The organism is Gottfriedia sp. NPDC057991 (assembly GCF_042886615.1).
In the GTDB taxonomy this organism is placed as follows: Bacteria; Bacillota; Bacilli; order Bacillales; family Bacillaceae_G; genus Gottfriedia.
The window spans coordinates 57,672-115,342 of the sequence record NZ_JBHVQN010000003.1 but is presented as its reverse complement, the minus strand read 5'-3'; the positions used below and the strand labels follow the sequence as shown (position 1 = coordinate 115,342).

Sequence of the window (57,671 nt, the reverse complement as noted above, 5' to 3'; positions counted from 1 at the left end):
ATTTAATGTAACGTTTGCAAATCCCGGGTCGAAACCAGTGGTTAATCTAGTTGCTCAAGAAGCAGAAAAGAGTCCTAGTGATCGAACTGCTGTAAACTATACTGGTCAAACTGAAAACCCAAAAGGTATTTCACCAGGTGACGTAGTATTTAGTCAAATCTATGTAAATGGTGGTAATGGGGGAGCCTTCTACAAAACTAAATTTTTCGAACTTTATAATAATACAGATAAAAATATTAATTTAACGGGCTGGTCAATTGCTTATACTTCGGCATCAACAATGAGCTTTGGAGCAGGGCAACCACTATCCGGTGTTATTAAAGCACATAGTTACTTCTTAATAGCAGGTAGTACAGGTTCGACAGGACAAGCACTTCCTGTGACTCCAGATATTACAACTACGTTAAATCCAAGTGGTTCAACTGGTGGCGCTTTAGTACTTGCAAAGAAAACGACAGCTGTAACAGGTGTTGATGATCAAGATGCAATTGATTTATTAGCATTTACGAATGGTACAGCAGTTTATAAAAATCCTTTATATTGGGGAAGTCCAATTTCAGACTCTACAATTGGTGGAGGAACGATTCAGCGTAAAACAAATATTGGGACTGACCCACGTTCAGCATATGGGATTGGAAACGGTTGGTTTACAAAAGAACCTTCAAAAGATTTCGTCCTGAATAAACCATCAAGTGCGAACTATTCTGATGAGATGGCTGTTCATAACTCAAAATTTATGTCTTCTCCAGATGGTTCTAAAATAACTTCTACAAAATCTAATGGTACAGCAACTGTTACAGGGCAAGTTGAATCAGTACCTGCTTCATCTGCTGTAAAGGCTTACATTGAAAATGGTGGTAAATTAACAAGTCAGCAACAAGTAACAGCAGCGGCCGATGGTTCTTTTACATTAAGTTTTGAAGACTCTAGTGATCAGACATCCATCTTCTTAACAGAAACGGATTCTGCACAACCTACTCTAAAGGAAAGCTACTACACGAGAGTAGATACGGCTGGTAAGTCAACAACAGTTACTTCAATTGGTGATTTAAGAAAAAATGATGAAAAAGGATTCCCAATCAATAATGGTTATTCAACTACAATTGAGGGAGTAGCGACTACAGATAATCTACCTAATGGCGATGTGAATACAAATTTCTTTATTCAAGATTCAACAGGTGCAATCAATGTTATTGATCATTTGAATCCTTCTACAACGATTCAAGCAGGAAACAAATATAGCATTGAAGGACGAGTAGTATTTACGGCGGGGATGACTCAATTTATTCCAACAGCCATTCGTTTCGTTGGAAATGATCAATTACCGGCAACTACAAATATTACTGTCGGTGGGTTAAATGAGGCAACTGAAGGCAAATTAGTATCATTTACTGGAAAAGTAACAAACATTCCTACTGAAGGTCCAAATTATGATATTACAGTAAGCGACGAATCAGGTGATAATTTAGCGATCGTTCGTATTCAAGGATCTTTAGGGAATATCGAACAAGGTCAAACTTACACTTTTACAGGTATTGTTAATCAATATAAAAAAGCTGCACCTTTTACTAGTGGATATTTACTTATACCTAGAAACGCAAGTGATGTAAAAGGTCAATTAGTGTTAAACCATACTCCGATTACAAAAGCTTATACAGGAATGGATGCTTCGTTTAATGCGATTGCAAAGAACGCAGATTCAGTAACGCTTTATTATAAAGGAGAAAACGAGGCTTCTTATCATTCAGTAATCATGGACACAGCTGACCATATTAATTACAATGGGAAAATTTTAGAAGCAGATGTTCCAAAAGTAAAATTCTACTATTATATCGAAGCGGAAAATGCAGAAGGTAAACAAGCTGTAGGTAGTTCTTCAAAACCATTTGAAGTGAATGTAGTAGATGATCAAGATGGTCCTAAATTTTTTAATGAGTTACCTGCAAATGGTGATAAAACTGATTCAAGACATCCTGAAATCGTCGTGAAAATGGATGATCCAAGTGGAATCAATCTTTCATCAGCAACTATTTCAATCGATGGTCAAGATAAAACTTCAAACGCAACAATTAATGATACAGAAATTAAATTAAATCTTACAACTGCTAATGAATTAACTGAAGGTGAGCATACAATAACGGTGTCTGCAAAGGATAAATTAAATAATCCTTCTACCTTTACATGGAAATTCACAGTTACAGAAAGATTTACTGGTGGAAATCATTACCGTGGAACGACACATAACCATACGAATATTTCACATGATGCTGCAGGTAGTCCTGAAGAAGCATTAAAAGCTGCTGAAAAGTATCATTATGACTTCTTTGCATTCTCGGATCACTCGCACGATATCGATTCAGACCTTGTTAATAAAGACACTGTCGATCGTAAAGGCTTTAAAGAGAGAACTGGCGGTGCAAATTGGCAGTTAACAAAGGATTTAGCAAAACAGTATACGAAAGATGGTCAATTCGTTGTTTTCCCTGCATTTGAAATGACATCAACTACATGGGGTCACTCAAATGTATTCGGAACTGAAAATTTCATTGATCGTGTTGTAGATGGTGGCGCTTATCAAAATTTACAAAAGTATTATGGATGGGTACTAACATATGACAATATCGTAGCACAATTCAACCATCCAAAAATGTCTGCAAATGCATTTGATAACTTCATCCCTTATAACAAAAATTTAGACAAGCTATTCACAATGCTTGAAGTAGGGAATGGATCAGGTAAGTACTCTTATGCGAATGCAGAAGATAGCTACTATGGTGCTCTTGATATCGGATGGCATGTTGCACCAACTTATGGTGAAGATAACCATGATGCAACTTGGGGTCAAACGAAAAAGCGTACTGTAATCGTAGCAAAAGATTTAAGTCAAGATGCTCTTCTTGATGCAATGAAAAAAAGACGTGTTTATATGTCAGAGGATCCAAACTTTTCATTAGATGTATCTGCAAGTGGTTTTTATATGGGGTCAACAGTTGATACTGATACATTAGATTTTAATATATCAGGTAAAGACCCAGTTTTAGAGCAAGCTAGTGATCCAGATTATAGCTATATTAAAACTGCTTCTAATGATGCAATCTCAAAAGTAGAATTAATTACAAATCATGGAACAGTGGTAGACAAATATGTTCCGACAAGTGATTCAACTACATTTAATTGGAAGCCAAGCTTTACTGTAGTTGGCGGACAACAATGGTTCGTTGTTAAAGTTACACAAAAGGATGGCGACCAAATTTACTCTTCACCAATTTGGTCACAACAAAAAGACTTAGCAGTAAAAGTTAGTGATGTTACGACAAAGGATGGCGCGATTATTGGTGGACTTTCAGCTAATTTAACAGCAGGAATAAGTAACCAAGGATCTTTAGATGTTAAACAAGTAACTGCTCATTTCTATTATGATAGTATAGATGCTAATCATTTTATTGCAGATGCTTCAATCGATTCGCTTCCATCTAACTCGTCAGCAAGTGCTAGTGTTACATGGACGGATCCAGTTCCAGGTACACATAAAATCATTGTTGTTTTATCAGCAGCTGATGGACACGATCTCGGTAATAATAAATACGAGCAATCATTTACAATTAAAGCTCCATTAAACAAAGTTGTAATGATTGATGGATCTCACAATAATGAGAATTCGAAACAAGACACTGGCACATATAAAGATAACTTTAAATTATTTACAACGTTAATGAAGCAACAAGGTTATACTGTAGCAGAAAATTCTTCACCACTTACAGAACAAGTATTAAAGAATGTTAGTGTATTAGTTATTACACACCCAGCTACAGCATATTCTGCTAGTGAAATTTCTGATATTAATAATTTCGTGAAAAATGGCGGTTCTTTATTGACGACAGAAAAGAGTAACTTTGGTGCTACAAATCAAAACATAAATAGTATTTTATCTGGTGTAGGCTCAAGTATTTTAGTAAACAATGATGGAATTTTTGATGAAACACATGACGGTAACTTCTGGGGAACACCACTGACAGCTAATTATGCTGTTAGATTACACCCAACACCGAATCAAAAAACAACATTAACGGATTTCGTTCCACCAATCGAGTATTATAGTGGATCAAGTCTTGCTAAAAATGATGGCTCAGGGAATAAAGTTCCATTAACCGATAGCGATACTGTTACAGTTCTAGCTCAAGGAAATGAATCTACATTCCAAGATACATCTACCATCAAATCAGATACTGTAAAATATAATGTTCAGACTTCAAATGGAAAAAATGGTCCAGCATTAGATCAAGTTACTGGTGGCTCTAGCATTCCGATTATTGCTTCTGAACAAGTTGGTAACGGTAGAGTATTCGTTTCAGGTATGAATATCTTTAATGATAAACAAATGGATCAAACGTATAACCCAAAAGGAAATGACCCGTTTGCAGTAAACATTGTAAACTGGTTATCTCATCTTGATACCGAAGTAAAATCAATTGGTGATGCGCGTAAGCTTACAGAAGGAACGAACGCAGTTGTTGAAGGAACTGTAACAGCAACTTCATTCTTTGACGCTGCTTACATTCAAGATGATACTGGTGGAATTATGGCCTTTAATGATGTGCCAGCAGGAAGTTTACAAGTCGGCGATAAGGTACGCATATATGGTCATATAAAAATATTTGAAAATAACTTCGAATTAGAGTTTGGTAGTTTTACAGAAAGCGTTGTAAAGCTAGGAAAAGGAACTCCAGTCGAAGCAAAAGTTGTCAGTACAAAGGATTCAAATAATGAAGAGAATCAAGGTCAATTAGTTAAAGTAACTGGTAAAGTCATTTCTAAGTATGACGATAATTCTTATGTGATTGATGATGGTTCAGGACCAACATTAGTATTCACAGATGGATACGTTGTAAACCAAAGCGGACCTGTACCAACCCTGAATATTGGGGATACGTTAGAAGCAACTGGTCTAGCAGGTAAATTCTCAGAAGGAAATCGTATTCGAGTAAGGGATACGAAAGAATTAGTTGGAACTCATACTGCTGCTCCAAAAGCTCCAGTAGTGAATGCTATTTCTGATCAAGATGAGAAAATTACCGGTACAACTGAAGCGGGAGCAAAAGTAATTGCAAAAGTAAATGGTAATGAAATTGCTAATGCAATAGCGGATAATACTGGAAACTTTGAAATGAAGATTACAAAACAAGTAGCTGGTACGAAAATTGTAGTTACAGCACTTGACTCAGCAAACAATGAAAGCGACGGAGTAGAAGTAATCGTAAGTGATAAAACTGCGCCAGACGCGCCTGTTGTAAATGAGGTACAAGATAATAGTACTTATGTAACAGGAAAAGCAGAGCCAGGATCAACAATTACAGTTTCAAAAGGGATTGTCATTCTAGGTCAAGCAGTAACAAATCTAGATGGTAGCTTCAGCGTTTTACTATCTTCAAAACAAAGTGCAGGAACAAAATTATCTGTTGTTTCAACAGACGACGCAGGTAATAAAAGTTCACTAACTGAAGTAATTGTAGTAGATAAAACTGCACCGAACGCGCCTGTTGTAAATGAAGTACAAGATAACAGTACTTATGTAACAGGAAAAGCGGAGCCAGGATCAACAATTACAGTTTTAAAAGGGATTGTCATTCTAGGTCAAGCAGTAACAAATCAAGATGGTAACTTCAGCGTTTTATTATCTTCAAAACAAAGTGCAGGAACAAAATTATCTGTTGTTTCAACAGACGAGGCAGGTAATAAAAGTTCACTGACTGAAGTAACTGTAGTAGATAAAACAGCTCCTATTAAACCAGTTGTTAATGAAGTAATGGATTCTGACACACATGTGACTGGAACGGCTGAAGCGGGATCTAAAATTATCGTTTCTACGGAGAATCAAACTCTCGGTTCAGGAAATACAAATAGTGATGGAAGTTTTGACGTTTTAATTCCAAAACAATTAGCTGGAACAGTATTAACAATTGTATCAATCGATAAAGCAGGGAATAGTAGTGCAACAGTTCAAGTAACAGTTGCAGATACACCTCCTATTAAACCTGTTGTCGATCCAATATATGATACTGATCCAAAAGTAACTGGAAAAGGTGAAACAGGAACAACAATTAAGGTCTATGTAGGAAAAACAATTGTTGGTCAAGATGTAGTGGACAAACATGGAAAATTCAAAATTCAATTAAGTTCAAAGCAAAAAGCAGGTACAGTATTGTCTGTTGTATCAATCGATAAAGCTGGAAATAGTAGTGCAACAGTTCAAGTAACAGTAATAGACAAAACACCTCATTAAAATTAAATCTCACTTAAATACTAGAACGACTTTAACAAAAACAGTTAAGGATAAGATTGGAGATGTAAGTCCTGCAACTACTATAAAAGTAAAAAAAGCTGGATCAAATTCAATAAAACAGCTTCTAAAGTGGGTTTTACAGTTCCACTTTTAATAGGAAATTTAAATTTTAGTAGGTAACATTCATTAGTAATAAGTATTGGGGCTGTCTCATAAGTCAGGATAACTGACATAGGGGCGGCCCCTTTTAATTTAAATTTATAAGAACGCCTTGGTAAGTGGGGGTATCTCAGTTACGATTTTCAATAGTAGTTGAAAAAGTTGGCCTTTTTTTTATAATTAGCAGGTTTTTATTCGATTTAGTAAGAATTAACACAAATTTACTAGTTTTCTATTCGAAGCTTACTACTCTTTTATAATGTTTAGGTCATAATACCTTAACTAGTATGGGTAATATTTAATTTTAATTGCTATTCCTTCGAATTTAATTGCAGTTTCGGTATTTTTAATTGCAGTTTTGCCAATTTTAATTGCGATTCTCAGAATTTATTTGCAGTCCACAGTTTATTAGCGCAAATAGACACTTTATAGCGATTCACTCACCCTCATTTGAACTTGCATTCTATTAAGTTAAATAGATGATCTACAAGGCTACTCAAGACTAGCTCACCAAATAGTTTTATCACAAGAAATTGAAACATATTCCACAAAAAACTAAGTTGTTATTAGAATTTCTAAAATTTATATGATAATATTAAACTATAATCACGCAAACGTGATTAATACATGAAAAGGAGTGTTAATAGCATATGGCAATTTCTTTACAAAAAGGTCAAAAAGTCGACCTTACAAAAGGAAGAGCGGGACTTTCCTCTTTAATTGTAGGTTTAGGTTGGGATCCGGTGAAAAAAAGTGGTGGTTTTTTCGGATTTGGTAAACAAGAAAACATTGACTGTGACGCTTCTGTTTTAATGTTAGATGAAAATGACAGGTTAAGAAGTGCAAGTGATGTAATCTATTTTGGAAATAAAAAAAGCTTATGTGGTAGCGTAGTACATTCTGGAGATAATCTAACTGGTGATGGAAACGGTGATGATGAGCAAGTATTTGTTAACTTAAATAAGGTTCCGTCTTATGTACATAAACTTGTATTTGTTGTGAATATCTATGCTTGTGTTCAACGTAAGCAAGATTTCGGTATGATTAAAAACGCATTTATTCGTGTAGTAGACAAGTCAGCAAACTCTGAGTTAGTACACTACAACATTACTGATAATTATTCAGGTTTAACTGCGTTGTTCCCTGGTGAGATTTATCGCCATAATGGAGAGTGGAAGTTCTCTGCAGTAGGAGAGGGAACAAAGGATGTAGCAATCGATAAAATTGTCCAACGTTTTCAATAAATAATAATCAAATAAAAAAGGAGTGTATTTAAAATGACAGTAAATTTATTAAAAGGACAAAAGGTTGATTTAACAAAAACAAATCCTGGTTTAACGAACATTGTTGTCGGTTTAGGTTGGGACACTAATAAGTACTCTGGTGGAAATGACTTTGACTTAGATTCAACAGTATTTTTATTAAATGGTGCAAGCAAATGTGCATCTGAAAAAGACTTTGTATTTTATAACAATACTGTAGGTGGAAATGGATCAGTTGAACACAATGGAGATAATAGAACTGGCGCTGGTGATGGTGACGATGAGCAAGTATCAGTTAATCTAGCAAACGTTCCTGCTTCAGTTGAAAAGATTGCATTTGCGATTACGATTCATGAAGCTGATGTACGTAACCAAAACTTCGGACAAGTAAACAACTCTTATGTTCGTATTTTAAATGAAACGAATGGGGAAGAGTTAATCCGTTATGATTTAGGTGAAGATTTTTCAATTGAAACTTCAGTAGTTGTAGGTGAATTATATCGCCACAATGGCGAATGGAAATTTAATGCGATTGGTAGTGGATACCAAGGCGGTTTAATTTCATTAGTTAGAGATTACGGATTAGACGCTTAATTTTACCTAACAAAAAAGTAGGTTAATAGTTAAAAGGGGAAAGTATTTGTTTCCCCTTTTTATTATCATTTAGTACATCTTTAGAAAGGTAGAGAGGAATAAGTTTCTAAAGATGTCCTAGATGGTAATTGTAATTAAGTTTAAAATGTTTTCCTAATGTAATGTTGCATTATTTGGAAGTTCGGGGTGGGATTTTGAATAAACAAAGTAATACGATAAATTTAAATGATCCAAGTTTACTTAGTTCGCGTCAAGCGTGTCAAGAATGGGGAATCAATGACTCGACATTACGGAAACGAATAAATGATTTTCCAAACGGTACGATACGTAAATTTGGTTCCTCTTGGGTAGTAACTCGTGAAGGTATGTTAGCAGTTTTCGGACAACCAAAAATGAAATAATGACATCGGAAAGGAGTATCTATATGTCTGCGATCAACCCAAAAGCAATGGATATTAATCAACATGAGTGGTTGAGTATCTTGAAACAACCTTCGAAATTAAGACAATCTTATCAAGTAGAAGGAGAAACCATACAGTTTAATCAAATTGCATGGCGAATTTTAGGAACAAACATTGATGAAGACGAGTATTTTGAAAACTTATATGAACTAGTACATGACGAGTCTTTAAATATCATGTTATTAAGCGAAGATTTAAACAAAACAATTTCGAATGATACGTTGCAAGCAGTTCAAAGAATAGTAACAATAAACAATGCTGAAAATGGATTATCAGTGAACAGACTAATTGCATTCCTTGAAGGTGAGCGATTAATTCCGAAGCACGAAAATCAGAACATACATAAACATATTCGAGAGCAAATTAAAACTGTATTATCTAACTTTAAAGATTCACATAAAAATGGATTCCTTGATCCTAATTTTAGAAGGATAATAGTTGATCTCGTGAAATGGTTACATAACCATGTAAATAAATGGATTGAGAGTTTTCCTAATCGTTCTCCACTGATCTTATGGTATGGTGACACAACGTTAAGTGAATGTTATTTTCTTTACTTACTCATCCTTTTAGGTTTTGATGTTGCTATATTTCATCCTGAAGGAAAAGATTCATTATCTCATTTATTAGGTACCAAGAGCGACGAAATTAAAATACTACCTTCAACGACATCTTTAGTACCTTTTCCAATAGAAAAGCCAGTTAGGAAGAGTACAGTTGCCCATAGAGCAACAAAGGAAATTGAGAAATTATTGCATACTGAGGATTCATTATTATATAAACCATGGCAATTTAGAAATTATGCACCTCAATCAATTACGTTAAAAACAACCTTTGATGAATTATTCATTTTACATAAAGAAAGAGCAATGTTACGTCCTAATTTTCTTGTAAAGGACAATAGTGTTGAAATACCGGTTTTCTTTATGAAGATTTTAGGTGTGACAAAAAATCACCGTGAATATTGGGAAAAGATTGGCCAACTAACTGATAGTAATTTAACACTTAAAATAGATAAATTTCCATTTACACAATTAGTTAAAGGGAATCAACAATATCATTATCAAAATGCTTTAGGGCGTGACGGGCTACTTGATCCCCAAAAGATGATGGCTAGTAACTGGTGGAGATATAAAGAACTTCCAAGCGGATTACAGTTTGGTCTAGCTTCTGCTATATCCAGATATGTTGACCGAGCTAATATTAAGTCGCTACCAAATGAAACAATGGCTCAGACACAACTATTTTTATTTAGCCAATCTATGAATATACCAAATGAAATATTAAGATTACTACAACAGTTTGATTATACACAGCAAGTTCCAAAATTAATTATTTATAATACAGAAAGAGATGGTGAACTAAATAGAAACGACGCAGCACTACTTCTATTATTAAATGAGTTTGGAGTGGATCTAGTTTTACTAAATCCGACGGGTCAGAATGATATCGAACTATTCGTGGATGACAAATTATTCGATTCTCATTGGCTAGATGAAGTTACTTTTGATACTGAATTTCAAGTGTTGCGAGCATCAGGACAGTCATTAATTAAAAATCTATTTAGAAAAATAGTTAAATAAAAGGGGAACTTAAAATGTCTACAAATACACTTACTAGTTTAGAAAAGCAAGATGAAATTTTACAAGCGAATGCAAATGATATGAAATTGCAATTAAGAAATGAACCTGAAGTACACCGTTTAGCAAGTTCAATAGACCATAAAAATCAAATAGCTTTATTGGAGTATGGGAAAGAACCAGCAACTGAAATTTCAACCTTCTCAGGTAAAATATTAAATACAATTAAGGCTTCAAGTATGGAAGAATCTAGCGTTCTATTGAAACAATTAGGGAAAATTATGGACCGCTTTGATACGAAAGATTTTGCAGAAGAAAAAGGGTTTCTTTCAAAAATTTTTAATCGTGGTCAAAAGTTAATTGATAAATTATTTGATAAATATCAATCTATGGGTACTGAAATTGATAAAGTCTATGTAGAAATAACAAAGTATGAACACGAAATGAAAACATCTACAAATACATTAGAACAACTTTACGAGCAAAACGTAGCATATTATATGGAGTTAGAAAAATATATTGTAGCTGCAGAAATGAAAGCAGAAGAGTTGAAAACTCAGCTTCCTGCTTTAACTGAAAGAGCTGGATCAGGTAATCAGCTTGCTATGATGGAGTTAGATTCGTTAAAGAATGCAATCGAGTTACTTGAACAACGTACTTACGATTTAGAAATGGCAAAACAAGTTGCTTATCAATCAGCTCCGCAAATTCGTTTATTACAACGTGGTAATACTAAACTAATTGGTAAAATTAACTCAGCATTTGTAACAACAATTCCAATTTTTAAAACTGCGTTAATTAATGCAATAGCAGCTAAGAGACAAAATTTAGTAGCTCAATCAATGAATGAATTAGATAAGAGAACAAACGAATTATTATTACGTAATGCCAATACAATTTCACAGCAAAGTGTGGATATTGCTAGATTATCAGGATCTCCTAGCATTAAGATCGAGACGATGGAAGAAACTTGGAATATCATCATGAAGGGTATGCAAGAAACAAAAGCGATTGAAGAAGAAAATAAAATTCAACGTGAACAAGGTAAATTGCGTTTAGAGCAGCTGCAAGAAAACTTCATTAAACTTAAGCAAGGAAAGTAATGATCTTAAGGGTTATTCGATCGTTTTTAAAAGTCAGTGGCCGACTAGCTACTGACTTTTGTTTGTATTGCGTTATTACTGAACGCTTCTTAACTATTTAGTGTAATACTGAAGTAAATAGTGTTTCTTCTTTAGATAATCGGGGAGCCTTTTTAGCAAAATTTAATTCTTTTATGTTAAAAAAATGTTATTATAATATAATGAGATGAAATGAAAAGTTAATGCAAAATACATAGGCGTTGTAAATAAATGGAAGATTAGAATAGTGGCACTTAATTAAATGATTAAAGTTGACAAGTGAATAATTCTGAAAGTTCTGTAACAATGACGAAAATATATTGACATTAAAAGTCGCTTTAGTATAATTAATGATTGAAAATGATTATCAACTTCAATGTTAATTAAGGAGAGAACGAAATGATTAGCAATATCAAAATGCCCAAATTACTTGGGATTGTCATGTCTTTATTTTTATTGATTGGTCTAGTTGGCTGTTCATCAGATTCAAGTAAAAAGTCAGATAAAAAGTCATCAAATGAATCCGCTGTCACTGTTGATACTAAATTCGGAAAAGTGGAAATCAAAGGGCATCCGAAACGTGTAGTTGCTCTAGGTTGGGGAGATGCAGAGACGGCACTAAGTCTTGGAGTTGAACCAATTGGTGCAAGTGACTGGCTTGCTTTTGGTGGTGATGGTGTAGGACCTTGGTTAAAAGGTGCATATAAAAAATCACCAACTATTCTTGGAACAATGGAACTTGATTATGAGAAAATAGCTTCTCTTAAACCAGATTTAATTCTTGATGTAAAATCTTCAGGTGATGAAGAACGATACAAACGCCTTTCAGAGATCGCTCCAACGGTTGGGGTTCCTAAGGGTGGAGATAATTATTTAACAACTACTACAGACCAGGTGCGAATGATTGCACAAGCCCTTGGTAAAGTTGATAAAGGTGAAGAACTTCTTAAAGATGTAGATGTGGCATTTGATAAAGCGGCTAAGGCAAATCCTGAATTTGCAGGTAAAACAGTTGCAGTTGGTGCTTACGATTCATCAGGTTTTGGTGCCTATGTAAAAGGCGATTCTCGTGTTGATTTTGTAACGCGACTTGGATTCAAAAACAAGGAAGAAATTGAAAAATTAGCTAAAGGTAATTTCTTTATTAAAGTTGCTGACGAAAAGTTAGACCTATTAAATGCTGATCTTACGATTGTTTTACCTATTTTTGTTGATCCAAAAGAGATAACAAATAATAAACTTTATCAGAAGATTCCTTCTGTAGCTGATGGAAGATCAATAATTCTTGATACAAATTCATCAAATGCATTCTCAACAGGAACGGTTCCTGCATTATTATGGGCAATTGATAATTTACCACCACAGTTTAAAAAAGCATTAGAAGGCGGGGAGTAATACAGTGACAGCGATGAAGCAACCAAAAAACAAAACGACTCAAGTAGTTGGGAATAATGCAAAGACAATTACTTCAATGAGGTTGCAACGATTTTTTGGCTTCATCGTAGCACTATTACTATTGTTAGCCGTAGTGTTCTTGAGTTTAATGATCGGTGCAAAATCAATTCCTTTTGGGGTAGTATGGGATGCGTTATTTTCACCAAACAATAGCTACGACCACACGATCATACATAATACTAGGATACCAAGAACAGTTATTGCACTGATCGTTGGTCCCGCATTTGGACTAGCTGGAGCATTAATCCAGGTACTGACTAGAAATCCACTAGCGGACCCTGGCATTCTTGGTGTTAATGCTGGGGCGGCTTTCGCAGTTGCGATAGGGGTTGGTGTATTTTCTGTTACATCGATGTCTGCCTATATGTGGTTTGCACTTGCCGGTGCATTAATAGCAACAATTGCTGTGTATGTTATAAGTGGAGGAGCTGGTAAAAAGGCTCCTACACCTGTACAAATTACACTTGCTGGGGTAGCACTTGGTGCCACTTTGAGTGGGATTACTACATCATTAACATTAATAAATAGTAAGGCATTTGCACGAATGTTGAACTGGAGTGTTGGAACATTAGCTAGGAGAAGTCTTGATGACCTTTGGCTTGTTCTACCCATTTTAATCGTTGGTGCATTATTAGCTTTTGTCATTACGCCTGCATTAAACGCGATTGCCTTCGGAGATGATCGTGCGTCCTCTTTAGGCGTAAATGTTAGTGTGACTCGTGCGATAGGTTTGATTGCAATCACACTTCTAGCTGGCGGGGCAACTGCGATAGCTGGACCAATTGGTTTTATAGGTTTAATGGTGCCGCATTGTGTACGTTGGTTTGTCGGTCCAGACCAATTCTGGATTTTTCTATACTCAATAGTGGTAGCACCTATCATACTCATCCTTTCAGATATTATTGGTAGAGTTGTATTGTTGCCTTCAGAAGTTCCAGTAGGAATTATCACGGGACTAGTTGGAGCACCAATTCTACTGATTCTTGTTCGTAGACGTAAAGCGAGTGGATTATAAAATGAAAATGATTTGTGGCATAGGTTTGAATGTAAGAAGGAGTGAATATTATGCGCCCCATTAATTATGGTAGGCACTATCTACAACTGAAATGGCCTGTAAAGGCGCGAATTGATGTGAGGAGCATGATTGTTACGGCAATCCTTCTTATAGCCACGATTGCAATTGCAATGTTTGCATTAATGGTAGGCACACTGAAATTGAGTGTTCACGAAGTTTTTTCTGCTTTAATTGGCCAAGCGACAGGGATGACGAGAACTGTTGTAGTCGAATGGCGTTTACCACGGGTGGTGGCTGCGATTGTTTTTGGAGCAGGTTTAGCAATAAGTGGCATGATTTTTCAATCAATAACTCGGAATCCATTAGGGTCTCCTGATATCATTGGTTTTACCTCAGGCTCTTATACTGGAGCACTTATTGTGCTTCTTGTCGCTAAGTCGACTTCCTACATTAGTATAGCTGGTGGAGCTTTGATTGGCGGATTCACAACAGCTCTCCTTATTTATTTGCTTGCTTTTCGAAAAGGAACGCAGAACTTTCGCCTCATTATAGTCGGAATAGCAGTTTCGGCGATCTTAGGAAGTATCAATTCGATGCTCCTAATTAAAAGTGATGCAGAGGTTGCGTTAACTGCAGCGGCTTGGGGAGTTGGATCATTAAATGGGATTGATTGGAAACAAGTAGTCCCTCCAGCAATTGCTGTCATTATTCTCATTATTTGTGCTGGGATGATGAACAGACCATTGCGTGAAATGGAATTCGGCATGGATGCTGCAAAATCTCATGGTGTTCGAATTGAACGATCCCAACTATTACTGATTCTTATTGCAGTTGCATTGACGGCTGCTCCAACAGCGGTAGTAGGGCCAGTTAGTTTTGTGGCGCTTGTTGCACCGCAATTAGCTAAACGTATCACCAAATCAGAAGAGAGTATTTTACCAGCAGCGATGATGGGAGCGTTTCTTTTACTAGGAGCGGATGTTCTTGCGCAAAGAGTAATTCCAGGAACAATTTTTCCGGTAGGTGTGGTAACTCTATCATTAGGTGGAATATACTTAGTTTGGCTATTATTTCGTCAAGCACGATTTGCTTAAACGAAATAAAAATGTTCAAGGTTTAGTAGGACCTTTCTCGCATGGGGTTTCATGTATTACGATATTCTGATTGAAAGAAGTTGAAAATGAATGATGAAGTTAACAGCGGCAGAAATTCAAAGCCAAAAGATCATACAAACAGAGTCTAGGCTTTGGACAGAAAACATTACAATCAAATACGATAATCGGGTAATATCTAGAAACCTTTCAGTACAAATTCCAGACGGATCATTTACAGTCATTGTTGGTCCAAATGGATGTGGGAAATCAACCTTACTCCGAACACTTTCAAATTTGTTAAAGCCATCTGAAGGACAAATTTTACTAGATGGAAAAGCGATTACATCTTATAAGTCAAAGGAAGTAGCTCGTAAACTAGGACTGTTACCACAATCTTCAACTGCTCCAGATGGTATAACGGTAGCGAATTTGGTCGCACATGGTCGATACCCATATCAGAGTCTTATAAGACAATGGACTGATGAAGATGAAGCAGCAGTGATGTCTGCGATGGAGCTAACAAATACGAGCGATTTGTCACATCGATACGTTGATGAGCTTTCCGGCGGACAAAGACAAAGAGTTTGGGTTGCAATGGTACTTGCCCAACAAACACCAATGCTCCTTCTTGATGAACCAACAACTTACCTTGATATTGCTCATCAAATTGAGTTGTTAGAGTTATTTAAAGATCTTAATCAACAAGGGAACACATTAGTTGCTGTTTTACACGATTTGAATCATGCTGCGAGATATGCAGATAATATTATCGCTATGAAGGATGGCCAAGTTATTGCACAAGGAGATCCTCGGGAGATTATCACTGCAAAACTAGTCGAAGAAGTCTTCGGTTTAAAGTGCATAATAATAGAAGATCCAATTGCTAATACACCACTAGTCGTTCCTTTAGGTAAGGATAGTTAACTTATGACTTTGGGGTAATATCACTAATAAAAAAATAAGTGAAAATAAATACATTACACTTATTTTTTTGTTAGTGATTTTTTGTATAGTTAATTTTTCTAGTTAATTTATTTACAGTTATTCGTTTATCTATTTTTATAACATGATTATTATTAAGAAATTTTAATTTGAACTAATTGTATTTGTTTGAAATAATCATAGTGGGATCAAAAAGTATTTAATACAATTATTCTAGTAAATGACAAAGCGGAGAATTCATATGAATAAAGAAATGGAAGTAGTCGATCATCTTGAGGAACTGCGTAAAAGAATAATCATTACAGCAGTTACTTTTATTGTTCTATTTATAATTGGACTCGTTTATGTTGAACCAATTTATAAATTCTTAACAAAGGATTTAACATATAAACTAGTCGTACTAAGTCCTGGGGATATATTATGGGTATATTTTTCGATATCTGCAGTTTTTGCAGCCGTTTTTACGATCCCGGTTGCAACTTGGCAAACTTGGTTATTTGTTAAACCGGGTTTACATCCTTCTGAACAAAAAGGGATAGGATTTTATATACCCGCGTTATTTTTTCTGTTTGTTTTTGGATTAGTTATTGGTTATTATTTTGTTTTTCCTAATATCCTTAGATTCCTAACTATAATGGGACAAGGTATGCTTGAACAAAACTACACAGTTGAAAAGTATTTCTCTTTTCTATTTAATCTAGTCGTTCCATTTGCTGCATTTTTTGATATGCCAGTCGTAATTATGTTCTTAACAAAGATCGGCATTGTGAAGCCTAGTTACTTACAGAAAGTGAGAAAATATGCATATTTTATCTTAGTAATCGTGGCGTGTTGTATTTCACCACCAGACTTTATTTCACACATTTCAGTCTCGATTCCATTAATTTTATTATATGAACTAAGTATATTAACATCTAAATCGGTATATAGAAAAAAAGAGGTAAATGAGTAAAAGCTCATTTACCTCTTTTTATTTCAAAGCTTTTGTATAAGGTTCATTAAAAAGTCTTTACTCTCATAATCCTTTTATTAGTAAATTTTTAAACTTTGAACAAGTTGACTAATCATAAATTCTACATAGGTTATAAAAAGCTAGGCAAATAACTTTTGTCGCAAAAAAGGATGAAGTAAGGAGCATAAACTATGCATTATTCAATTTGGATCACTGTTTTATTTCTTGCCTTTTCATCTAGTATTGATAATTTTGGAGTAGGAATAACTTATGGAATTCGAGGTATAAAGGTTGGTTTATTAGCAAATTTAATTATTTCAATCATAGCGTTTATTTTCAGTGAAGCAGGTATTGTTTCAGGGAAATATTTATCAAAAGTGTTCCCAGGAACACTGTCTAATGTAATCGGTGCATTTTTTTTACTGGTAATTGGACTTAGAATTGTTCTACTTACTTTTCCAAGAAAAGATAAACAGACTATAATAAATAATGATGACGAATCAGCTTCAAACATCGTTACAAATTATTTAAGTTCACCGGAAAAAGCCGATGTTGACCATTCAGGAGACATAAGTAGTTTTGAAGCAATCATACTCGGGACTGCTGTTTCAATGAATGCACTTACGAATGGATTAGGTGTTGGTTTAATCGGACTTTCACCATTTGCGATTTCAATAGCTGCCAGTATTTTTAGCTTTTTAGCCATTTGGTTAGGAGTCCTTTTAGGAAAAAAAGTTGCCAATGTGAAAATTGGTGGATGGTCACTTGGACAATTTAGTTCCATTATTAGTGGAATTATTTTAGTGCTAATTGCGATACACAATTTAATATAATAATAAAATAAAAAAAGAGCTGATGACAGTATTTCAACATCAGCTCTTTTCTTTAATATGTTATTAAGCGATTGTAGATTGGGCGACATCAACTTCATTTTGTACATCCTTCTTAGAAAAAGAAAGATAACCAACTAGCATAATGATGATAATCGATAATACTAGGCTTACTGGCCCACCACCGAATCCAAGTCCACCGTGCTTTTGAGATACAGAACTCCAGTCAGAAAACGACGCTCCAACAGGTCTAGTCATAATGTAAGCAAACCAGAATGAGAAAATTTCATTTAGCTTGAAGAATTTTCTACCAATAACTGGTATTGCTAATAAAGCTGCGAACAGTAAACCTGATGTAAAATAACCTAAATGCATTGTTGAGGCAGTCATGTCACCAGCAGCAGTTCCTAATGCGAAAGTTCCCATAACGACCGACCAATATAAAATCTCACGGCGTCTTGTATATATACTGTGGATCGAAAGAGTTTTCTCCATCTTATACCAAATCATAAAAATAATTGCCAACGAGACTGCAAAAAACAACGTTGATATTACGTATGGAACTCCAAGACCAACGTGTACCACGTCTGCGGCTACTGTACCAAATACGCTAATCATTACAACAACTAACCAATAAATACTAGGTACATATTTACGGACTTTAAATTGTAAGATTAAAGACAGAATTAGTACGATTAAAGCTACTGCAACACCTATTACTGGTGTTAAAGTTTTTACAATATAATCGGAAAAAACTTCGCCCATACCAGTCGTTACTAATTTAGTAAGCCAGAAAAAGATTGTTACCTCTGGAACCTTTTTTAATATATTTTGTATTGGTGCACTAGTTGTCTTATTTGTTTGCTTTTGTTCAATCATTTCCATTTCATAATCCTCCTTGCTGGATTTAAATACAATGTAAACAAGTTTTATGAAAATAGAATGAAAATCGGAAAGGAATTATGAATAATCCAGGATTTAGAAATTTTGGTTGTATATCCCTTCGTATTCTATTAGAATCAATTAAAAGAAAATGGGTGATAAGATGATCAAATATCCAGTTTTAAAAAGTGGTGGAACGATAGGGGTGACCGCACCATCATCAGGCTTAAAAGAGCAGTTCCACGAATTGTTGAAGCAGTCCATTAACCGCATGCAAAAAGACGGATTTAAAGTGGAATGTGGAGATGTAGTTTGGACACAGGACAAAGCAAAATCTACGAATGCTAACAAACGTGCAAGTGAATTAAATTTAATGATGAATGATGAGAAAATAGATTTAATTTTTCCGCCGTGGGGTGGAGAGCTTGCAATCGAAATTCTTGATAAATTAACATTTGAAAGCTATAAGGAAAAATGGATTTTAGGATATTCTGATACGAGTATTATTTTATTAGCATTTACTTTAACAACCGGGATTGCTAGTGCACACGGTACAAATTTAATCGATTTAAGAGGAGAATACTCCGACGAGACAACGGCTATGTGGCAGAAGGTGTTAGCAACTAAATCAGGTGGCTCCATCATTCAAACTTCATCCGAAATGTTTCAAGCGAAATGGCAGCATGGAAATCCAACACCATATGTATTTCATTTGTCCGAAAAAACAAATTGGAAAACTACTTCGAAAAAAGATGAAAAAGTTCAAGGAAGATTGCTTGGTGGGTGTATTGATGTGATTAGACATCTTGTCGGAACTCCTTATGGTGATGTGCGTTTATTTAGAGGTAAATACATTGGAGAAGAACCAATCATCTGGTATTTTGAGAATTGTGAAATGAATACAACAGATTTAAGAAGATCCTTAGTACAAATGAAACTTGCAGGATGGTTTGAAAATTGCTCTGGAATTTTATTTGGACGTAGTGCGGCAAATCAAACTGTAGATAACTATACAATAGAAGATGTATATAATGAGTTAAATGAAGAATTAGAAATCCCAATTATTTATGATATTGATTGTGGGCATGTGCCACCTCAAATTACATTAATTAATGGTGCATTTGCAGAAGTAGAAGTAAGTGGTGGAAAAGGTAAGATTGTACAGACTTTTATTTAATTCAGTACATGAAGCGTTTTTTTATAAAAAGAACGCTTTTTAATTTGTTTTATGATGTGCTTTAGTCTCTTAAAATCGTACTCGCCTCCTAAACCCCCGCATTTAATCATGCCTTTTTTGTCTTGTATAAGTGCTTAAAAGACTATAACATAGTAATATTATGGCATAATATAAGAAAGTCAAATTATTAAATAGAATCAGGAGCAATAAAATGATTATCAATAATGAACAAGAATTAGAAGCTTTAAGAAAGATCGGTCGTATCGTTGCATTAGCGAGAGAAGAAATGAAGGCAAGAGCTGTCGTTGGAATGACAACAAAAGAATTAGATGAAATCGGTAGACATGTTTTAGAGGAGCATGGTGCAACTTCAGCCCCTCAAAAAGAGTATGATTTTCCTGGCACAACATGTATTAGTGTAAACGAAGAAGTAGCTCATGGAATTCCAGGAGACAGAGTACTTCAAGATGGCGATTTAGTTAATGTCGATGTGTCAGCAGCATTAGATGGATACTATGCAGACACTGGAATCTCTTTTGTAGTTGGGAAAGGTGACTTACTAAAAGAGAAGCTTTGTAAAGTTGCAGAAGATGCATTTTGGGCTGCAATGAAAAAAACAAAAGCAGGTTCAAAACAAAACCAAATTGGAAGAGCGGTATATAATGAAGCTAGTAAAAATGGTTTAAATGTCATTGAGAATCTAACAGGCCATGGAATTGGAAAAAGCCTTCACGAAAGCCCACAACATATTTTAAGTTATTTCGATCCAATGGATAAAGCTTTATTAAAGGACGGTCTTGTATTAGCAGTTGAACCATTTATCTCTGCAAATGCAGACCACATTATCGAGTCAGGTGATGGCTGGACTTTTGTGACGCCAGATAAGAGTTTAGTTGCCCAATGCGAACATACAATTGTTGTAACAAAAGGTGAACCAATTATCTTAACTCAGATTTAAGAAATAGGAAAAGCGAAGAATTTAAGTTCTTCGCTTTTATTTTTCTAGTCACGCTTGTTTCGAGTAATTTAACTCCCAAGTAAATCCATTTTTATCTTTTACTACAGCAAATCTAGAATTCCAAAATGTGTCTTGAAGTTCCATATGTATTTCTCCGTCTTTTGATAACTTTTCATAAATTGAATTAATTTCCTCTTCAGAACTCATGTCTAGCGTTGTCCAAACATTGTCACCTTTTATTAATGGTCTAAACGCATCAGCAAAATAAATTACACAGTTTTCATTGATATGTAATTCTGCGTGTATGTATTTTCCTTCGTGCCCTTTAAACATTTCCATACCATCGCCTGTTTGTGTGTTTTTAATTTCTCCACCAAAGATTTGTTTGTAGTACTCCAGTTCTTCTTTACAGTTTTCAACGTAAATATGAGGTAAAATATTTTTCATTTTTTTCTCCTCTTTCTTTTGAATATTTGTATATAAATTGCGAACAATAACTCACAGTTTTAAGTATAGCCAAATAGAATAGGTATTGTGCTAAAAGTTAAAATATTTTATAATTTAAATAAATTTAAGTTCGAAAGGGAGGTGTAGAAAAGATGTTACGTTTTCAAATGGTTTGCGCACAAATGATAGAATTTTTATATTATTGTCGTGCAAAATTTGCGTTTTTAGCTGTTAACGGGATAGGTCTGTCCATTTTTAACAATTTAACAACTCAAATAAAACGAAAACGTACTCTTTCCTACGACTTCAATTGATAAAATAATCGTGTGATTACACACTTCTATTTAAATCATTATTTAAGCCATGGATGGGTTCATTAGTCTATGGCTTTTTTCTATGGATTGGTACGGAAAATAGAAGGAGATTTAATCATGATTGCATGTAGTATAGAAAAAATTTCAAAAATGTTTGGTGGAAATTCACTTTTTACGGAACTATCATTTCAAATACATCAAGGTAGCCGTGTAGGTTTAGTTGGAGCAAATGGAAGTGGTAAAACTAGTATTTTTAAACTTTTAACGGGCATAGAAGCACCTGATACGGGTTCAATTCATTTTAAAAAAGGATTAAAAACAGGATACTTAGCTCAAATCCCTGTTTTTCCAGATGAGATGACTAGTAGGGATGTTTTATTAACGGTTTTTGAAGAATTACGAAAAATAGAAAATGAAATGAAGCAATTGGAAATAAAAATGTCTAATACGGTAGATGAACGTACTTTAGAACAATTACTAGTAAGTTATGGATCATTACAAGAGAAGTTTAGTAATAACGGTGGTTATGAGATGGAAGCTTCACTTGCGAAAATTGCTAATGGATTAGGAATCACTGACTTACTTACTAAACAATTTGCTTCTTTAAGTGGTGGTGAAAAAACAAAAATTGGATTAGGGATCGTCCTTTTACAACAACCTGATTTACTATTACTTGATGAACCAACGAACCACTTAGATTTATCCGCTATTGAGTGGTTAGGTTCATACTTAAAGGAGTATGAAGGAACGATTATTGTCATCTCGCATGATCGCTATTTTTTAGATGAGGTAGTCAATCATATTTTAGAATTAGAAGATGGTGAAATTAACGCCTATCATACGAATTATTCACAATATGTTATTCAAAAAGAAGAAAGATTACTAAAAGAATTCCAGGCTTATGAAGAGCAGCAAAAGAAAATACAAAAAATGAAAGAAACGATTAAACGGTTAAGAGAATGGGCTAATCAAGCAAACCCACCAAATGCTGGTTTGCATAGAAGAGCTAGAAGTATGGAAAAAGCGCTCGAACGAATTGAGAGATTAAAGCGCCCGATATTACAAAAAAAGAAAATGGCATTTCAGTTAGAGGAATCTGGTCGCAGTGGAAAAGATGTAATTGTTGTTGATAATCTTTCAAAATCCTTTGCGAACAAAGTATTATTTAATCAGCTTAACTTTTCATTATACTATGGAGAAAGAGCAGTAATTGTAGGAGATAACGGGACGGGTAAATCAACTTTGTTGAAGATGATCCTAGGTCAGGCATCAATCGAGGAAGGAAAAATTAAACTGGGAAGTAACGTAAAAATCGGTTATTTATCACAACATTACGAACCAGTTCATTCGGATCACACCGTACTTCAGGAATTCAGAGAGGAAGTACATGTTACAGAAGGTGAAGCACGTAATATATTGGCTGGCTTTTTATTTTATGGCTATATGGTCTATCGTAAAGTAAGTCAACTTAGTGGTGGAGAGAGAATGAGATTAAGATTGGCTCAACTGATGTATCAAGATATTAATTTATTGATTGTAGATGAGCCTACTAACCATTTAGATATTGAATCTAGAGAAGTTTTAGAAGACGCTCTTGAAAAGTTCAAAGGAACGATTCTTTCTGTCTCGCATGACCGTTATTTCATTAACAAGCTATTTTCAAAAATTTATTGGCTAGACAATGGTGAGCTTTTCGAATTTATTGATGAATACCAAATTGCAAAAGAAAAAATGACGATCTATCGAAATAATCGAGAAAAAGAAAAAGTAATAAAAACGACTTCCCATTTCAAACCGATTAAAAAAATAAAAACAAAATCGCGAAATATAGAAGAGATTGAAAATGAAATTTATTCTTTAGAAGAAGCGATTAGTGAAATAAATAAGCAAATGATACTTGAAAATGATTTAAGCATTTTACAGAATTATCATCGAGAACTCGAAGAATTAAACTTAAAAAGTGTCGCTTTATATAACGAACTCGAAGAATGTATTGAATGAGAAATTACCGAAAGTATTTATTATAGATTCATTTAAACTTATAGGCAAAAACATCAATTAAATAAATTAGTAAAGTAAATGTCATAGTACTTGCTCATGCCTTTATTAGAATTAATAAGTTATAGAGATATGATTCTAATTAGGTGGTGAGTATATGATTTATGATGAGCTTTATAGTAGATATCCTGGACCGGGATATGCTCAACCAGTACATGGACCAGGTCAAGGACACGGTCAAGTGCCAGGACATGGGCCAGGTCAAGGACACGGTCAAGTGCCAGGACATGGGCCAGGTCAAGGGCACGGTCAAATGCCAGGATATGGGCCGGGTCAAGGACACGGTCAAGTGCCAGGACATGGACCGGGGTACGGTGCAGGATACGGGCCAGGACATGGGCCAGGATATGGCCCGGGACATGGGTTTCCTGGACCGGGAGGTTATTGGTCTGGAGGGTATTATATCCTTGGTGGTAGAAGATGGTACTTTGTGCCAGGAGTAGGATGGGTTGTTGTATAATAAAAAACAATAAAGCTGATTAATCTTTTTAATCAGCTCCTACATAAAATAGTAGTTCCGAAAACAGCTATACCTCAAATGGGTTATTTTGCCTATTTTATTGATAACCAAGGTTTACTTTTTGGACTTTCAGAAGAGAACACTAACGCTTAATTAAGCTATAAAGTAAAAATACCAGTATCCACCTAATCGGATAACTGGTATTTTTATTAATTTCACTAGAAATTATAAATTGGCAGCGCAGAAGAAAACTCGACGTTAGTTGCCAATTTTAGGAATTAAGTATAAGTGCAACTATGCCTCTGTCTTCACCTAAGGCTCGCCAATCGGCTAGTTTTCTTTATTTTCAACTCCAAATACAATTCCGCCTTGCTTTCTTGCAGTTTCGGTTACTGTTAAAACTAGCTTGCTAAGTTCTTTTAATTTTTTATATTCTGTTTGATTGGATTCTTTTATTATGCTAGTAATATTTTGGATTTCATATAGCATATCATTTGAGACTTGATTAACTTCCAAAGACTCACGTTGCTTTGATTTATGGTTAATCAAAGTAATTTTTGAAATTGGAGATGGTTTATCAATAACTAAAGTTCCGATTTCACCAGTAATTTCACTTTCAATATATGATTGAGAGACTTTAGAGCATTGGATGCTACATGTGAAGTTTTCATAATTTAACACTAATGTTCCACTACCATCAATACCAGTACGCAATTTAACGGGTGAATAATTTACTGAGGTTGGCTTTCCAAATAAACCAATCACGACATAAATTGGATAAACACCTAAATCTACTAATGCCCCACCAGAAAATTCTGGAGAGAAAACATTTGGATTTTCGCCTCTAAGGAATGCATCATATTTAGAAGAATATTGTAAATAATGCAGATTAGCACTTCTAATTTTGCCGATTTTTTCTAGACCTTCTTTTAAAGCTGTAAAATTTGGTGAGTGGAAGTTACGAATTGCTTCAAATAAATAAACTCCATTTTCTTCTGCAACTTTAAAGGCATGATCTAACTCATTAATTGTTGAGAAAATTGGTTTTTCACAAATGACATGTTTATTATTTTTTAATAATAAAATGGTTTGTTCATAGTGCAATGAGTTCGGTGATGCTATATATACTACGTCGATATCAGGGCTTGTTGCTAACTCTTCAATATTCGTAAAAAACTTAGGGGCGTTGTGCTTTGTAGCAAATGCTCTTGCAGTTTCTTCATTTCTAGAATAGATCGCAGTTAAATTAAGCAATTTACTATCCTTTGAAGCTTCGATAAAACTTTCTGTAATCCAGCTTGTTCCAATAGTACCTAAATTCATTTTTTCAACTCCTAAAAATAATTAGTTAACTTTATCTTTACAATCCTAATCGAAAGATATGTTAAAATAAAGTAAAATACATTGAAGGAAGTGACATTTTATGAAGAAAATTTGTGTTTATGCTGGTTCAAATCTTGGGAATAGAGAGTCATTTAGTCTTCAAGCAAAAAAACTAGGTGCCTTATTTGCTAGTAATAATTTTGATTTAATATATGGTGGATCAAGACTAGGGATTATGGCAGAAATCGCAAATGAAGTATTAAAACAAGGTGGAAATGTCATTGGCATTATGCCTGGTGGATTATTTCGTGGAGAGGTTGCCCATAAAGGGCTAACGCAATTCATTGAGACAGAATCAATGCATGAGCGTAAAGCTTTAATGAACGAGATGTCCGATGGGTTTATTGCACTGCCGGGCGGAATTGGTACTTTCGATGAATTATTTGAAATCATTTGTTGGGCGCAAATTGGAATCCACAATAAGCCAATCGGTTTATTAAATGTTGATAACTTCTTTAGCCCTGTGTTAGATTTGCTTAAACATGCTGTAAAAGAAGGATTTATGAACGAAAATACACTTTCATTATTTGTTGTTGCAGAAAATGCAGACGACCTATTAAAACTAATGCAAAACTATGAGCCACCTGTTATGGAAAATAAATGGAAGCAATTAGAAGGCAAATAAGTTTTTCGGACTGTTAACAAACGCTCGCTTTCTTCGTTGCTTCGCCTTTTGAGCGGTGCTCATTACCGTTTAAGGTAACTCCGCTCCTCACCAGGCTTCGCGCCTCGAAAGACAAACGCTTACAATCAGTCTGAAACAATGTTTGTCTACCCACAATTTTGTGGGTTTTTTGCGTTTTATTACGAGTTTTAATCAAATTCTTGCAGATTTAGAGAGATTCTAAATCTATTGCTTCACACAATAGATCAACAAAGTTCATAAGTTATCAACAATGTTTGATATAAGTTTGTACTTTTCAGTCTGAATTCACTAGTTATCAACATACAAAATCGATCTTAAGTTGACTCTAATGACTTTATGAATAAAAATCAATACTTTATAAACATTGTTCACAACTTTATCAACAAAGTTCACATTCTGTCCGCATTCTATCCACAACCAATGTTTTGCAAAAATAAAAAAAGGGCTCTTTATGAGAGCATCCCTTTATTCATCAATTTTCTTGTTTTCTTCTATTTTTAAACCATTTTGCCGGGCTCAATTTTTTACGATAGTTCGTCATAACATCTTTACCTACAAATACTCCACCAATCCAAAACATTCCTTCTCCAAGAATAACTAATAGAGCGATTAGACCAGCTTTTAAGCTCCCAGAAACAGGTAAAAAAGGTAAAGCAAAGATTAATAAATATGGGATAAATGAGCCAAATACTAAGTAATATGGTATTCTTTTCATAATCTTCTCCTTTCAATTCCTTCCATGAGAATAGCATTAATTATTGAGAAAAGGAAGGGGAAAACTTTATAGTTAGTAAGTTATTATTGCAGAAATAGGAGGCCTCAAGATGAATCGTGATATTGTTCTTGAGCTAAAAAAAATAAATAAGACGATTAGCAATCAAAAGATTATTAAAGATATTAGTTTTGAGTTATATAAAGGTGAAGTTTTAGGTTTACTTGGGCCAAATGGTTCAGGAAAAACGACGACTATGCGAATGATTGTTGGACTTATGAGTATCACGAGTGGTGAGATTTATATCCAAGGCAATTCGATTAAGGAAAACTTTAAAGAATCAATCAAACATATTGGAGCAATGATTGAAACTCCTGCATTTTATCCTTTCTATAGTGGGTATAAAAATCTAATGTATTTTGCTCGAATGTTAGAAGGCGTTTCAAAGGAGAGAGTTCTTGAGGTTATTGATTTACTTGGACTTTCGAATGCTATACATAAAAAGTTTTCAACCTATTCCTTAGGGATGAAGCAAAGATTAGGAATTGCTCAAGCGTTATTACATAATCCTTCAATTTTAATTTTAGATGAGCCAACTAATGGATTGGACCCAGCTGGAGTAAGAGAAATCCGTGATTATTTAAAACGTATTGCTGAGGTTGAACAAACAGCAATCCTACTATCTAGTCATCTATTATCTGAAATAGAATTGATTTGTGATCGCTCAATCATTATTCAAAATGGTCAATTTGTTGAATCAATTGAGTTGAATGATAAAAGTGGTGAGAAGTTTTTTATAGAAATAGTGGTAAAAAGCACGAAAGTTTTTGAAAATAGTTTTACAAACAGAGATAACAAGTACAAATTTGACATTATTAATGATCAATCAATTATTTTTGAAATTGATGAGGAAGATATTCCATCTTTATTGAAAGAGTTGGTACTGGCAGGAATAGAGATATATTATGTAACGCGCAAAAAAGAAAGGTTAGAAGATCTGTTCATTCAATTGACAGGAGGAAATGTCATTGAGTAATTTTATTCGATTAATCGAGAACGAATTACGTAAAATATTCGTTCAAAAATCATTTATCATAACGCTAATTTTACTATTTATCCCAATTATTGTTCTAGGAAGATGGGATTATGTAGAAAAGGAAAGTGGAGCAGCAAAAGCTGAAAACTGGAGAACAGAATTAAAAATAGAAAATAAAAAGATAGAGGAAGTATTAGCAGGGCAAAATTCTTCTAACTTACCGGCATTTGCAAAAGAGCAAAAAGAGACATATGAGATCAATAAGTATCGTCTTGCACATAATATTTCACCAATTCAACAACACACTGTATTGGACTTTATGAAAAAAGGTGCAGTCGTAACGAACTTTATTGGAATCCTTCTTATATATTTTGCAAGTAATATGATGTCAAAAGAACATCAGTGGAAAACGATTAATTTCTTGCTCGTTAAACCATCAACAAGACGAATGATCTATTATGCAAAATTTTTAAGTTTGGTGATATTATATTTCATTTTTTCTTTTGCAATCATTATTTACTCATTTATTATAGGTAGTGCATTAAACGGTTTAAATTTTAGTGCACAACCGGTATTACAATATGTAAATAATCATGTAGTAGAGCAAGGTATTTTACCAAGTTTACTAAACGATTATTTAATTAATCTACTACCATACTTGTTCTTTGTTGCTGTTGCTTACTTCTTATCAACAGTTTTAAGGACAAGCAGTATTTCTTTATTAATAAGCATAGTCTTACTTGCAACTTCAGATGTGATAGCAACATTATTAAGAACAAAAAGCTGGTCTAAGTTCTTACCATTTATGCACACTGATTTAACGGTTTACACAAAGGGGATCAATATAGAAAACGGCATGAGAATTGAATTTTCTATAGCAGTATTGGTCATTTATATTTTAATATTTCTTGTTACTGCTGGCGAATTTTTTAAGAAGAGGGACGTTGCTGGGCAATAGAAAAAGGATAAGGTACATGCCTTATCCTTTTTCTATTCTTATTTCTCCTTCAGCATTGATCCGTATGGAATGGTGTTAGTACTAGATGTTTTGTAAATCGAGCAAACATTTACTTGTGCAGATTTGTTATACTCCCATTTTAGACATGCGTTTTGGTTGTATTCTACTGATGAATCAGTTGTGAAAAAAATAACAGCTAGACTGAAAATGGTAAATCCACCAATTAGGCCTCGTTTAATTTCATCGCAATTTTCTTTAAGCCATAGAATAGTTTTGCGCATATACTCCTCCAAGAGTTTAAAATAAATATAAGTAATTCATTCTATGAATAAAAAGAGTAAGATAATACAAATCTATGGATAAGTTTACTTAGAAGAATATTCCAAATAGAAAGGCATCTTTGCTCCAAACAAAGATGCCTCAGACTGTTGACAAACGCTCGCTTTCTTCGTTGCTCATTATCGTCTAGGGTAACTCCACTCCTCACCAAGCTTCGCACCTCGAAAGACAAACGCTTGCAATCAGTCTGAAACTCAAGCTTTTTGTACTTTGTCTACACACTGAAAGGCATCTTTACCCAAGCAAAGATGCCTTTTTTTTTATAACTATTCTGCCGTTTATTCTATTTTAGTCCTCTTGTTTCAATAATCCATATAAGAATATATTCATAATTTCATCTACTACTTCTTTTTGTTGGATATATTGTGAGGTTTTTTGGTCCATATTTAAAAAAGCTTGGCTCAAGACTTGGATATAGATTAATAATGTTTGGTTTTGAACCTCATTTCGAACTAAACCTAGTGAACGTCCTTCATCGATCAGCGAGATCAGCATTTTGAATGATTTGTTCATTGTAAAATCTAAAACTAATTCTTGAAGTTCAGAGTCTTTTTTCATTAATGCTGTAAACATTTCAAGATTAATTATATCCAGAGCGTTTTTCTTACGAATAAATAATTCCTTAATTTTTTCATTAAAAGGAATATCACTTGAAATCATTTGTTTTGTTTCTTCGTATTGATGATCCATTAATCGAATAATTGTAGCTTTCAGTAGGGCTTCTTTACTACCATAATAATTGTAAATTGATACTTGTGATACATTCGCTAACTTTGCAATATCTGCTATTTTTATATCATTTAATGGTAATGACAATAATTTAGTTGTACTTTTTTCAATGCTCTCCATCTTCTGCAGAGTTCGTTTTTTATATCCGTCCAATATCCGTACCTCCGTCATTATCTATGTAATAGTATATCATGTTTTGAAATATTTTATTAAAATTATTTCAAAACATATTCTCTTTTTTGGGATTGAGGTATATACTAGTTTTGTAATAATCGCAAATAAATATTTCAAAACAAAGCGGGAGGTTCATTTATGTACGCGATTGAAATTAATAATTTAACGAAGACCTATGGCAATTCTAGAGGAATCACAGATATAAGTTTCAATATAGAAGAGGGAGAAATATTCGGATTCATTGGTCCAAATGGTGCAGGTAAATCAACTACAATTCGAACCTTACTTTCGCTAATTTATCCTACGAGTGGTAGTGCTAAAATTTTTGGAAAGGACTGTGTACAGTTTGCTCCAGAAATAAAAAAAGAAATCGGTTATTTGCCATCTGAAGTTTTTTATTATGACAATATGAAAGTAATGGATTTGTTAAAATACTCAGCTAGTTTTTATAAAAAAGATTGCACGAAAAGAATAAAAGAATTAGCTGAAGTTATGGACCTCGATTTAACGAAGAAGATTGATGATTTATCTTTAGGTAATAAAAAGAAGGTAGGGATTGTCCAAGGATTACTTCATGAACCGAAGTTAATCATATTGGATGAACCGACAAGTGGTCTTGATCCTTTAATGCAACAAAGATTTTTTGACTTATTAGAGGTGGAAAACAAAAAAGGAGCAACGATTTTATTTTCATCACATATTTTAAGTGAAGTTCAACGTTTATGTGATCGAGTTGCAATTATTAAAGAAGGTAAGATTGTTACAGTAGAAAAAATAAGCACGTTACAAGAAAACAATTACAAACGATTTAAAATAGATAGTCAAAACGGAGTAGATCTAAATTTCTTCGATATGCCAGGTGTAAACAATATTGAAGTAAAAGGTAAAACGATCAGCTTTATTTTTAAAGGAAATATAAATAAAGTTTTGAAAAAAATAGCGGAAATCGAAATTGAAAATTTATGGATTGAAGAGCCTGACCTGGAGGAAATTTTCTTACATTATTATGAAAAGGAGGCCTAATAAGCAATGAATATTTTTTTACACGAATTAAAAGCTTATCGGAAATCCACCTTCATTTGGACGGTTTCTTTAATGGCAATCGTCGTTTTTTTCTTATCTTTATTCCCGGCTATTGCAAAGGACTATGCAGAGTTTTCAAAAGTGTTAGAGGGTTATCCGGCAGGGGTAAGAAAAGCACTAGGACTTGAGATTGAGAGCTTTGGTAACATATTAGGATTTTACTCGTATGTATTTATCTATATTTCACTTTGTGGAGCGATTCAAGCGATGATTTTAGGTACTTCGATTGTTTCAAAAGAAGTACGTGAAAAAACAGCCGACTTTCTTTTAACAAAACCAGTAACTAGAACAAAAGTTATGACTTCAAAAATTTTTGCAGGCATTGTTTCTTTAGCGATTACAAATGTATTCTATTTAGCAGCAACGATAATGATGGCTCAACATGTAAAAACAGCGGATTATAGTATTAAGTCAATAATTTTACTTTCTGTTTCGTTGTTTATTACGCAGTTACTATTTTTGGGAATTGGTATTTTAATATCAGTTTTATTTCCAAAAATCAAAGCAGTACTTTCAGTTTCACTTGCGATTGTTTTCGGATTTTTTGTAGTTGGGATGGTCGTGGCTACAGATGAAAGCAATGCCAAACGTTTTCTATCACCTTTTAAATATTTTGAACCGAAATATATAATTGCTCATTCGAAATTTGAATCACAATTTTTAACTTTTTCGATCGGAATTATTATTGTTTCAATCATTGCAAGCTATGTGATTTATAAGAAGAAAGATGTTCATGCAGTATAAGTTATAGGAAAGGGAGGGTTGAAATGAATATATTTTTAAGAGAAATGAAGACATATCGTAAATCGATTATTTTTTGGTGTATCGGAATTGTTTTTTTAGTGGGTAGTGGAATGGCGAAATATAAAGCTACAGCTTCCAATGGACAAATAACTGACCTTTTTAATCAAATGCCGAAATCCCTTCAAGCGATAATGGGCTCTGGAGCATTAGATTTATCAAAGGCAAGCGGATATTTTGGGATCTTAGTTTTATATTTATATTTAATGGCGACGATTCACGCGGCAATGCTAGGCGCTAATATAATTGCTAAAGAAGAGCGAGATAAAACAGCAGAGTTTTTATTTGTAAAACCTATTTCTAGAATTAAGATCATAACTTCTAAATTAATGAGTGCTCTAGTAAACATCCTTATTTTTAACGGTATTACGTGGATATCCAGTGTTCTAATAGTAGGGAAGTATAGTAAAGGTGAGAATGTAAATGGTGATTTAGCTGTAGTAATGGTCGGGATGTTTATTTTACAGCTATTATTTTTAGTAATCGGTTCGGCTATAGCTGCAGTTTGTAAAAATTCCAAAAAGGCTGCCTCTTATGCAACTGGTATTCTATTAATCACATTTATTTTATCAATTGCAATTGATTTAAATGATCGGATTGAAGGGTTGAAATATTTTACACCCTTTAAGTACTTCGAGGCGAAAGATATTATGTATGGCGGAGGATTTGATGGAATTTATACAACTATTTCAATCGGATTAATCGTGATATTAACTATGGTCACATATGTTTCGTTTAAGAAACGGGACTTACATTTGTAAGGAAAATCAATTAAATAGAAGAATAAATTGTGTCAAAATCTAAGATAGGGATATTTTGGATTTGTTGGCACTTTTTTTATTTAATATTATATTCAGAAAATATTGACATATATTATTAATCGCAATACCTTTAATATAGTAGGTTATTTCTTGCAAGGGGGTAAAACAAGGGGATGTTTCAACCAACAAAAGAATTTGCAGAATTTCTAGATCAAAAAGATTCATTATCAAATTATCGTAGTGAGTTCTACTTACAACCCAATACAATCTATTTAGATGGAAATTCTTTAGGGCTTCTTTCAAAAAGAGCAGAACAAAGTTTACTAGATTTATTAGATTCATGGAAGACACTTGCAATCGATGGATGGATGCAAGGCGATCATCCATGGTATTATTTTGCAGAAAAATTGGGCGCATTGAGTGCACCGTTAGTTGGGGCAAAAGAGAATGAAGTAATCGTAACTGGATCGACGACTACAAATCTTCACCAATTAATTGCATCTTTCTATCACCCAACTGGTCAGAAAACGAAAATACTAGCAGATGAATTAAACTTCCCATCTGATATTTATGCTATTCAAAGTCAATTAAAATTAAAGGGCTATGATTCTGAAACACATTTAATCCAAGTTAAAAGCCGTGATGGCCGGACAATTAGAGAAGAAGATATTATTGAAGCAATGACGGATGAAATTGCCTTAATTATTCTTCCAACTGTTTTATATCGAAGCGGACAATTATTAGATATAGAGCGTCTAACAAAAGCTGCACATGAGCGTGGAATTGTAATTGGTTTTGATGGATGTCATTCTGTTGGCGCCATCCCTCACAAGTTCCATGAATGGGATGTGGATTTTGCTTATTGGTGTAATTATAAATATTTAAATAGCGGACCAGGTGGAGTGGGAAGTTTATTCGTTCACGAAAAGCATTTTGGTACAATGCCTGGACTAGCTGGTTGGTTCGGTTCAAATAAAGAAAAGCAGTTCGATATGAAGCATGAATTTGTTCCGTCTGATACAGTTGGTGCTTATCAAATCGGTACACCACATATTCTAAGCATGGCACCTCTTGCTGGCTCACTTGAAATGTATAAGGAAGCTACGATTGAGAGAATTCGAGAAAAGTCTTTACACAGTACGGCTTATTTAATGAGCTTAATAAATGAAGAATTAAATGACTTTGGTTTTACAATTGGTAATCCACTTGATGATTCAGATCGAGGTGGACATGTTTGTCTTGAACATGATGATGCTGCAAGGATTTGTAAAGCATTAAAGTTAAATGGGATTGTTCCAGACTTTAGAGCACCAAACGTAATCAGATTAGCACCAATCGCATTTTATACTTCTTATGTAGATGTTTGGAATAGTGTACAAATCTTAAAGAAAATCATGGTTGAGAAACAATATGAACAGTTTAAGAATGAACGAGAAATCATCGCTTAGGAGATGTATGCCAATGACATTAATTGATATATCAAGAAGACTTGAAGATGGTATGCCTGTATGGCCAGGAGATACAAATTTTTCATTCCAAGTGAGCTGGACAAAAGAAGAAAGTGGCTCTGTTAATGTTGGGAAGTTAACTTTAAGTACTCACACAGGGACGCATATTGATGCACCATTTCATTTTGATGAGAATGGTAAAAGGGTCATCGATTTAGATCCTAATTTATATGTAGGAATTGCAAAAGTAATCGAGCTGATTGAAGTAGAAAGTATTAAAAAATCAGACTTAGAAGCTTTTCAATTAGATGGTATAGAACGTTTATTAATTAAAACAAATTCATGGAAAAATGATAGCGTTTTCCCAGAGAGAATTCCTCATATTGAAAAGGATGCAGCGGAATTTTTACATGAAAAAGGCGTTAAATTAATTGGAGTAGATGTACCTTCAGTAGACCCACTTGATAGTAAGGAACTAGAAGCACATCATGCTCTTCATCATGCGGATATTCATATTCTTGAATCGGTTGATTTAAGAAATGTAACGCCAGGTGAGTATGAGCTTATTGCATTACCGCTACCTTTAACAGATGCAGATGGTAGTCCAGTACGAGCAGTTTTACGTAAATTAGTTTAGGGGGATTTAGAAATGACACAAGAGCAAAAAAAACTGACAGATTACGAGAAGTATATTCGAACAGAAGAATTATTAAGTTTACAAAAACCTGACGAAGAATTATTTTGTCCGGATGAATTAACGTTTCAAACGGTTCACCAAATTGCTGAGTTACATTTTAAATTAATCATCCAATCTATTCATTTTGCAGATAAACACATGCGTGCAAAAGAGGTTACGAAAGCAACACACCACTTACAACGCATTAATAATCATCTAGTACATTTACCAGCAGTTTTTGATATGGTAAAACTAGTAAGTCCAAGTGACTATCATATTATTCGTTTAGCTTTAGGAAAAGGTAGCGGTCAAGATTCTCCAGGATTTAATGAAATCTTAAAATTAGGTCCAACACTTTGGCAGCCTTTTAAAGAATTATTAGATGAAAATTTACTTACACCTGTTCAATTACATCAAGATGCAGCTAAAAACTTTGAGTTATTCCAATTAATGCAAGAATTAACTTGCTTCGATGAAAGATTCCAATCATTCCGCAGGCTACATATTCAACTTGTTCGTCGCATGATTGGTATGAATACAAAGAGCTTAAAAGGAGTACCAGCAGAAGCATTAGAACGTGCTGTTCGATTTGAATTTTATCCTGAATTATGGCAAACGGTTTGTGACTTAACAGATTTAACGGGATCAAGCTATAATCCAAAGCCACTTTAATTAAATTGTTATGATAGGAAAAACAGATTCGAGTATTCGATTCTGTTTTTTTTTACTTAAAATGGAAAAATTGCATTATGGGTATGATAAGCCCATATGATTTTTTATTAGGGCGGGGTGATTACATGGAGAAAAATCTTCAAAAGCAATTAGACTTTGCTGCTTTTTTAAGTGTTATTTCCTACTTAGTTCTTGCGACTGTAAAAGTACTTGTTAGCTTTTATACAGATTCTAGTGCTCTTTTAGCTGATGGACTTAACAATGTGACTGATATTGGTGCGACTTTGGCTGTATTGATCGGAATAAGAATCGCAAGAAAACCGAGAGATTTAGACCATCCTTATGGGCATTCAAGAGCAGAGCAAATAGCTACTTTAATTGCGTCTTTTATTATGATGTCAGTCGGTTTACAGGTTATTATTGAAAATATTCGCTCACTTTTCGTTGGAGAATTTGAGACTCCGAATAGACTAGCAGCTGTAGTGGCATTTGCTTCTGGAATTTTTATGTTTGGTATTTACTTTTATAATAATAAAGTTGCTAAGAGAACGAAGAGTAAAGGGCTTGAGGCATCAGCAAAAGATAATTTTTCAGATGCATTAGTTAGCTTCGGAACGACGATTGGTGTTTTAGGTGCTTCGATTGGTTTTCCTATTATCGATCCGATCGCGGCCATTTTAGTAGGTGTCATTATTTGCAAAACAGCATGGGAGATTTTTTATGATGCTACCCTTCTATTAACGGATGGATTCGATCCAGAAGAAATGAATCTCTTTACTGAAACAGTTGATAAAGTACCAGGTGTACATAAAGTTGTAGATCTAAGAGCAAGAATGTACGGAAATACAACAATCGCAGATGTAGTCATTGAAGTAGACGGCGGAATAGATGTGAGTAAAAGTCACGGCATCACAGACCAAATCGAAATGATCTTAAGCGAACAACATGGAATTCAATATACACATATTCATGTAGAGCCATTAAGGTCAGGGAGAACAGGAAAGGATTAAGGCTTATAAAACAGGAAAGGGGATCGGAAAAGAATTTAAACTTTTTCGATCCCCTTTCTATTTAATTCATATCTTGCTTAATAAATACAATGAAAGAGATTAGTAAAGCTAATACTCCCCATATTGATAAATTCATTAAAGAGAAGTGCATGTTCAGTCCCTCAATGGAAGGAAGTTGACCAGCTAAGTAGTCAGTTAGGCCAAGGTTTACACTAAAGAAGTATTTTGCTCCTGACCATGATGTAGCTAGTCCGCTTAGGACGCTTCCTGTTATTAAAGCGGCTAGCATAATGCCCATTGCAGCGGGGGTTGTCCGAACTAATACCGATACCATAAATGAAAGAGTTCCAATTATAATACAGACAAACCAAGCAAGTCCAAATGCCATTATGATGTATTGCCATTGGGGAATTAGTTGAACGGAATCAGTTATTAGCTGGTTATTTTTGATGACAAATCCTGTTAACACAGGTACTGTCCAGCCTTTAAAGCTGAAAACAAATCCTGAAACGACATAAGCCAATACACCGTATAGAACGAGAAGAAAAGAGATTAATAAACAAATTGATATGTATTTACTAAGTAACACCTTCCATCTTTTGATGGGGCGGGTTAGTAGTATTTTTATTGTACCGTCGCTTCGCTCACCAGATATAATATCGATTGTGATGACCATGACCAATAAAGGTAGAAGTAGCCACCCAATACTTTGTTCAATTAATTTTCGTATAAATGTAGGAGCACCAGGCGTAGTAGGATTTATATCGTTATCCAAATAATATTGCTCTTGATCAATTTGAACTTTTAACCAACTTTTCCATTCTTCAGGTATTCCTGATGAGTTCAATCTATTTTGTTGGTCGACTATTTTTTGTTGAAGTGCTACTTTCCAATTATCAGTACCAAGTCTTTTAATTGTTTCTTCAGTTTGCTGCAGTTGAGCATAAACAAAAATAGGGATAAGCACTGCTAAAATGAAAAAGATAACAAGTATTCTTCTTTTCCTTACCATTTTTTCAATTTCGTTAAAGACGAGTCTAATTAGTTCAGCCACGAACTTCGCCTCCAGTCATTTCCATGAATAAATCTTCCAATGTTTCAGACATTGTTTTAACGCCATTCACTTGTACATCTTCTGCTACGAAATGTTGAATGACCTCATTAATTTTGAGAGGCGACATTCGGCATAGTATAAGTTCATCCTTTACTACGATATCTTGAATCGTAGAATCCTTTTTTAATAAATCTAGCGCTTTTTGTAATGGAGAAACTCGCCATTCAACTCTTTCAGCAGCTTCCTTTACTAATTCTTTAACTGTTGAAACTCTAACCATTTTCCCTTTATTTATAATTCCTACTCGATCACAAATCATTTCGATTTCACTTAATAAATGACTTGAAATAAATACACTTATATTTTGCTCTTTTACAAGCATATGAATAAATTCACGTAATTCTCGAATACCGGCTGGGTCTAATCCATTAGTTGGTTCATCTAAAATAAGAAGTTTTGGGCCTCCAAGTAATGCTTGAGCAATCCCCAATCTTTGCTTCATTCCGAGTGAATACGTTTTTACCTTTTCATGAATCCGTTCAGTTAATTTTACTAAATTTACGACTTCACTTATTTTTTTATCATCTTTAATTCCTAACATTCTCGCAAATTGATTTAGATTTTCCCATCCGGTTAAATATCCGTATAATTCGGGATTCTCTACAATACATCCGATTTGTCGCATCGCTTCTTTGAAATGCGTTTTAACTGGATAACCAGCGATTTCAATCGTTCCTTGTGTTGGTTTGATTAATCCGACTAGCATTCGAATAGTTGTTGTTTTTCCAGCTCCATTTGGACCTAGAAAGCCAAACACTTCACCTTCAAAAACTTCAAATGAAATTTTATCGACTAGTACTTTTCCTTTAATGCTTTTTGTAACACCTTCTAATTTAAGAACTTTATTCATTCGACTCACCTCGAAGCTGACTTCCTATTTTACTAGTTAAGCGATTTGCCATTTCAATATAACCGTCTTTGTTCGGATGAAAATGGTCAGTGTACAAATATTTCTTTTCTTCATTAAAAAATAAATCGAATGTAGGAATGACGTATGCATTATTAGTTTGAAGTACCGATAATTCGAGTAGATTATTCCATCTCGATACAAAGCTTGAAGATGCATCTAAGCCTTGAACATTATGAAATGGATTATAATAACCAAACGCATAAATAGATGCTGTAGAATTTTTTTGACGTATTAGTTTAAAAATTGATTGTAGATTATTTTTGAACGTTTTTTCATCTGGACGGTATGTCTTTAAAAATTGTTCGTTTAATTGATTAGCGCCAGGAAATAAATCATTACTTCCAATGGAAAGAACGATTATGTCAGCAGAGCCAATCGTTTCTTGAATATTTTTTTTCTTTAAATCGTTAAGTAAATTTGATGTTTTTGCGCCACTAACAGCTAAATTCGTGATCGTTGTTGGTTGTTTATACTCTTTTTGAAGAATGGATTTTAATCTTCCTACATAACCTGTTCCTTCATCATCACCGACACCACGCGTAAGTGAGTCACCCAATGCAACAATTCTCAGTTTATTGTTTTTATGAACACTGTCATTTTGCTTTTTTTTCAGTGCATTATTATTCACGATTAGTTTGTTTTTTTGAGGATTTAAAACTGTATAGGCACCTTTCACGAAGCCATATGATAATAAAAGGAAACATAGTAATGAAATGAACATGATAAACCGAACAAAATTATTGTATTTCAAATTTTACACCACCAAAAAAGGAAAAATTTTCATTATAAAATCATTATTACCATAATAAAATTAGATTTGCACGAAAAAACCTGTCCTCCAAAAAAAGAAGACAGGTAGATTAGTTTTATGAAGCACGTTTTAATTCTTTTACTTCTAATTTTCGTTCATTATTCAAGAAGTAATATGCCATTCCGACACCAACTGAACCACCAATAATATTTCCAATTGTAACTGGAATTAAATTATGCAATACATCACCAAACGTAAAGGCTACACTATGTGGCATAATATAGGATAATGTAAAGACAGCGATATTTGCGATACTGTGTTCATAACCAGAGAAGAAGAACGCAAATACTAATAAAAAGATCAGTAACATTTTTGCTAAATCATCTTTAAATCTAGTTGGTAAAAAACAAGCAAGACAGACAAGCCAGTTACATAAAACACCTTTAAAAAATAAGTGGAAGAATGAAGCGTGAATTTTATGGTCAACTACACCCGTTAAAAAATGATCGGCAGGAAAATCTTTTGCTAAACCTGTTAAATAGTAAATAATTGCAAAAATAAATGCTCCAATAATATTGCCTGAATAACATGCAATCCAGTTTTTTACTAAATCTAGTTTCGAAGTTTTTTTAGCTAAAGTTGAAAACGTAAAATACATCGTATTACTAGTAAATAACTCTCCACCACCATATATGATCATAACTAATGCTGTAGCGAAAACGAATGGATAAGCTATAGATGTAAATGGTGAACCTTGTAATCTAAATAATTCTGCTAATTTTAAACAAACAATGAGAATAAAGCTTATATAAATAGAAGCTAAAGCAGCGCGTGTTAAATATTTAACTAAGCTTTGGTCTAGTATTTTCTTTTTTTTAAGAGCTAAATCAATACAATATTGGATACTATCTCGTTCCAAGTGGTTTCACTCCCTATACGTCTTTGATTAAACACATACATAGTATACAAACAAAAAATGATGATAAGTTTGTGAAATTATGAACAAATTATGAAATTGATTAAGTTATATACTATTTATTATTTATACTTTACATTTTTAAATAATCATCTGAATACTGGTTGAAAATATAATATAATTTCATAGTAAACAGGTTTAGGTAAAAAAAGGAAGATTCAAATTGGATTTTGAAAACTTAATAAAAATATGGAGAGGTGATTTCGTTTGGAAAATGAATTTGAAGCAAAATTTGATGCATTACTAAAAAAATATACGGAATTGTTATTAGGAGATTGGTCAGAGGAAAAACAAGCAAAAGTGGAAAAATGGGTTATGTATACATACATATCAAAATCAATGCCCGCATTAGTAAAACATTGGAATGATACATATCCTCAAGCTAAAGAAGAAGTTGTTAATTTAATAAAAGAGATTAAAACGTTAAATGACCAGCATAGAGAAGCTATGGCTAACAAAAATAAGCAATAATATTTATCCATAATTTTCAAAGATGACGACATATATAAATTATGATAATATAATATTAAGTAAGGGCATACATTTTCCAATAAACAAAATTCGACAAATTATTAAATAATTGTTTTAACAAATTTCAATAGATGATACATTAGTAATATATATAGAGAAAAGTAAAGTTTAATTTTGGGGGTAGAGTAATGGAACAAGTTATGAAGAATGCTTTTTTATTTATGTCTAAAAATAAGTTTTTGACTAAAATGGCTAAAAAATATGGCCTAAGATTTGGTGCAGGACGTTTTGTTGCAGGCGAAACAATCGATTTAGCTACAAAAGTTATTAAGGATTTAAATAAAAAGAATTTAAAAGTAACAATTGATTATCTTGGAGAGTTCGTAGACACGGTTGAAGAAGCAAATGAAATGGCTGATCACTGCATCGAAGCGATTGAGGCGATTGGAAAAGAAAAATTAAATTCACAATGTTCTCTTAAAATGACTTCGATGGGTCTTGATATTTCTGACGAGTTAGTTTTATCAAATATGCGTCGTATTTTAGAGGCAGCTAAAAAGAGTGGTGTATTCGTTACAATCGATATGGAAGATTTCACTCGTTGTGAAAAAACAATTCGTATCTTTAAGCAATTAAGATCTGAGTACGATAATATCGGAACAGTTATCCAAGCTTATTTATATAGAACTGAAAACGATATTACAGATTTAAACAGTTTAAAACCAAACTTACGTTTAGTAAAAGGTGCTTATAAGGAGCCTGCTGAAGTAGCATTCCCAGAGAAAAAAGATGTGGATGAAAACTTCAAAAAAATCATTAAAATGCACTTATTAAACGGTAACTTTACTGCAATCGCTTCACATGATGAAGCAATGATTGAGTATACAAAACAATTAGTAAAAGAGCATAATATTCCAAACGATCAATTTGAGTTCCAAATGTTATACGGAATTCGCACAGAGCGTCAATTAGAGCTTGTTAAAGAAGGCTATAATATGCGAGTTTATGTTCCTTATGGTACTGACTGGTATGGATACTTCATGCGTCGTCTAGCAGAACGCCCTGCAAACGTTGCATTCGTATTAAAAGGAATGTTCAGTAAATAATTTTAAAATTAAAGAGGCTGACTAAAAAGGATTGAGTGAGGATCCTTTTTAGTCAGCCTTTTTCTCTTTATACAGGATTTTTTGTGATAAGTAGTTATTAGTAAAACAACATTATTCATATAATTGCTTAAATCAGTAAGGTCCTAGTTTTTTTATTAAATTTGAGTGAAAAAAGCTTACTGACCCATATTTTTTTTACCGTACTGCTGATTGTTACTTTGTCTACCTTTTTCTTCTCTTTGATCTCCATGACTTGCATTACCTTGAACACTTGCTGCACTAACTCCACCCTTTGATGGATTTCTTTCACGTTTCATATCTTATCACCTCCATTTCTTAGACTAACCTATTTAAATAAACTTATTAGTAAAAAATGGAGTGTGATAAAAAAAGGAGAGGGAGGAATTTAGATCATAAATAAAATTTTACTAATTTGAACTTTTTGTTTATTGCGAAAAATAAGAATTTATCATATAGTGGAAGAAGAGAGCTCATTGATAATGGATTGTTTTATCCAGAAAGTGAATGAGTATTCATTCAAGATATGAGGAGGAGAAATGCATATGATCCAAAAAATTAAAAAAGCCGCTGTACTCGGCTCTGGTGTGATGGGATCTGGTATCGCTGCACACTTGGCAAACATAGGTATTCCAACATTATTACTTGATATTGTCCCAAGAGAACTATCTGAGGAAGATGCTGCAAAAGGTCTTTCTACTGACTCCAAAGAATTTCGTAATCGATTTAGTCAAACGGCTATTCAGAAATTATTGAAACAAAAGCCAGCTCCTCTTGCGTCTAAGAAAAACTTAACGTTAATTCAAGCAGGTAACTTTGAAGATGACATGAGTCGTTTAAGCGAAGTTGATTGGATTATTGAAGTAGTTGTTGAAAATTTAGCAATTAAAAAACAAGTATTAGCAAAGGTAGATGCATACCGCAAACCAGGCTCAATCGTGAGCTCAAATACATCAGGTATTTCAATTGAAGCAATGTCTGAAGACTGTTCAGATGACTTCAAGAAACATTTCTTAGGCACTCACTTTTTTAACCCACCACGTTATTTAAAATTATTAGAAGTTATTCCTACTAAACATACATCTGAAGAAGTACTTACATTTATGAAAAGTTTTGGAGAAGACGTTTTAGGTAAAGGCGTTGTATTAGCAAAAGATACTCCAAACTTTATTGGAAACCGTATCGGAACTTATGGATTACTTGTAACTGTACAAGAAATGCTAAAAGGCGGATACAGTGTTGGAGAAGTTGATTCAATTACTGGACCAATGATTGGACGCCCTTCTAGTGCTACATTCCGTACTTTGGACGTAGTTGGTTTAGATACATTTATCCATGTTGCAAACAATGTGTATGAGCTAGTAGAAGGCGAAGAGAAAGAAGTATTTAAAGTTCCAGAATTTATGAAGGAAATGGCTAATCGTAATTGGCTTGGAAGTAAGTCTGGGCAAGGATTCTTTCTAAAGCAAGGTAAAGAAATCTTAGAATTAGATCCAAGCACATTTGAATATGGAGAAAGAAAAAGCCTAAAAACGGCTTCAACTGAAAGCATTAAACAAGTTAAAGGCTTAGCGAATAAGTTGAAAGCGCTTGTATACGCTGATGATCGAGCAGGTAACTTCTTATGGAGCATTATTAGCCCGGTATTAGTCTATTCAGCTGAATTGTCTGGTGAAATTTCTGATAACATCGTCGGAATTGACCAAGCAATGAAGTGGGGATTTGGCTGGGATTTAGGACCATTTGAAATTTGGGATGCAATTGGTGTATCCAAATCGGTCGTACGTATGGAAAGCGAAGGCTTAACTGTACCGAATTGGGTTAAGAATATGATCGATAGTGGTAACGAAACATTTTATAAGCAAGACAATGGAGTTACTAGCTTCTATCATAATGGCCAATATGAAGAGCAAGTAAGAAATGATAAAGAAGTTAAATTAAGAGTTTTAAAAGAACAAGGTCGAATGATTAAACAAAATTCAGGTGCGAGTTTAATTGACCTTGGTGATGGAGTTGCATGTTTAGAATTCCATACAAAGAGCAATGCGATTGGTATGGATATTACGCAAATGATTAACTTCGCAGTTGACGAAGTTTCAAAGAATTATAAAGGTTTAGTAATTGGTAACCAAGCTAAAAACTTCTGTGTTGGTGCTAATTTAGCAATGATTTTAATGGAAGCGCAAGATGACAACTATTTTGAAATTGAAATGGTTGTTAAAGGATTCCAGCAAGCAATGATGAAAATTAAGTACTCGGATAAACCGGTAGTTGTAGCTCCTTATGGTATGACATTAGGTGGTGGTGCTGAAATTTGTTTACCAGCTGCTAGTGTAGTTGCCTCTTCTGAAACTTATATGGGCTTAGTAGAAGTTGGAGTAGGCTTAATCCCAGGTGGGGGCGGTAGTAAAGAGCTTTACATTAAACAATTAAAACAGTTCCCAGAAGGTGTTGAGTTTGACCTACAAGGTCTTGCAAATCGAGTATTTGAAACAGTTGCAATGGCAAAAGTATCGACTTCTGCACAAGAAGCATTTGAAAATGGTTTCCTAAATCATGAAGATCGCAAAGTATTTAATGCAGATCATTTAATTTATGAAGCAAAACAACGAGTACTTGAGTTATATGAAGCTGGTTATAGCGCTCCAATTCGTGTAAAAGTACCAGTAGTTGGTGAGTCTGGTTATGCAACTTTATTAGCTGGTGCAAACTCAATGTACTATTCTGGCTATATTAGTGAACATGATTTAACAATTGCTAAGAAATTAGCGTATGTAATTGCAGGTGGAAAAGTACCATTCGGAACGTTAGTAGACGAAGAGTATTTATTAAATATTGAACGTGAAGCATTTTTAAATTTAATTTCTGAAATGAAATCTCAAGCACGTATGCAACACATGCTTGTAAAAGGAAAACCGTTACGTAATTAATCTAAAGATGGAGGGAAGAACATGAGAGAAGCTGTTATTGTAGCGGGTGCGAGAACACCTGTAGGTAAAGCGAAAAAGGGGTCACTAGCAACAGTTCGTCCAGATGATTTAGGGGCATTAGTTGTAAAAGAAACATTAAAGCGTGCTGGAAATTACGATGGTCCAATCGATGATATTATTTTTGGTTGCTCATCCCCAGAAGCCGAGCAAGGATTCAACATGGCACGTAATATAGGGGCACTAGCTGGATTACCGCATTCAGTTCCAGGAATTACAGTGAACCGTTATTGTTCTTCAGGTCTACAAAGTATTGCTTATGCAAGTGAACGAATTATGTTAGGTCATTCTGAAGCGATTATTGCGGGCGGAGCAGAATCAATGAGTTTACTTCCAATGGGAGGGCATGTTGCTCGTTTAAATAGTAGATTAGTAGAAAATGCACCAGAGTATTATATGGGTATGGGGCATACTGCTGAGCAAGTTGCCAATCGTTATGGCATTTCAAGAGAAGATCAAGATGCTTTTGCGGTACGTAGTCATAAGCGTGCAGCAGCAGCTATTAAAGAAGGACGTTTTGTAGACGAAATCGTTCCAGTTGATGTAATGCTACGTTCAGTTAACGTAAACAATAAATTAGAAGAAAAGAATTTTACTTTCTCTCAAGATGAGGGTGTACGTGAAGCTACATCTTCTGAAGTATTAGCTAAATTAAGACCAGCATTTAATGTGAGAGGTTCAGTAACGGCTGGAAACTCTTCACAAACGAGTGATGGGGCAGCAGCAGTCTTAGTGATGGATCGTGAAAAAGCGGAAGCTGAAGGGTTAAGTCCATTATTAAAATTCCGTTCTTTCGCAGTCGCTGGAGTAGCTCCTGAGGTTATGGGAATTGGACCAGTTGAAGCAATTCCAAAAGCTCTTAAATTAGCAGGATTAAGTTTATCTGACATTGGAATATTTGAATTAAATGAAGCCTTCGCTTCCCAATCAATTCAAATTATTCGTCACTTAGGTCTTGATGAAGACCGAGTAAATGTTAATGGTGGAGCAATTGCATTAGGGCACCCACTTGGCTGTACTGGTACTAAATTAACTTTATCTTTATTACATGAGATGAAGCGTCGTGGAGAGCAGTTCGGGATCGTAACAATGTGTGTAGGTGGCGGAATGGGAGCTGCCGGAGTATTTGAATTAGTTTAATAGATGTACGTAAATAGATTGTTAGAATCATGTCTTCATACAAGTAAATAGAAAATAGGAGGAATTTTTGATGGAAAAAACAATCGGTAACTTACTTAAAGGCGGAAGCTTTTTAACAACAGAAGTGACTTTTGATAAAGTTTTTACACCAGAGGATTTTACAGATGAGCATAAATTAATTGCAAAAACAACTGAAGATTTTGTAGTGAATGAAGTTTTACCTGAATTAGAATATTTAGAGCAACACGAATTCGACCGCACTGTAAGATTATTAAAACAAGCTGGCGAGCTAGGATTATTAGCTGCAGATGTTCCAGAAGAGTATGGCGGAATCGCATTAGATAAAATTAGCTCGGCATTAATTACAGAAAAAATTTCACGTGGTGGTGGATTCTCACTTTCTCAAGGAGCGCACGTAGGGATTGGCACACTTCCAATCGTATTATTTGGAAATCATGATCAAAAACAACGTTATTTACCAGGCTTAGCATCAGGTGAGAAATTTGCAGCTTATGCACTAACTGAGCCAGGTTCAGGTTCAGACGCATTAGGAGCAAAAACGGTTGCTAAATTAAATGCTGAAGGAACTCACTATGTTTTAAATGGTGAAAAACAATGGATTACAAACTCTGCATTTGCAGATGTATTTGTTGTCTATGCAAAAATTGATGGAGAGCATTTCTCAGCATTTATCGTTGAGAGAGATTATGAAGGTGTTTCGACTGGTCCAGAAGAAAAGAAAATGGGTATTAAATCATCTTCAACTCGTACATTGATTTTAGAAGATGTAAAAGTTCCAGTAGAAAACCTTTTAGGTGAAATTGGAAAAGGTCATGTTATTGCATTTAATATTTTAAATATTGGTCGTTATAAATTAGCTGTAGGTACAGTTGGTGGTTCAAAACGTGCTTTAGAATTATCTGCAACGTATGCTAACCAACGCCAACAATTCAAAACACCAATTGCTAAATTTAGTCTAATTCAAGAAAAATTAGCTAGTATGGCTACAAAAATTTATGCAAGTGAAAGTTCAGCATATCGTACTGTAGGACTTTTCGAAGATCGCTTTAGTCAATTAACTGAGGAGCAAGCAAAAGATCCAAAAGCAGTAGCTGCAGCTGTAGCAGAATATGCGATTGAATGTTCTTTAAATAAATTCTTCTGTTCAGAAGTGTTAGATTATGTAGCTGATGAAGGAGTGCAAATCCACGGTGGATATGGCTTCATGGCTGAATATGAAATTGAGCGTATTTACCGTGATTCTCGTATTAATCGAATTTTTGAAGGAACAAACGAAATTAATCGTTTAATTGTACCAAGCACTTACCTTCGAAAAGCAATGAGCGGAGAGCTTCCATTACTTCAACAAGCACAACAAATTCAAGAAGAGTTAATGATGCTAATGCCTGAAGAAGTTGGAGATACTCCTTTAGAGCAAGAAAAATATTTAGTTCGTAATGCGAAAAAAATCGCAATCATGATTGCTGGATTAGCAGTTCAAAAATTCGGTAAAGGATTAAGTACTGAACAAGAAATTCTAGTAAATATTGCTGATATCGTAAGCAATATTTACGCAATGGAATCGACAGTTCTACGTACTGAAAAAGCGATCAATAAAGTAGGTTTAGAAAAATCAAACCAAAAATTACTTTATACGCAAGTATTCTGCCAAGAAGCTTTTAATGAAATCGAAGCACATGCGAAAGAAACACTTGTTGCTGTTGAGTCTGGTGACACATTAAGAATGATGACTTCAGCACTTCGTAAGTTTACACGTCATACGCCAATTAATGTGATTGCGAAGAAGCGTGAAATTGCAGCTAATGTATTAGAAGAAGAGCGTTATACTGTTTAATAATAAAAAAACTGCCAATTTGCCAATTGGCAGTTTTTTTATTTAACATTTGTGAAGCAAATATCAAACGGCTTTTAGGAGCTCAATTTAGGCTAATAACTCCATAAATTTATTCTCTATTTCATTGGTTGTATGATTTTTGTATTTCCAGAAAACTTGAAGACAGTGTTTAAAGCGTTTTAAATTACCTTATTCATATGCTTTATTTGCTACATCTAGTAGTTCCTGTAGCCCTTCCTCAAATTCATTTTGTACACATTATAAGGCTTGGGCATAATGGGAATGCAAATACAGTTCTATTTCTCCTTGTCTCTTCGGTAGTAGGAAAATCAGTACGTAATAAAGAGCATGTCGTATAGCGAGCTATTGGGACAGGTAATTTCCAAAACTAAATTGCCATGAAGGCTTTTTGACTGTTTTTTCTTATTTAAGTATTGAAATATAGCTAATGAAGTAGAGGGCTTACTCTTATTAAGTACAGTTTATCGAAGTAGAAAGGATATTTTTCCCATAAGTTGTGCCATACTAGTAAATGGTGAGGAGAACTATTAAATAATCATTTTAAGTTCTTAAGAAATAACTTAATTTCCATTAAAATATTTAGGAGTTTTGTTCGGTAGTATCTATAAACACGAACATTTTACTAGTTTAAGAATGTTAATATTGGTATAATGGTTCTGACGACAATTTATTACAGAATTTTCGAACGGAACTATTTTAACTCGCATATTCCCTGTGATAAAATAGAATTTGGGAGGAGTTGCTAAAATGAGTATCATTTTTTATACATATCCAAAATGTGGAACTTGTCGAAAAGCCGCTTCTTGGCTTAAAGAACATAATATTCCGGTTGAAGCAATTGATATTACATTAAATCCACCTTCAAAGGAGTTACTTGCTGATCTTTATAAAGCAAGTGGAATTTCTATAAATAAATTATTTAATACAAGTGGCGTTAAATATCGTGAGCTTGGATTGAAGGATGTTATTCCAACGAAAACTGAGGACGAGCTATTAGAACTACTAAGTTCGGATGGTAAATTAATTAAAAGACCTCTACTTTTTAATGGAGATCAAGCGACAGTTGGTTTTAATGAGGAAGTATTTGAAAAGGTTTGGTTATAAAATAACTATATAATTTAAGGTAATTAATCTGAGGAGGATTTCACAATGTCAATTCCAAATGAACTACGTTATTCAGAAGAACATGAGTGGGTAAAAGTTGAAGGTAATAAATACTATATCGGTATTACTCATTTCGCTCAATCAGAGCTTGGAGATATCGTATTTGTTGAGCTACCAGAAGTAGGCGATGAACTTACTATTAATGAGCCATTCGGTAGCGTTGAGTCTGTAAAAACAGTTTCTGAACTATATGCTCCAATCAGTGGTAAAGTAATTGAAGTAAACTCTGATCTAGATGAAAATCCTGAATTCGTAAACGAATCTCCATACGAAAAAGCATGGATGGTAGTTGTTGAAGCAACAAATGCTTCTCAACTTGATGAGTTAATGACTGCTGGTCAATACGAAGAAATGATCAATCAAGATTAATTATCTAAAATTAAGCGTCCAATTTGGGCGCTTTTTTATTTTATGTGTATAATTAATGTAATAAAGCTTAACTTATTTACATAAAACATAATTTAAAGGGACATTTTCATTTAGGGAAAAAAAGGAAACAACTAAGGGGAAATCGAATATACTATATACAAAAGATTTTTAGTCAAAAGCTTTTGAGTCCTATACATTAGGTGATGCCCAGTGAATATTGAAGATCAAAGAAAAGTTATCATTGTCGAAGGTACTACTGATAAGAGGAAAATACAGACGATCATAAAGGAGCCTGTAGATATTATCTGTACAAATGGTACAGTTGGTACTTCAAAGCTAGATGAGCTTGCTGAAATGTTAGATTTAAGAGAAATCTATGTGTTAGTAGATGCAGATGAGGCCGGTGAAAAGCTTCGAAGACTCTTAAAAAGAGAATTTCCACAGGCAGAGCATCTGTACATTGATCGAAGTTATCGAGAAGTGGCAACAGCTCCGAGTCAACATTTAGCTAGTGTATTATTAGGGGCGGATATTTTAGTCTTTACAGATTATTTACGAACAAATTAAAGAGGAATTAAGATTATGCAGCAATGGACAAAGAATGATATATTACAAAGGATTCACTCCAAAGAGACAACAGTAATTTATATATATACCGCAATGTGTGGTACATGCCAAGTAGCATCTAAAATGCTAGAAGTTGTCAATGAGATTCTGCCAAATTTACCTATATGTAAGGTGAATATTAATGAAATAGTGGAGGAAGCTCAAAGCTGGAAGGTTGAAAGTGTACCTTGTTTACTTATTTTTGAAAATGGGGAAATGAAACAAAAAATTTACGCTTTTCAATCTGTACCATATTTACATGAATTGTTAAAAAAATATAATTTATATATTAAAAGATGAGTGCACAGACTGTTTGTTGCACTCTTTTTATATGGCTAAAAATATTTCCTGATTTTAGACATATTTCTCGGGAAATGAGTTGAATGTTGTAGAAATAAAATTAAAATATAGATTTTTATCAAAGTAAATGTCGAGCGAAATATAAAGAATACACCTCTTATCTATGAGAAAATAAGATTAAAGAAATCGGGAGAGGTGTTTATTATGGAAATCAAGGAGTGGATAGGACAAGCAAGAAACTTATTTATAAAAAAGGAATATTTACAAATCATTTTGCCAATCGAAGAAAGGATTGTAGAATTTAACTGTCTAAATGAAAAAGTATTTATAAAGTTAAGTAAAAAGGCTCCTTTTATCGAGGTAATTGATCGTTCGATTTCGCAACTTAGAGTTAACTTTTCAAAAGATGGATGGGAATATCTAAATTCAGGTTCGCAAAGGTTAGGACTTTTATTAAAACTGAATGATGCTTCTTTTGAAGGGAACTATCGATTATTACTACTAATGGAAACGATTTTTCAATATACGAGTGTTGAAAACGAAAAAAAACTTTTAGAAAATTGTTGACAACTAGTGTCTAACTTTGTAGAATTGGACTTACGTTAAAGAAATTACGTGAAACAACTTAATAGATCGTAAGATTAACTCTTATCGAGAGAGGTGGAGGGACTGTGCCCTGTGAAACCCAGCAACCGTCAATGATCGTCATTGAAATGGTGCTAATTCCTGCAAAGCATATGCTTTGAGAGATGAGAGAAAGGAATACTTTTTGTATGTTAAACCTTTCTGCTCATGTGAGTTGAAAGGTTTTTTTGTTTTATGCGACTAAAAAAGTACTTACTTACAAAAAATTGAAAGATAAGTTGTTAGAATGTTTTGAAAGGAGATCAAGTGTATGATTCAAATAAATAATGTAAGTAAAATATACAAAGGTAAAAAGGGCACAGTTACCGCAGTACAAAATGTTTCTTTAAATATTGAAGCAGGTGAAATTTTTGGCATGATCGGATATAGCGGCGCAGGGAAAAGTACGTTATTACGTATGCTAAATGGACTTGAGTCCCCTACATCAGGTGAAGTAATTATTAATGGTCAATCGATCTCTAAATGCTCATCTAGTCAATTAAGAAAAGCAAGACAAAAAATAGGAATGATTTTTCAGCATTTTAACTTATTGTGGTCAAGAACTGTGTTAGAAAATATACTTTTCCCTCTTGAAATTGCTAAAGTTTCAAAAAAGGAAAGCATTAATCGTGCGAAAGAATTAATTAAACTTGTAGGACTTGAAGGTAGAGAAAATGCTTATCCTTCTGAACTAAGTGGAGGTCAAAAGCAACGTGTCGGAATTGCAAGAGCACTTGCTAATAATCCAGATGTTCTTTTATGTGATGAAGCGACTTCGGCATTAGATCCAGAAACAACAGATTCAATATTAGCTTTATTGACAAATATTAATAAACAGCTTGGTATTACAATCATCCTGATTACCCATGAAATGCATGTAATTCAAAAGATTTGCCAACGAGTAGCTGTAATGGAAAACGGAAATGTAGTAGAAGAAGGCCATGTTGTTGATGTATTTACTCGCCCTAAACAACCAATTACAAAGAAATTTGTGACACAAATTAAAGGCAATGATGAAGGTGAAGTAATTTCTCAATGTGATGGGAAAGATAATACTTACAAGCTAACATTTAAAAATGGTCAAGCAGATCAGCCGCATATTTCTGAGGTAGTTAAGCACTTTGATATTGAGATTAACATTTTGCAAGGAAAAATTGTTCAAACCGCTGAAGGCTCTTATGGGACAATGAAGATTCAACTTGTTGGTGACATAAAAAACATCAAAGAAGCAATCGCTTATTTAGAATCAAAACAAGTTGAAGTGGAGGTAGCATAAGATGACACAACTTTTTCCGAATGTTGATTGGGATGCAATGCTTTTAGCTACTCAAGAAACATTATTCATGACAGTAATCGCTGCGCTTGCAACGTTCATTTTTGGACTAATAATAGGTTTATTCTTATTTTTAACTAGTAAAGATCAGCTTCTTGAAAATAAATTTTTTAATACAATCCTAGCAGCGTTTGTAAATATTTTTCGTTCAATACCGTTTATCATTTTAATTATTCTATTAATTCCATTTACGATCTTTATACTTGGCTCTATGCTTGGAGCAAAAGCAGCATTACCTGCATTAATTATCGGTGCTGCACCATTCTATGCAAGGATGGTCGAAATCGGATTACGTGAAATTGATAAAGGTGTAATCGAAGCTGCAAGAGCAATGGGAGCTAGTACTTTTACAATCATCGTAAAAGTATTAATACCAGAAGCTTTACCAGCAATTATTTCAGGTTTAACAGTTACTACAATCGCAATTGTTGGTTATACAGCAATGGCTGGTGTAGTAGGTGGCGGTGGACTTGGTAACTTAGCATTTATGGAAGGATACCAACGTTCTAATAACCAAGTAACTCTTGTTGCGACAGTTATTATTTTATTAATCGTATTTATTCTTCAATTTATTGGTGATTCAGTAACAACGAAAATAGATAAAAGAGCTTAATCATATAAGGGAGGAACTGACATTGAAATTCAAAAAAATCGCAAGTTTATTAGGAGCAGGTGTTTTAGCATTATCTTTAGCGGCATGTAATAAAGGTGGAGAAGATAAAAATAAAGAATTAGTGGTTGGTGCATCAAATGTACCTCACGCAGTTATTTTAGAACAAGCTAAACCAATCCTTAAAAAAGAAGGAATTAACTTAAAAATTGTTAAATTCCAAGATTATGTACTACCAAATAAAGCACTAGCTTCAAAAGAATTAGATGCAAACTATTTCCAACACATTCCATATTTAGAGTCTCAAATGAAAGAAAATGGTTATAAATTTGAAAACGCTGGTGGAATTCACATCGAGCCAATCGGAGTTTACTCTAAAAAATATAAGAGCTTAGACGATCTACCAAATGGAGCTAAAATTATCATGAGTAGCTCAGTAGCTGACCATGGTCGTATGTTAAGCTTATTACAACAAGAAGGTTTAATTAAACTTAAAGCTGGAATTGATCCAACTACTGCTCAAATTAAAGACATTGCTGAGAATCCAAAACACTTAAAATTCCAAGCTGACGTAGACGCTGGTATGCTTCCAAAAGTTTATCAAAACAATGAAGGGGATGCAGTACTAATTAACACAAACTACGCGATTGATGCTGGATTAAACCCAATGAAGGATGCTATCGCTTTAGAAGGTAAAGAATCTCCATATGTAAACATTATTGCTGTTCGTAAAGGCGATAAAGATAAAAAAGAAATTAAAGAGCTTGTAAAAGTATTACACTCAAAAGAAATTCAAGATTTCATCATTAAAAAATATAAAGGTGCTGTAGTACCTGTAAGTCAATAATAAAAAAAGAGAGGGTATCCCAAGTGAGTTTTTGTGGGAACCCTCTTTTTTATATAGGTAATAAAGATTCATTTGAAAAACGATTAACTGCAAATAAATTTTGAAAATCGCAAATAAAATTGGCAAAACTGCAATTAAAATTTGAGAATCGCAAATAAAATTAGCAAATTTGCAATTAAATCCCAAGGAATCGCAAATAAAATAAAAAATTATCTATACGAGTTAAGGTATTACGACCTTAAAATTGTACAATTGTAGAACTTTTAAATGGAGGATTAGTAAATGCGTTCAGTTTTCTTTCTATATCGAATAAAAAGTTGATAAAAACTGCTAATCATTTATAAAAAAGATCGATCATGAGCAACAAATGAACGAAAATACCTCCCACTACAAATTCAACTAGATAGTGATACAAAAGCCTATTAAAAAAAGGGATGCACATAAGTCATTTAATCTATCTTATGAAACAGCCCCTTTTTATTTTTAATTCTTCACAAGAATTTGATTTACAGGTGAGATTGGTGGTCGTTCAGCCATAACCTCAATAATATTTTTAGCTGCTATTTCTGACATAGCATCACGAGTTTCATATGTTGCATTACCGATATGAGGTGTTAATACAACATTTGTAAGTGATTTTAGCTCTTCTGTTATTTTTGGTTCGAATTCAAATACATCTAGAGCCGCTCCCGCAATAACGCCATCCTTTAATACATCTACTAATTCCTGTTCGTTCGCTAAAGGACCTCTCGCTGCATTGATAAAAAACGCAGTATCTTTCATCTTGTAAAACTCTTCTTTTCCAAATAAATGGTGTAGCTCAGGTTTGTAAGGAGAATGAAGGGTAATATAGTCAGAAGTCTGTAAAAGTTCTTCCATTGATACGTAAGTGGCATTTAAATCTTGTTCAAGTTCATTACTTAATCTTCTTGGTTGATGATAAATAATATTCATATTAAACGCCCTAGCTCGTTTAGCTACAGCTTGTCCGATATTTCCAAAACCAAAAATACCTAAAGTTTTTCCTGATACTTCTGTTCCTCTAAAGAATAATGGAGCCCACCCTTCAAAACCTTTTGTACGGCAAAGTTCGTCTCCTTCGACTATTCTTCTAGAAACTGCTAGGAGGATTCCAAAAGTTAACTCAGCAGTTGCGTCTGTAGAAACAAGTGGAGTGTTTGTAACATGAATTTCCTTGCTAGTTGCATAATCTACATCGATATTATTAAATCCTGCTCCGTAATTAGCAATAATTTTTACATTTTTAGCAGCATCAATTACTCTTTTTGTGATTGGAGTGGATAGTAAACTTAAAATTGCATCTACCCCACCAACAAGTTCACACAATTCATCTTCTGTAATTAATTGCTCATTTTCATAAACAATGACATGATGATCTTTTAATAATTGCTCAGCTTTTTCTGGGATTTTTCCAGCTACTAAGATATGTGCCAAATTAGAAACCTTCTTTCAATAATTTAATGAGTGAATGTTATCCTATTTATTATAAATGAAGTTATACGTTTTGTTTATTTTAGTATTTGGCAGTTTAAAGAATATATTTATTTTTAAAGTGTTTTCAGCAACCTAATTCACTTTTATTTATCAAAATAATGAAATGTATTTTATATTTCATTTTTTACAGAGTGTTGAAATATAAAACGGTCTATAAGGAAAACAATATTAAGTGGAGCATTATTGATGTTAAAATTCATATTTTGATGCTAAAATAATGATTTTAATTTACGAAAATTTGGAAGTTTATTGACAAGATGGTTTTTCACGCTGTTGAAATATAAAATGGTCAATAGGGAAAACGGACATTAAATGAACATTTATTTAATGATAAAATTATCATTTTTTGGCTGATTTATTAATGGTTTTAATTGTTAATATATTTGAGCAATTTCATGTTCCAATAATCACTAGTAATGATTTTTTTCAGAAGTTAAAAATATTATGAGCTAATTTTTAGAAAAACAAATTCAGTAGATTAGTTTAATTAATGTTCGATATTAATTGACCTACAAGCTGATTAATATACTACAGTAGGTTGCTCTAAGTAAAGGATATTTGATTAGGATTTATTGCAGGCTTTTTTTGATGAATAAGTTGATTGGAATGGAGGGATGCTCGACTCCTATGGGATATGCGGGAAGGCTGAGACCCCGCAGGCTTGCCGAGGCCGCTCAGGTCTCGCCCCATGGAAAGCGAGCATTCTGTAATGGAAATCAACATCACTCTACTCCTTTTACGAAAATTTGATAATTAATTGACTAGGTTGTTTTTCAACAGCGTAAAAAAAGCAGACACTAGTCTGCTTTTTTCATTGATATCTATGATTTAAACTTGCAGTAGGGGGAGTACGTTTTACTGAATAAAACTTATTTAAAGATTGATCTACATATACCCAGCCCTTCCAGCCTAAGTGAATTGTATCTTTTAGGAAATACTCATCGTATTCATGTGAAGAAAAATCAGCTACTTGGAATCCAGCATCTTCAATTTGTTTTTTTACTTTTTTGTAATAAACTTCTCTACCTTCTTTAGGGAAACCAGCGTAATCATACCATGGTCCATTTACTGGAACGGAAATAAATAACGCTTTTGTGTGCTCTTTTTTTAATAATGCTAATACCATTTGAAGGTCATCATATTCTGGCGATACACCATAGTTACTATTTCGTTTATAATTTTTTAAAGATGGAAGACGATTTTGAATATGCTTTATATAGTATTTATTAATTATACCGAAATGGTTAGAAGTTGATTCACGTTTGCCAATTTTATCGGCAACTTGAGCTACTCGATCCCAGGATAAATCTTCATATTTTGATTTTTTTAATCGGAAGTTTTTATCAGGATCCATTATAACGGTATCAAAAAGATCTTTCTTTTCAAGTATTTTTAAATATGTGTAAGCTAACGGTTTTTCAGCCATAGCCTCGAACTTAATTTTTTTGTTATTTGAAATAAATGATTTTAATTGTGTAACTAATAAAGAGTCTTTTTTGATAATTGACAGCGTTAAAAGTCTCTTTGCAATTTGTCTCTTTACTGAAATATCAATTGTATGATTAAAAACGAATGAATAAGTTTGAAGTGCAGAATAATTAGGTGAAAAATGAGTATCGTCAATGCCATGTGGAATAAACCACTGTGGAGATAAAACAAACACAATTTTTCTATTTTTTATTCCATCACCTAAAGATGCTAAATCAAGAAAATGAACGAGACTTTGTGATCCCCCTCGACCAATTAGATAGGGAGTAAATTCATCTTTTTCTCCCATAAAAAATCTTGAAGGATGGAAGGGGTCTCTTCTAGCAAGTTCTGAAGACCCAAAAATAGGTAGAAATTTTGGGTCTTTTAACATTTTGTTTTGAAGTAAAGTCCCTTGAAATGTTTCAGGGTTTAAAGATGCTGCTGTATTATTTAATCGTTTTTTTGTAATGAATAGTTCATAAAAAGAATTTGGAAGATACAAAGCTAGTAAAAAAATGAAAATAGCTGTTATCATCCCAAAAAATTGAACTTTTTTCATTTTCTAGCCTCTAAAATCGAAATGATTTTATTTGGTGTTGCCCACTCCTCGCGATCGAAGTCAGAAATCGTTACGTTGATACCAAGTTGTTCTTCGATTTCAACTAATAAGCTAACTGTACCAAATGAATCTAATAATCCTTCTTCAAAAATCAGAATATCTGGATTTTCAATCACTTCATCTGTATTACATAAATCTGCTAAAATTTTTAAAACTTCTGCTCTTAAATTTTCCATTATACTCATTCTCCTTTAGTTAACTAGATGTCCTGAAAATATTAAAAATCCGAAACAAATAAAATGGAATGTAATAATAACCGCAAATACATGTGTTAGTTTATTATTTTTCCAAATCTTTTTCTTCTTATTGAATTGTTCAAACCAATCAAAACTACACATCAATATGGCTTGGTATAAACCATAAAGTAGGTAATTTATTTGGATCCCGTGCCATGCA

The 57,671-nt window shown here is 33.8% G+C and carries 55 protein-coding genes, 1 pseudogene and 1 riboswitch (2 of these 57 cut by a window edge); of the genes and pseudogenes, 41 read left to right on the top strand and 15 right to left on the bottom strand.

Translation table 11 applies throughout. The features are described 5' to 3' along the window. The 12 genes from ACFVR2_RS12100 to ytaF all read left to right on the top strand — a co-directional run. A protein-coding gene (locus tag ACFVR2_RS12100; protein ID WP_387361976.1) for an Ig-like domain-containing protein crosses the window boundary here: on the top strand, positions 1-6,280 show its 3' portion. It extends 1,058 nt beyond the left edge of the window; the window shows 6,280 of its 7,338 coding nt (coding positions 1,059-7,338); its start codon lies off the left edge, out of view; the stop codon is at positions 6,278-6,280. Positions 6,281-7,089: 809 nt separating this feature from the next. Next, complete coding sequence (locus tag ACFVR2_RS12095; protein ID WP_387361974.1) at positions 7,090-7,683, top strand: TerD family protein; 594 nt, start codon at positions 7,090-7,092, stop codon at positions 7,681-7,683. A 33-nt stretch (positions 7,684-7,716) separates the two neighbouring features. Then, complete coding sequence (locus ACFVR2_RS12090) at positions 7,717-8,295, top strand: TerD family protein (protein WP_387361972.1); 579 nt, start codon at positions 7,717-7,719, stop codon at positions 8,293-8,295. A gap of 194 nt (positions 8,296-8,489) precedes the next feature. Next, positions 8,490-8,696 (top strand): helix-turn-helix domain-containing protein, encoded by a 207-nt coding sequence (locus tag ACFVR2_RS12085; RefSeq protein WP_387361970.1) that lies wholly within the window; start codon positions 8,490-8,492, stop codon positions 8,694-8,696. A 23-nt stretch (positions 8,697-8,719) separates the two neighbouring features. Beyond that, positions 8,720-10,339 (top strand): YceG family protein, encoded by a 1,620-nt coding sequence (locus ACFVR2_RS12080; RefSeq protein WP_387361968.1) that lies wholly within the window; start codon positions 8,720-8,722, stop codon positions 10,337-10,339. Between the two features lie 14 nt (positions 10,340-10,353). Beyond that, positions 10,354-11,439 (top strand): toxic anion resistance protein, encoded by a 1,086-nt coding sequence (locus ACFVR2_RS12075; RefSeq protein ID WP_387361966.1) that lies wholly within the window; start codon positions 10,354-10,356, stop codon positions 11,437-11,439. 417 nt (positions 11,440-11,856) lie between these two features. Continuing rightward, positions 11,857-12,852, top strand: coding sequence for an iron-siderophore ABC transporter substrate-binding protein (locus tag ACFVR2_RS12070; RefSeq protein ID WP_387361964.1), 996 nt, complete (start codon positions 11,857-11,859; stop codon positions 12,850-12,852). Positions 12,853-12,865: 13 nt separating this feature from the next. Further along, positions 12,866-13,927: a FecCD family ABC transporter permease gene (locus ACFVR2_RS12065; protein WP_387362781.1), complete on the top strand. Its 1,062-nt coding sequence runs from the start codon at positions 12,866-12,868 to the stop codon at positions 13,925-13,927. A gap of 50 nt (positions 13,928-13,977) precedes the next feature. Beyond that, positions 13,978-15,021 (top strand): FecCD family ABC transporter permease, encoded by a 1,044-nt coding sequence (locus ACFVR2_RS12060; RefSeq protein ID WP_387361962.1) that lies wholly within the window; start codon positions 13,978-13,980, stop codon positions 15,019-15,021. A gap of 90 nt (positions 15,022-15,111) precedes the next feature. Beyond that, a complete protein-coding gene (locus ACFVR2_RS12055) occupies positions 15,112-15,945 on the top strand; it encodes an ABC transporter ATP-binding protein (protein WP_387361960.1) in 834 nt (277 codons plus the stop codon). Positions 15,946-16,204: 259 nt separating this feature from the next. Further along, positions 16,205-16,915: a twin-arginine translocase subunit TatC gene (tatC, locus tag ACFVR2_RS12050; protein WP_335410174.1), complete on the top strand. Its 711-nt coding sequence runs from the start codon at positions 16,205-16,207 to the stop codon at positions 16,913-16,915. A gap of 191 nt (positions 16,916-17,106) precedes the next feature. After that, positions 17,107-17,748: a sporulation membrane protein YtaF gene (gene ytaF / locus ACFVR2_RS12045; protein WP_387361957.1), complete on the top strand. Its 642-nt coding sequence runs from the start codon at positions 17,107-17,109 to the stop codon at positions 17,746-17,748. 63 nt (positions 17,749-17,811) lie between these two features. On the opposite strand, the gene ACFVR2_RS12040 is transcribed toward ytaF, so the two are convergent. Next, complete coding sequence (locus ACFVR2_RS12040; protein ID WP_387361955.1) at positions 17,812-18,630, bottom strand: COG4705 family protein; 819 nt, start codon at positions 18,628-18,630, stop codon at positions 17,812-17,814. Between the two features lie 160 nt (positions 18,631-18,790). On the opposite strand from ACFVR2_RS12040, the gene ACFVR2_RS12035 reads away from it, so the two are divergent. After that, positions 18,791-19,804: a S66 family peptidase gene (locus ACFVR2_RS12035; RefSeq protein ID WP_387361953.1), complete on the top strand. Its 1,014-nt coding sequence runs from the start codon at positions 18,791-18,793 to the stop codon at positions 19,802-19,804. A gap of 211 nt (positions 19,805-20,015) precedes the next feature. Further along, entirely contained in the window at positions 20,016-20,762 is a 747-nt protein-coding gene (gene map, locus ACFVR2_RS12030) for a type I methionyl aminopeptidase (protein ID WP_387361951.1), read from the top strand. 48 nt (positions 20,763-20,810) lie between these two features. Here the strand turns inward: map and ACFVR2_RS12025 are convergent, their stop codons facing one another. Then, positions 20,811-21,209: a VOC family protein gene (locus tag ACFVR2_RS12025; protein WP_387361949.1), complete on the bottom strand. Its 399-nt coding sequence runs from the start codon at positions 21,207-21,209 to the stop codon at positions 20,811-20,813. Positions 21,210-21,361: 152 nt separating this feature from the next. Between ACFVR2_RS12025 and ACFVR2_RS12020 the strand changes: the two genes are divergently transcribed. The 4 genes and pseudogenes from ACFVR2_RS12020 to ACFVR2_RS12005 all read left to right on the top strand — a co-directional run. After that, the gene (locus ACFVR2_RS12020; RefSeq protein ID WP_353652158.1) at positions 21,362-21,523 is read left to right on the top strand and encodes an RAxF-45 family protein; all 162 of its coding nucleotides are present in this window, start codon (positions 21,362-21,364) and stop codon (positions 21,521-21,523) included. A 117-nt stretch (positions 21,524-21,640) separates the two neighbouring features. After that, a complete protein-coding gene (abc-f, locus tag ACFVR2_RS12015) occupies positions 21,641-23,524 on the top strand; it encodes a ribosomal protection-like ABC-F family protein (protein WP_387361947.1) in 1,884 nt (627 codons plus the stop codon). Positions 23,525-23,678: 154 nt separating this feature from the next. Beyond that, complete coding sequence (locus ACFVR2_RS12010) at positions 23,679-24,041, top strand: hypothetical protein (protein WP_387361945.1); 363 nt, start codon at positions 23,679-23,681, stop codon at positions 24,039-24,041. Between the two features lie 45 nt (positions 24,042-24,086). Next, positions 24,087-24,194, top strand: a pseudogene (locus ACFVR2_RS12005) (VOC family protein); the annotation flags it as partial. A 177-nt stretch (positions 24,195-24,371) separates the two neighbouring features. Here the strand turns inward: ACFVR2_RS12005 and ACFVR2_RS12000 are convergent. Further along, positions 24,372-25,364, bottom strand: a complete 993-nt coding sequence (locus ACFVR2_RS12000; RefSeq protein ID WP_387361943.1) for a Gfo/Idh/MocA family protein — start codon at positions 25,362-25,364, stop codon at positions 24,372-24,374. A 100-nt stretch (positions 25,365-25,464) separates the two neighbouring features. Between ACFVR2_RS12000 and ACFVR2_RS11995 the strand changes: the two genes are divergently transcribed. Then, positions 25,465-26,049, top strand: a complete 585-nt coding sequence (locus ACFVR2_RS11995; RefSeq protein ID WP_387361941.1) for an LOG family protein — start codon at positions 25,465-25,467, stop codon at positions 26,047-26,049. A gap of 493 nt (positions 26,050-26,542) precedes the next feature. On the opposite strand, the gene ACFVR2_RS11990 is transcribed toward ACFVR2_RS11995, so the two are convergent. Continuing rightward, positions 26,543-26,785, bottom strand: coding sequence for a transporter suffix domain-containing protein (locus tag ACFVR2_RS11990; protein ID WP_056468839.1), 243 nt, complete (start codon positions 26,783-26,785; stop codon positions 26,543-26,545). Between the two features lie 109 nt (positions 26,786-26,894). Between ACFVR2_RS11990 and ACFVR2_RS11985 the strand changes: the two genes are divergently transcribed. Next, positions 26,895-27,818 (top strand): ABC transporter ATP-binding protein, encoded by a 924-nt coding sequence (locus tag ACFVR2_RS11985; protein ID WP_387361939.1) that lies wholly within the window; start codon positions 26,895-26,897, stop codon positions 27,816-27,818. Beyond that, complete coding sequence (locus tag ACFVR2_RS11980; RefSeq protein WP_387361937.1) at positions 27,811-28,776, top strand: ABC transporter permease; 966 nt, start codon at positions 27,811-27,813, stop codon at positions 28,774-28,776. The genes ACFVR2_RS11985 and ACFVR2_RS11980 overlap by 8 nt, the downstream gene beginning before the upstream one ends. 38 nt (positions 28,777-28,814) lie before the next feature. Here the strand turns inward: ACFVR2_RS11980 and ACFVR2_RS11975 are convergent, their stop codons facing one another. Then, the gene (locus tag ACFVR2_RS11975) at positions 28,815-29,057 is read right to left on the bottom strand and encodes a hypothetical protein (RefSeq protein WP_387361935.1); all 243 of its coding nucleotides are present in this window, start codon (positions 29,055-29,057) and stop codon (positions 28,815-28,817) included. Between the two features lie 346 nt (positions 29,058-29,403). Further along, positions 29,404-29,997 (bottom strand): TetR/AcrR family transcriptional regulator, encoded by a 594-nt coding sequence (locus ACFVR2_RS11970; protein WP_387361933.1) that lies wholly within the window; start codon positions 29,995-29,997, stop codon positions 29,404-29,406. 159 nt (positions 29,998-30,156) lie between these two features. On the opposite strand from ACFVR2_RS11970, the gene ACFVR2_RS11965 reads away from it, so the two are divergent. The 7 genes from ACFVR2_RS11965 to ACFVR2_RS11935 all read left to right on the top strand — a co-directional run bounded on the left by ACFVR2_RS11965 (position 30,157) and on the right by ACFVR2_RS11935 (position 36,469). After that, positions 30,157-31,041 carry an ABC transporter ATP-binding protein gene (locus tag ACFVR2_RS11965; RefSeq protein ID WP_387361931.1) on the top strand — a complete coding sequence of 295 codons (885 nt, stop codon included), beginning with the start codon at positions 30,157-30,159 and terminating at the stop codon, positions 31,039-31,041. Positions 31,042-31,047: 6 nt separating this feature from the next. Then, a complete protein-coding gene (locus tag ACFVR2_RS11960; RefSeq protein WP_387361929.1) occupies positions 31,048-31,845 on the top strand; it encodes an ABC transporter permease subunit in 798 nt (265 codons plus the stop codon). Between the two features lie 23 nt (positions 31,846-31,868). Next, positions 31,869-32,663, top strand: coding sequence for an ABC transporter permease subunit (locus ACFVR2_RS11955; RefSeq protein WP_387361927.1), 795 nt, complete (start codon positions 31,869-31,871; stop codon positions 32,661-32,663). 173 nt (positions 32,664-32,836) lie between these two features. Next, positions 32,837-34,111 carry a kynureninase gene (gene kynU, locus ACFVR2_RS11950; RefSeq protein ID WP_387361925.1) on the top strand — a complete coding sequence of 425 codons (1,275 nt, stop codon included), beginning with the start codon at positions 32,837-32,839 and terminating at the stop codon, positions 34,109-34,111. 7 nt (positions 34,112-34,118) lie between these two features. Further along, entirely contained in the window at positions 34,119-34,748 is a 630-nt protein-coding gene (gene kynB / locus ACFVR2_RS11945) for an arylformamidase (protein WP_387362779.1), read from the top strand. Positions 34,749-34,760: 12 nt separating this feature from the next. Beyond that, positions 34,761-35,459 carry a tryptophan 2,3-dioxygenase family protein gene (locus ACFVR2_RS11940; RefSeq protein ID WP_387361923.1) on the top strand — a complete coding sequence of 233 codons (699 nt, stop codon included), beginning with the start codon at positions 34,761-34,763 and terminating at the stop codon, positions 35,457-35,459. 125 nt (positions 35,460-35,584) lie between these two features. Then, on the top strand, positions 35,585-36,469 hold the full coding sequence (locus ACFVR2_RS11935) for a cation diffusion facilitator family transporter (RefSeq protein WP_387361921.1): 885 nt from the start codon (positions 35,585-35,587) through the stop codon (positions 36,467-36,469). 61 nt (positions 36,470-36,530) lie between these two features. Here ACFVR2_RS11935 and ACFVR2_RS11930 read toward each other — a convergent pair whose 3' ends face one another. The 4 genes from ACFVR2_RS11930 to ACFVR2_RS11915 form a co-directional block, all read right to left on the bottom strand. Beyond that, positions 36,531-37,490 carry an ABC transporter permease gene (locus tag ACFVR2_RS11930; protein ID WP_387362777.1) on the bottom strand — a complete coding sequence of 320 codons (960 nt, stop codon included), beginning with the start codon at positions 37,488-37,490 and terminating at the stop codon, positions 36,531-36,533. A gap of 25 nt (positions 37,491-37,515) precedes the next feature. Continuing rightward, positions 37,516-38,433 carry an ABC transporter ATP-binding protein gene (locus ACFVR2_RS11925; RefSeq protein ID WP_387361919.1) on the bottom strand — a complete coding sequence of 306 codons (918 nt, stop codon included), beginning with the start codon at positions 38,431-38,433 and terminating at the stop codon, positions 37,516-37,518. Next, positions 38,426-39,244 carry a GDSL-type esterase/lipase family protein gene (locus tag ACFVR2_RS11920; protein WP_387361917.1) on the bottom strand — a complete coding sequence of 273 codons (819 nt, stop codon included), beginning with the start codon at positions 39,242-39,244 and terminating at the stop codon, positions 38,426-38,428. The genes ACFVR2_RS11925 and ACFVR2_RS11920 overlap by 8 nt, the downstream gene beginning before the upstream one ends. Before the next feature lie 115 nt (positions 39,245-39,359). Then, positions 39,360-40,163 (bottom strand): formate/nitrite transporter family protein, encoded by an 804-nt coding sequence (locus tag ACFVR2_RS11915; RefSeq protein ID WP_387361915.1) that lies wholly within the window; start codon positions 40,161-40,163, stop codon positions 39,360-39,362. Between the two features lie 264 nt (positions 40,164-40,427). Here ACFVR2_RS11915 and ACFVR2_RS11910 point away from each other — a divergent pair, with 264 nt between their 5' ends. Both ACFVR2_RS11910 and ACFVR2_RS11905 read left to right on the top strand, forming a co-directional pair. Beyond that, positions 40,428-40,691 (top strand): DUF2573 family protein, encoded by a 264-nt coding sequence (locus ACFVR2_RS11910; protein WP_056468800.1) that lies wholly within the window; start codon positions 40,428-40,430, stop codon positions 40,689-40,691. A 188-nt stretch (positions 40,692-40,879) separates the two neighbouring features. Then, on the top strand, positions 40,880-41,797 hold the full coding sequence (locus ACFVR2_RS11905; RefSeq protein ID WP_387361912.1) for a proline dehydrogenase family protein: 918 nt from the start codon (positions 40,880-40,882) through the stop codon (positions 41,795-41,797). Positions 41,798-41,973: 176 nt separating this feature from the next. On the opposite strand, the gene ACFVR2_RS11900 is transcribed toward ACFVR2_RS11905, so the two are convergent. After that, positions 41,974-42,114, bottom strand: a complete 141-nt coding sequence (locus ACFVR2_RS11900; RefSeq protein WP_098232476.1) for a YuzL family protein — start codon at positions 42,112-42,114, stop codon at positions 41,974-41,976. A gap of 249 nt (positions 42,115-42,363) precedes the next feature. Between ACFVR2_RS11900 and ACFVR2_RS11895 the strand changes: the two genes are divergently transcribed. The 11 genes from ACFVR2_RS11895 (at position 42,364) to metQ (ending at position 53,671) form a co-directional block, all read left to right on the top strand. Continuing rightward, entirely contained in the window at positions 42,364-44,745 is a 2,382-nt protein-coding gene (locus tag ACFVR2_RS11895) for a 3-hydroxyacyl-CoA dehydrogenase/enoyl-CoA hydratase family protein (protein WP_387362775.1), read from the top strand. Between the two features lie 21 nt (positions 44,746-44,766). After that, a complete protein-coding gene (locus tag ACFVR2_RS11890) occupies positions 44,767-45,942 on the top strand; it encodes an acetyl-CoA C-acetyltransferase (protein ID WP_387361910.1) in 1,176 nt (391 codons plus the stop codon). Between the two features lie 70 nt (positions 45,943-46,012). Then, a complete protein-coding gene (locus ACFVR2_RS11885) occupies positions 46,013-47,797 on the top strand; it encodes an acyl-CoA dehydrogenase family protein (protein WP_387361908.1) in 1,785 nt (594 codons plus the stop codon). A 768-nt stretch (positions 47,798-48,565) separates the two neighbouring features. Further along, complete coding sequence (locus ACFVR2_RS11880) at positions 48,566-48,922, top strand: arsenate reductase family protein (protein WP_098231638.1); 357 nt, start codon at positions 48,566-48,568, stop codon at positions 48,920-48,922. A gap of 45 nt (positions 48,923-48,967) precedes the next feature. Next, positions 48,968-49,351, top strand: coding sequence for a glycine cleavage system protein GcvH (gene gcvH / locus ACFVR2_RS11875; RefSeq protein WP_098428612.1), 384 nt, complete (start codon positions 48,968-48,970; stop codon positions 49,349-49,351). A gap of 216 nt (positions 49,352-49,567) precedes the next feature. Continuing rightward, positions 49,568-49,918 carry a ribonuclease M5 gene (locus ACFVR2_RS11870; protein WP_088014517.1) on the top strand — a complete coding sequence of 117 codons (351 nt, stop codon included), beginning with the start codon at positions 49,568-49,570 and terminating at the stop codon, positions 49,916-49,918. 15 nt (positions 49,919-49,933) lie between these two features. Then, positions 49,934-50,257, top strand: a complete 324-nt coding sequence (locus tag ACFVR2_RS11865) for a thioredoxin family protein (protein WP_387361906.1) — start codon at positions 49,934-49,936, stop codon at positions 50,255-50,257. A gap of 204 nt (positions 50,258-50,461) precedes the next feature. Beyond that, entirely contained in the window at positions 50,462-50,824 is a 363-nt protein-coding gene (locus tag ACFVR2_RS11860; RefSeq protein WP_387361904.1) for a hypothetical protein, read from the top strand. 78 nt (positions 50,825-50,902) lie between these two features. Then, positions 50,903-51,013: riboswitch (SAM riboswitch) on the top strand. A gap of 139 nt (positions 51,014-51,152) precedes the next feature. Then, positions 51,153-52,157, top strand: a complete 1,005-nt coding sequence (locus ACFVR2_RS11855; RefSeq protein ID WP_387361902.1) for a methionine ABC transporter ATP-binding protein — start codon at positions 51,153-51,155, stop codon at positions 52,155-52,157. Position 52,158: 1 nt separating this feature from the next. Next, positions 52,159-52,827, top strand: coding sequence for a methionine ABC transporter permease (locus ACFVR2_RS11850; protein WP_387361899.1), 669 nt, complete (start codon positions 52,159-52,161; stop codon positions 52,825-52,827). Positions 52,828-52,849: 22 nt separating this feature from the next. Beyond that, positions 52,850-53,671 carry a methionine ABC transporter substrate-binding lipoprotein MetQ gene (gene metQ / locus ACFVR2_RS11845; RefSeq protein WP_387361897.1) on the top strand — a complete coding sequence of 274 codons (822 nt, stop codon included), beginning with the start codon at positions 52,850-52,852 and terminating at the stop codon, positions 53,669-53,671. A 483-nt stretch (positions 53,672-54,154) separates the two neighbouring features. Here the strand turns inward: metQ and ACFVR2_RS11840 are convergent, their stop codons facing one another. From ACFVR2_RS11840 to dltB, 4 genes are all read right to left on the bottom strand, one after another. Continuing rightward, positions 54,155-55,126: a 2-hydroxyacid dehydrogenase family protein gene (locus ACFVR2_RS11840; RefSeq protein ID WP_387361895.1), complete on the bottom strand. Its 972-nt coding sequence runs from the start codon at positions 55,124-55,126 to the stop codon at positions 54,155-54,157. Between the two features lie 871 nt (positions 55,127-55,997). Next, on the bottom strand, positions 55,998-57,215 hold the full coding sequence (gene dltD, locus ACFVR2_RS11835) for a D-alanyl-lipoteichoic acid biosynthesis protein DltD (RefSeq protein WP_387361893.1): 1,218 nt from the start codon (positions 57,213-57,215) through the stop codon (positions 55,998-56,000). Beyond that, positions 57,212-57,451, bottom strand: coding sequence for a D-alanine--poly(phosphoribitol) ligase subunit 2 (gene dltC / locus ACFVR2_RS11830; protein ID WP_387361891.1), 240 nt, complete (start codon positions 57,449-57,451; stop codon positions 57,212-57,214). Before dltC ends, dltD begins: the two co-directional genes overlap by 4 nt. Positions 57,452-57,466: 15 nt before the next feature. Further along, positions 57,467-57,671, bottom strand: the 3' end of a protein-coding gene (gene dltB, locus ACFVR2_RS11825; protein WP_387361889.1) for a D-alanyl-lipoteichoic acid biosynthesis protein DltB. It continues 947 nt past the right edge of the window; only the last 205 of its 1,152 coding nucleotides appear in the window; its start codon lies beyond the right edge, outside the window; it ends in the stop codon at positions 57,467-57,469.

Coding starts and splice junctions, on each gene's coding strand:
- ACFVR2_RS11975 (WP_387361935.1), bottom strand. CDS start 29,057: ATGCGCAAAACTATTCTATGGCTTAAAGAAAATTGCGATGAAATTAAA.
- ACFVR2_RS11850 (WP_387361899.1), top strand. CDS start 52,159: ATGACACAACTTTTTCCGAATGTTGATTGGGATGCAATGCTTTTAGCT.
- ACFVR2_RS11990 (WP_056468839.1), bottom strand. CDS start 26,785: ATGAAAAGAATACCATATTACTTAGTATTTGGCTCATTTATCCCATAT.
- ACFVR2_RS12040 (WP_387361955.1), bottom strand. CDS start 18,630: ATGGAAATGATTGAACAAAAGCAAACAAATAAGACAACTAGTGCACCA.
- ACFVR2_RS12000 (WP_387361943.1), bottom strand. CDS start 25,364: ATGAATTTAGGTACTATTGGAACAAGCTGGATTACAGAAAGTTTTATC.
- ACFVR2_RS11935 (WP_387361921.1), top strand. CDS start 35,585: ATGGAGAAAAATCTTCAAAAGCAATTAGACTTTGCTGCTTTTTTAAGT.
- ACFVR2_RS11965 (WP_387361931.1), top strand. CDS start 30,157: ATGTACGCGATTGAAATTAATAATTTAACGAAGACCTATGGCAATTCT.
- ACFVR2_RS12075 (WP_387361966.1), top strand. CDS start 10,354: ATGTCTACAAATACACTTACTAGTTTAGAAAAGCAAGATGAAATTTTA.
- ytaF (WP_387361957.1), top strand. CDS start 17,107: ATGCATTATTCAATTTGGATCACTGTTTTATTTCTTGCCTTTTCATCT.
- ACFVR2_RS11985 (WP_387361939.1), top strand. CDS start 26,895: ATGAATCGTGATATTGTTCTTGAGCTAAAAAAAATAAATAAGACGATT.
- ACFVR2_RS11885 (WP_387361908.1), top strand. CDS start 46,013: ATGGAAAAAACAATCGGTAACTTACTTAAAGGCGGAAGCTTTTTAACA.
- dltD (WP_387361893.1), bottom strand. CDS start 57,215: ATGAAAAAAGTTCAATTTTTTGGGATGATAACAGCTATTTTCATTTTT.
- ACFVR2_RS12020 (WP_353652158.1), top strand. CDS start 21,362: ATGTTACGTTTTCAAATGGTTTGCGCACAAATGATAGAATTTTTATAT.
- ACFVR2_RS11900 (WP_098232476.1), bottom strand. CDS start 42,114: ATGAAACGTGAAAGAAATCCATCAAAGGGTGGAGTTAGTGCAGCAAGT.
- ACFVR2_RS11940 (WP_387361923.1), top strand. CDS start 34,761: ATGACACAAGAGCAAAAAAAACTGACAGATTACGAGAAGTATATTCGA.
- ACFVR2_RS12080 (WP_387361968.1), top strand. CDS start 8,720: ATGTCTGCGATCAACCCAAAAGCAATGGATATTAATCAACATGAGTGG.
- ACFVR2_RS11880 (WP_098231638.1), top strand. CDS start 48,566: ATGAGTATCATTTTTTATACATATCCAAAATGTGGAACTTGTCGAAAA.
- ACFVR2_RS11855 (WP_387361902.1), top strand. CDS start 51,153: ATGATTCAAATAAATAATGTAAGTAAAATATACAAAGGTAAAAAGGGC.
- kynB (WP_387362779.1), top strand. CDS start 34,119: ATGCCAATGACATTAATTGATATATCAAGAAGACTTGAAGATGGTATG.
- ACFVR2_RS12090 (WP_387361972.1), top strand. CDS start 7,717: ATGACAGTAAATTTATTAAAAGGACAAAAGGTTGATTTAACAAAAACA.
- map (WP_387361951.1), top strand. CDS start 20,016: ATGATTATCAATAATGAACAAGAATTAGAAGCTTTAAGAAAGATCGGT.
- ACFVR2_RS12055 (WP_387361960.1), top strand. CDS start 15,112: ATGATGAAGTTAACAGCGGCAGAAATTCAAAGCCAAAAGATCATACAA.
- ACFVR2_RS12065 (WP_387362781.1), top strand. CDS start 12,866: ATGAAGCAACCAAAAAACAAAACGACTCAAGTAGTTGGGAATAATGCA.
- ACFVR2_RS12025 (WP_387361949.1), bottom strand. CDS start 21,209: ATGAAAAATATTTTACCTCATATTTACGTTGAAAACTGTAAAGAAGAA.
- ACFVR2_RS12035 (WP_387361953.1), top strand. CDS start 18,791: ATGATCAAATATCCAGTTTTAAAAAGTGGTGGAACGATAGGGGTGACC.
- ACFVR2_RS12070 (WP_387361964.1), top strand. CDS start 11,857: ATGATTAGCAATATCAAAATGCCCAAATTACTTGGGATTGTCATGTCT.
- ACFVR2_RS12010 (WP_387361945.1), top strand. CDS start 23,679: ATGATTTATGATGAGCTTTATAGTAGATATCCTGGACCGGGATATGCT.
- ACFVR2_RS12060 (WP_387361962.1), top strand. CDS start 13,978: ATGCGCCCCATTAATTATGGTAGGCACTATCTACAACTGAAATGGCCT.
- ACFVR2_RS11860 (WP_387361904.1), top strand. CDS start 50,462: ATGGAAATCAAGGAGTGGATAGGACAAGCAAGAAACTTATTTATAAAA.
- ACFVR2_RS12095 (WP_387361974.1), top strand. CDS start 7,090: ATGGCAATTTCTTTACAAAAAGGTCAAAAAGTCGACCTTACAAAAGGA.
- ACFVR2_RS11890 (WP_387361910.1), top strand. CDS start 44,767: ATGAGAGAAGCTGTTATTGTAGCGGGTGCGAGAACACCTGTAGGTAAA.
- abc-f (WP_387361947.1), top strand. CDS start 21,641: ATGATTGCATGTAGTATAGAAAAAATTTCAAAAATGTTTGGTGGAAAT.
- ACFVR2_RS11905 (WP_387361912.1), top strand. CDS start 40,880: ATGGAACAAGTTATGAAGAATGCTTTTTTATTTATGTCTAAAAATAAG.
- ACFVR2_RS11925 (WP_387361919.1), bottom strand. CDS start 38,433: ATGAATAAAGTTCTTAAATTAGAAGGTGTTACAAAAAGCATTAAAGGA.
- kynU (WP_387361925.1), top strand. CDS start 32,837: ATGTTTCAACCAACAAAAGAATTTGCAGAATTTCTAGATCAAAAAGAT.
- gcvH (WP_098428612.1), top strand. CDS start 48,968: ATGTCAATTCCAAATGAACTACGTTATTCAGAAGAACATGAGTGGGTA.
- ACFVR2_RS11960 (WP_387361929.1), top strand. CDS start 31,048: ATGAATATTTTTTTACACGAATTAAAAGCTTATCGGAAATCCACCTTC.
- ACFVR2_RS11865 (WP_387361906.1), top strand. CDS start 49,934: ATGCAGCAATGGACAAAGAATGATATATTACAAAGGATTCACTCCAAA.
- ACFVR2_RS11955 (WP_387361927.1), top strand. CDS start 31,869: ATGAATATATTTTTAAGAGAAATGAAGACATATCGTAAATCGATTATT.
- ACFVR2_RS11995 (WP_387361941.1), top strand. CDS start 25,465: ATGAAGAAAATTTGTGTTTATGCTGGTTCAAATCTTGGGAATAGAGAG.
- tatC (WP_335410174.1), top strand. CDS start 16,205: ATGAATAAAGAAATGGAAGTAGTCGATCATCTTGAGGAACTGCGTAAA.
- dltC (WP_387361891.1), bottom strand. CDS start 57,451: ATGGAAAATTTAAGAGCAGAAGTTTTAAAAATTTTAGCAGATTTATGT.